The organism is Cytobacillus sp. Bac17 (genome assembly GCF_024519925.1).
In the GTDB taxonomy this organism is placed as follows: Bacteria; Bacillota; Bacilli; order Bacillales; family Cytobacillaceae; genus Cytobacillus; species Cytobacillus pseudoceanisediminis.
Genome location: NZ_JALJRC010000025.1, coordinates 1 through 57,671 on the forward strand (window position 1 = coordinate 1; position 57,671 = coordinate 57,671).

Sequence of the window (57,671 nt, forward strand, 5' to 3'; positions counted from 1 at the left end):
ATGAAGCCGAAAAAGGCATCTGAGCCAGAAAAATGGTCTCCATGAAGCTCTCATGAAGCCGAAAAAGGAGCCAGAGCCAGAAAAACGGCCGCCATAAATCCTCCATAAAAAAAGAACCAGGCGCCTTCCTAAGCTCCTGATCCCCAATACAATTAAGCATGCACCAATTTTACCTGCTGCTTCAAAATCTTCCCGCTCGCATTCCGCGGCAATTCATCCACAAAGGAATATATCCGCGGACATTTAAACTCAGCCAGATGTTCAGCCGCAAATGCGCGCAATTCCTCTTCTGAAGCATCTCCCTTCAGCACGACAACAGCCTTAACGGTTTCGCCCCATTCTTCATGCGGCACACCGACCACACAGGATTCCAAAACCGCGTCATGCTTCGCGAGTACTTCTTCGACTTCACGCGGATAAATGTTGACGCCGCCCGAGATGATGACATCTTTTTTACGGTCGACGATGTAAAAGTAGCCATCCTTATCCCGATAGGCAATATCGCCAGTATAGAGCCAGCCATCCTTCATCGCGGCATTTGTTTCATCCGGGTTATTGTCATACCCCAGCATGAGGCTGTCACCTGTCAGAAGAATCTCGCCGTATTCATTGGGAGCCGTATCGGTGCCATCCGGACGGACGACCCGGATTTCCATATTAACCGTCGGATTTTTGCCGATGCTTCCCGCCTTTTCCAGATGCTCTTCCGGATATAATAAAATTCCATTCGGGCCCGCTTCCGTCAACCCGTAAACCTGATAAAAGTTTTCGTTCTGAAATGCTTTTTTTACATGATGATAGGAGGCAAGTGCCAGCGGACCGCCGCCATATGCAAAAACACGCATGCTGGATAAATCATAAGAAGCCAAATCCGGATCCTTTGCCGCAAGCAAATAGGCAACCGGAGCCGCAAATGAGAAGGTCGTCTTTTCCTGCTGAATCCAGTTCAGGAACCCTTTAGGCGTAAAGTCCCCAATTACATGAGAGGCGCCGCAGTAAAACCCGCTCATGAAAAAAGTATTCAAAGGAGCAGAGTGGGAGAGCGGCATTAGGGTAAGCATGGAATCACAATGCGATAAGCTGAAATTAACCGAAACCGCGGCGGCAATCGAAAGTATGCGTTCATGGTTAAACACAACTCCCTTTGGCGTACCGGTTGTTCCGGATGTAAAAAGAATCTCGCAGACATCCCGTGAATCAATTGGCACATCAAGATTGCCGTCAGAAAGATGAACTGAAGCCTCAACCGCATCCTGAATCGAAACATAGAAATTCAAATTGTCTTTTAATGCTGTCACCGTTTCAGTAAGCTCATCCTCATACAGAACCCCTGCAGCACTCGCGTTTTGAAAAATAGCCCCCAATTCCTTCGGTGTCAGACGGACATTCATCGGCATTGGAATGGCGCCGATCTTCATGCAGGCAAAAAAAGCATAAAAGAAGTGCTCATTATTGCGGGACATCACTGCAATCCGGTCACCCCGCCGGATACCTTCACCCTGAAGATATCGTGCCAGTCTGTTGCATGTACGGTTCATGTCTGCGTAAGTAAGGCGGTTCGACGCCGTAATAAAGGCGTCCTTTTCAGGAAACTTCCTTGCATTTCTCTCCAATACTCCGTGAATCGTTGCTCCCACTTAGCTCAGCCCCTTTTAAATGAATAATTTTATGTTTTCACCCGGCTGTTTTCATACTTTTCTTTGTAAGTCAGAATGTCTTCCCGCAGCATCTGCAGCTGCATGATCTGCTCTTCAATTTCCTTTAGCTTGCTGTCAGCGAATGCAATAATCCTGCTTTTTTCCGCTTCACCTTCCGGATTTAATTCATAAAGATCAATCATTTCCTTGATTTCCTGAAGGCTGAAGCCTAGTTTTTTTCCGCGCAGAATCATCTTCAGCCGCCGGCGCTCACGATTCGTATAGCTGCGCTGTTTAGTCATGCTGTCACGGTTTTCCGAAGTCAGCATGCCAATTTCCTCGTAATAGCGGATCGTCCTTGAGCTGATGTCAAACATCGTCGCAAGCTCGCTGATGGTGAAAATCTTTTCTGCTGTCATTATGTATCCTCCTAGTTGACGTTAACGTTAGCTTGGTTTTATAATAATTCTGAAAATTAGTATTTGTCAATCAAAAAAGGAGTGATTTTTCCATGACGATAACTTCCCAGGACCAGCAGATAAGAGGAAAGAATTCATACACATTTGATGAATTTTTAGAGAAGCGCAGCAATCTGGATTGGTATAATGATGATCCATTTTTGCAAAAGGTCTTAAAGAAATATGCAGGCTCACAATATGAACAGATACATATTGAGCTGCAGCATTTTTCTCCTGCTGTTTCTTCCAGATGGAGCACCCTTGCAGAAAGAGCGGCAAGGCCGGAAGTCCGTCCGTATTTGCTTCATTTTGATGCCTTCAATCACCGCATTGACCGTGTCATCCGTCCAATGGAAACACATCAGCTGGAAAAAGAAGTGTTCAGTACAGGTCTCTTTTCAAGCAAAATGCCAGCCTGGGAAAGTTTTGCCAAGCGGATGCTGATACATCAGCTGGGGGAAGCCGGTGTCGCCTGCCCGCTGACATGCACAATTGGATTAATTGCACTCCTTGAACAATATCCGAATGAAGATATTCCAGAGCTGGAGCAAATTTTACAGCATACGAAAGAGGGGCTGGGTGGGGACTTTGCGATAGGGGCCCAATTCATGACAGAAATCCAGGGAGGATCGGATTTGCCTGCCAATGTACTTGAGGCTGTTCCAGATGGAAAAAACTATCGCCTCTACGGCAATAAATTTTTCTGTTCGGTTGCCCATGCCGACTATTCGGTGGTCACTGCGAAAATTTCCGGCACTGATAAAGTATCGACATTTATTGTTCCGTCCTGGCTTCCGGGAGATAAAGAAAAAGAAAAACGCAATGGGTATGAAATCAACCGGATCAAGTGGAAAATGGGAACGGCCGAGCTTCCGACAGGGGAATTCCTGTATAATGGGGCTCTTGCTTATCCGGTTGGCCCGGCAGGAAAAGGGGTGGCCGTTGCGGTCGGTATCGTCCTGACACTATCCCGCCTTGAAATTGGCATTGCCTGCACAGGATTCATGCTCCGGGCAGCACGTGAAGCCAGTCTGTATGGCAATTTCCGGACTGTTTTTGGCAAAAAGGTAAAAGATTATCCGCTATCAGCGAGAACACTGAAGAAAATTGAAAACGCTGCACACCGCACAGCGGCAGGCGCTTTTAAAATCTATGATCAATTCCTGCTTCTTGATCAGCCGCTGAATGCCGGTATTCCGGTTGATCAGCCAATTGAACTGAGAAAACAGCTGTTTAACCTGAGGGAGCTTGTGCTTCTGCAGAAAATCTGTGCAACAAACGAAGGAGCAGAGGTGCTGCGCGATGCCATCTCCGTCTTTGCCGGCCATGGCGTCATGGAGGAATTCTCCTCACTGCCGCGCATTTTCCGCGATATTGTCGTCAATGAACAGTGGGAAGGCCCGCGCAATCTGCTGCTGACGCAAATTTACCGCGATATTCAGAGAGTGACAGACTGGTATCCGCCAGCTGATTTTGTTGCGAACGTGCTGGAAGGTGCATCTCAGGCAACGATTGATCGATTTGCCGAGCAGCTGACAGATCTGCTCCAGCGACCGGTGTGCGGGGGAGTCAGCGAAGCTTCCATGGAAGCGGCTGAAGAATGGGATGTGTTCTGTGATTCCATTTTTAAAGCGTATCAGAAAATTGCGCTGGAAGAATTGCAGTAAAAAGAGAAGCCTGGCGGAAGCGCGCCAGGCTATTTGAGTACTTAATCGCGAAATTTTCAATATAAACGCGAAATCTAAATCTTATCCGGGAAACCGGTCAATGCTTAATCCGATAGATAACCGATGCCAGGAAATTAGCCAGAAAAAAAACCGGGTTTCCCTGAATGTTTTCATGCAGAACCAGTTCGCCTGCTCTCATATTGTCATACATTTCTCCCTGTCTTTTCCCCTTCGCCTTATTTTTGGCTTCTTCTTTTTTTATAGCGGTTAAATAGCGGTATTGCATCGGCAGGATCAGGAGAGATAGCAATACATAAAGTCCGAGTATTCCCCAAAAAATGTTTAAAAGCATCATGTCCCCTCCTATTTAATTCCATTTTACACCAAATCTTTTGTGTTTGTATTCAGGAACATATGTTCTTTGTTTATGCATAAATCTCCCTCTTCCAAAATAAGATGAAATATCATCCAAGAAAAGAGGCGATCCACATGATTACAAAAGAGATGCTGGTCCGTTTTGATGAGCTGAACCGCAGGAAGAAAGATTTGGAAGCCGAACTCGATAAACTTAAAGACATGTTCCACCAGTATTTCGATACAGCAGTGGGACAGAATGAAAAAGGAGAAGTGAAGATTGGCAGCTACAAATTGCAGAGGCAGATTAGAAGGACAGAAAAATTCGACCCCGCTCCAACTGTCAGCAAACTGGAGGAGCTGAATCTTCTCGACCTGATTCAAAAGCGACCTGATGAAGGGAAAATAAAATCCGCTGTGGATCTGGGATTGATTAAGGAGTCAGACCTGGAAGGATGCAGAATTTCCAAGACGACCGCAGCTCTCCTGATTAAAAAGCTGGATTAATCATTTTTTTATAAAAAGTGTTTGACCTTCACGCTGCGTAAAGGTGTATCGTAATAAACAGAAAGTACTTTCTAGATTTTTCAATGTCTAGCTGCAGCGCCTAACCAGTATTTTCGTCTTACTGTGCAAGGCGCTTCCGCTTTTCTTGAGAGGAGGCAATCGCATGGAATACACAGTGCAGAAGCTTGCGCAGATGGCCGGGGTCAGCTCGAGAACCCTCAGGTATTATGATGAAATTGGCATTCTTAAGCCGGCAAGAACCAATTCGTCAGGATACCGGATTTATGGCCAGCAGGAAGTTGACAGACTGCAGCAGATTCTGTTTTACAGAGAACTTGGCATCAGCCTTGATCAAATTAAGGAAATTATCTCAGCACCCGCTTTCGATGCTGCCGATGCACTGAAGGAGCACCGCGAGAAACTCCTTGAGAAAAGAAAGCAGCTCGATCTGCTTATTACGAATGTAGAAAAAACCATAGCGTCAGCTGAAGGGAGAACGACCATGTCAGACAAAGAGAAGTTTGAAGGATTCAAAAAGAAAATGATTGAAGATAATGAGGAACAATACGGAAAAGAAATCCGTGAGAAATATGGTGATGAGACGGTTGATAAATCCAATGCCAAACTCATGAACATGACCCAGGAGGAGCATGAGGCCGTAACGAAACTGGCTGAAGAGGTGAACACTGCTCTAGCCGAAGCCATGCAAACTGGCGATCCGGCAGGCGAGCTTGCACAAAAAGCAGCCGATCTGCACAAGCAGTGGATCACTTTCTACTGGAGTGAATACAGCAAAGAGGCCCACGCCGGTCTTGCGGAAATGTATGTGGCAGATGAAAGGTTTAAAGCCTATTATGATAAAATTCGCCCAGGTGCGGCCGAGTTTTTAAGAGATGCGATTAACATTTATACTGGACAGCAATAGAAATGAAAGCGGCTGGCTCTGCCAGCTGCTTTTTTGTGTGAAAACTTTATGCGGGGATCATTGCGTTATTCTGCATTATGATTGCGCCGTTCGCCCAGTAAAATGCGTCAACATCACCATTAAATGCGCCATCATACCAGATATGCGCCGCTTCATCCAATATGTGCGCCGACCCGCAACGTGATAGTGCCGTTCGCCCAGTAAAATGCGTCAACATCACCAGTAAATGCGCAATCATGCCAGATATGCGCCGCTTCATCCAATATGTGCGCCGACCCGCAACTTCCGCCCAATTAAATGCGTATGCATCACTTGTAATTGTGCCATCACACCAAATATATGCCGATTCAATCAACAATTGCGCCATCCCCACCATAATTGCGCCCGCCAGCAGAATATTTATGCAATCCCACTAACCCGCCAATATTTCACTAAAACCATCGGCTTACTGTATGTAACTCACTGCATGGGGAAAGATGAATAACATGATACCAACTCGGGCAGGCAGGTGATGAGATGAGCCGCATTCCTTCATATAAAGATGAGCAAAACCTAAGGGAAAAGTTAAGAGATGTTTCTTTTGAGCATTGGCTGAATGAGGATTTGTTCAGCTTTAATTGGTGGCTGCTGCTGGCTGCGAGCATTTTGCCGTTTTTTATTTGGTGGAGGCTGGTGGATAAGGGCCGGTTCTTTGAAATACTTGCTTTCGGGCTGCTATGTGCAATCTTCGCCTGTTTTCTTGATGTTGTAGGATTGAACTTTATTTTGTGGGGATATCCGGATAAGCTGTTCCATTTTATTCCGCCGTTAGTGCCTGCAGATTTTGTGGTGATACCCATATCGGGAATGCTGATTTATCAGTATTTTAATACGTGGAAAAGCTATGCAGCTGCAGCGGTAGGCCTTGGAATCCTGTTTGCTTATATCTTTGAACCGTTATTCAGCTTTTTGAATATGTTTGTCCTTATCAATTGGAAGCACACCTATTCCTTCATCGGTTTTATCATCTTTTTTCTTGGCGTCCGCCTCTTAATGGTTTCCTTAAAGCGTGCGGCAGAAAAAATAAAGTAAGCGGTCAGCAAAGCTGGCCGCTGTTTTACTGGATTAATAGTCATATCTATGGGAACATTTTTTACAGCAGCAAAAATGCAGGTGTTCGAATGAGCATTTCTTGCAAGGGCAATGATGAATTTCCGGTGAGCATTTTTGGCAGGAGCATCTTTTATGCTCATCAGAGCATTTTTTACAGGGACAGTGAGGTTTAAAATCACTCGTGCATTTCTTACAGCCGTGATGTTCATGTTTGTCCTTCTTTTTGCAGCAGACTTTCTTCTTATAATAATATTCTTCAACACAATATTGGCACATGGGATTCACTCCTTTCTCTCCTACTAATATATGAAGGAAAAAACAGAAGGAAAGAGCCCTTGTCCATAGTGCTTGAAAATCCGCAAAAGCCCCCTCAGTATTTGAGGGGGCGGAAGTATGTTAATTAATGGTCTCAGGAATCACTTTAACATCGCTGCTTTTCTTTTCTTGCTTTTTCTTCAGCCAGCCAAAGCGGAGGCTGGATGTGGTGAACAAGCGGTAAACCGCCGGGATCAGCAGCAGCGTGATAAAGGTCGCAAACAGCAGGCCGGAAATAATGACCGTTGCCATTGGCGCCTGATAGTTGCCGGAAGTTCCCGATGCAAGGGCAAGGGGCAGCATTCCGCCAACCGTTGTCAGGGTAGTCATGAATATCGGCCGGATCCGGTTTTTGCCTGCTTCCAGAAGGGCCACTTCAACAGAGAAGCCTTCCAGGCGGAGCTGATTCGTACGGTCGATCAGCAGGATGGCGTTATTGAGCACAATCCCAATCAGCATCACAATTCCCATTCCTGACATTACGCTAAGCTCCATCTGTGTCAGAAACAAACCGAGAATGACCCCGACGATGGTCATCGGAATGACAGACATGACGATCAGCGGATGGCCAAGGTGGTTAAATTGGACAGCCATCACCAGGTACACAAGGAAAATCGCAATTGCTAAAACAAACACCATATCCATGATTAATTCCTGCTGCTGTTCAAGATCCCCGGCAGCTGCCACGCTATAGCCAGCAGGTGCATCAAAATCATTGATCAGCTTTTGGACATCCCGGTTCACGGCACCAAGGTCCTTGCCTTCAATATCAGCAGAAATGGAGATGAAGCGCTCCCCGTCATGATGGGAAATTTCATTTGGTGTATCTACACTCTTCAATTCAATAAAGGAAGATAATGCTTTCTCGCCCTGGGCAGTTGGAACCTTTAAATCCAGAAGATCTGACCTGGAATCTGTCTTCTCAGCCCATTTCAAGGCAAGCGGCACATTTTCTTCATTCATGGACATTTCCCCGACAGGCATTTCCATGAACGCCTGCTCAATAAACTGCCTGATTTGCAGCTGGGTTAAGCCTGCCGTTTCAATCGCTTCTTCTTTTAATACAACAACCTGCTCCTCAGACGTACGCTCCATTGAGTTGGTCACACCGACGATGCCGTCAATCTTTTCGAGCTCCTCAGAAAAATCACCGGTAAGCTTCTGCAGATCTGCAAAATCTTCGCCCGTAATATTCACCTGGACCGGTGATCCGCCGCCAGCCGACATCGCACTCTGGACATTTTTAACCGGAAGGGAATCCGATAGGCTGCGAAGTTGCTTCATAATATCTTCATTGACATCTTTTTGCTCTCTTGAAATGTCATCGCCTTTTGTCATATTGATGATTGCATAGAACATGCCGCCGCTGTCCATGACATAATTGGACTCTACATCTTCAATCGACTGCAGTTTCTGATTGATTCCTTGAGCGATGTCTTCTTTATCTTCAACAGAAATACCTGTTTCCAGGTCAACCATCAGCTCTGTGTAGCGGTTAAACATATCCGGCATAATCGTCATCGGAATTTTCGTCACAAGCGTTAATGAACCGGCAAACATCAGGAAGAAAATCGCAATGACTGCAAAACTGTACCGCTTTTTCCGGATGGTCCAGGCCACAATCCGGCTATAAAGGCGCATAATCGGCCCTTCTTTGCGCTCCTTCTTCGGCTTGGGCAGTTTCAGCAATTTTTCTGAAAGCGAAGGGATCAAAGTAAACGAGACAATAACCGAACTGATGAGTGTAATGGCTACAACTGCAGACAGCATGATCATGAATGTACCCACATCGCCGCCAATGAGGCCGATCGGCAGGAATACCACGATCGTAGTGAGCATCGAAGCAATAACTGCTGATGAAACCTCTTTCGTTCCTTCCAAAACGGACTCAAGCCTGCCAAGTCCCTGTTCCTTTTTTCGATAGATGGATTCAATGATGACAATCGAAGAATCCACCATCATCCCGATCCCCAGGCCAAGCCCAATCAGGGTCAGGATATTAAAGCTGTAATCAAAAACCCACATCGCCGTAAACGTCAGAAGGATGGAAGTGGGGATCGACAGTCCGATGATAAAGGTGGCCCTTACATTCCTCAAAAAGATTAAAAGAATGGCAATGGCAATGACGCCGCCGGTTAAAATGTTGCCGGTCACGCCATCAATTGATTCCTGCACATAATCTGCCTGTGCCACCATTTCGTTCAGCTCAAAGCCTTTTACCAGCCCGTCTTCGCGGATGTTTTTCACTTCATCGCGGACCGCAGCTGCCATTTCAATTTGTGTGGCATTAGCAGCACGGCCAACCTGGACAAAGATGAAATCCTTTGTTCCGTTTTTCCAGACGAACGATGAGCTTTCAATCGGCTGAAATTGAACATCTGCAACATCTTTCAAATCAACAAATCCATTTGGTGATGGGATTTTAATATTCTGTACATCCTCCACATTTTCGAGCTTCGTATTCCAGCGGAGGGAAGGAGAGCTGGCATCCCTGCTGAGTTCTCCCAGTGTGGCTTCGCTGTTAACCTGCTGAATCGCACCAATCACAGCTGTAGAATCCAGCCCTTTTTCAGCCAATTTGCTGCGGTCCAGTTCAATGATTACCTCGTGCTCCTGAACTCCTGCAAGCGATACGTCGCGGACTTCCGGCATTGCTTCCAGGCGCGGTTCAAGAACCTTTTTGGCAAAAGCGGTCATATCCTCCATGCTGCCGCCGGATACATCCATATAGAATTCATAGCTTTGCGTGGTCCCATACTGCCCTGAAGTAACATCCGTGATCGCGGCATTCTCACCTTTAGCGGCGTTTGCAGCCGTTTCTACTTCTTTAAAAAGTTCATCGCCCCGACCCTGTTCAAACGTAATTTGAAGTGAGCTCCGTCCAATCGCCGATGTGGAGTCAACCGATTCTACTCCCTCAATCCCCCTGATTTGCTGCTCCAGGGGGTTGGTTATCGATCGCTCCACTTCAATAGCTGCCATTTCACCGGCATTGACCTCCACATAAGCGCCATCCATCGTTACCGGCGGCATCAGCTCTTTATCCAATTCGATAATGGAAAAGCTGCCGATGGCCAAAATCAGCACCGTCATAAGGGCAACCAAAATCTTTCTCTGCACAATCATTTTTAATAATTTCATAAACAGTCTCCTTACTCCCTAATAGTGAAAATTTGCACCCAAGACCTATTTATACAGAGGAAAATAGGTATTAATAACTGCTCTTTCTTTAATTTTCCAATAATTCGACCGACCTAATTCGGCAAAATATGATCTTGTTTGCAGGAAAAACTTAACAATTCTTACAAATACTATCTTAACCGGGATTAACTCGAGTCATAACGAGCCAGAGACATATCTTGGCATCGGGCTTGAGGCTGAGAAGAAGGGGGATTAAGGACGAAAAGTGGGGAGAGGAGAGAAGATGGTAGTTAATCATCCGGATTAACGACGAAAACGTGGAGAGAGTAGAGAAAATGGTAGCTAATCAACCGGATCAACGACGAAAACGTGGAGAGAGTAGAGAAAATGGTAGCTAATCAAGCGGATTACGACGAAAACGTGGAGAGAGGTAGAAAAATGGTAGCTAATCAACCGGATTAACGACGAAAACGTGGAGAGAGTAGAGAAAATGGTAGCTAATCAACCGGATTATAGAGGAAAATGTGGAGAGCAGCGAGAAAATGCTAGTTAATCATCCAAAATAACGACGAAAAAGCTTCAGTTATTCCTCCAGCAAACAAAAAACTTCAGCCATTCCCTATAACCCTTCCAAAATGACAATCCCAATCAGTATGTTATACTGAAAAAAAAACAGAAAACTCCCAAGTTTGGAGGAGAGTTCATGTATACAGTCTTTTCAACATTTGACGTACCCGACGAAAAGTCGGAGGAAGTCATTAGCATATATAAAAATCGCTCGCGGTCGGTCGATCAGGCGGAGGGGTTTATCGATTTTCTGCTGCTGCAGAATGATAAGCGCCCTGGCGAACTGACGGTGCAGCTCATCTTTGATACAAAGGAAAATTATTTAAATTGGGTTCGCAGCGAGGATTTTAAGAGAATCCATGATTTAGAGAAAAAGTATCCGGATCAGGAACTGGCAGCAGTGGTTCCAAAAGTTTCGCAATTCAAGGTGGTGGCTAAGTGAGCTTTGAAAAGATCGTAAACCATGTAACCGAAAAGATCTATGAACGCGAGCCTTTCCTGCTGGAGCGGTTTGGCGAACAAGGAAAAGAGAAGTGCCGCGAAGATAACCATCATCATATGAAGCATCTCGAGACAGCGTATGAGCTGAACCAATCTGCTTTTTTCACTGATTATGCCGTATGGCTTGATGGCATTTTAAAGAAGCATGGGATGAATACCCGGCATCTGATCGACAATTTCGAAATCATTCAGGCTGTGCTGGCTGAAGATAACGATTCTCCTGAAAAGGCAGAGAGATTCCATCTTTATCTGGCGGAAGCCATTGCTGTTTTGAAAGGTGAACCTGTTAAGGGAGGAGTGTAAGATGAACCACGCTGAAACACTCGCTTCCTTATTGCTTCAAGGTGATTCTGCGAAAGTTTGGGAGAACATTCAAAAGCAACCGCAGCTATCGCGCCTTGAAGTTTATCAAAATCTGATTACACCTGCGATGCAGCACATCGGCCACCTATGGGAGACGAATCAAATCACTGTGGCAGATGAACATCTGGCAACAGCAACATGTGATTTTGTCCTCTCAAAGCTCGCATACCGGCAGGAAAAAAGACAATCAAACCAAAAAGCCATGTTTCTCTGCCTGGATGGGGAACAGCATTATATTGGCCTGAAAATGGTCAACAGCCTTTTTGAAGAGCACGGCTGGGAGACAAAGTACTTTGGCCCGAGCCTTCCTTTGGAATATGCACTGAAAACGGCAAAGGACTGGAAGCCGAGTGTAATCGGTCTATCGGTCAGCATCGTCTATCACCTGCCGAAGCTGAAGGAATATGCCGAAGCCTTTGCCAAGCTGACGCATAAGCCGGCTGTTCTTCTTGGCGGGCGCTTAGCCGGGAAGTATGACCTGCTTCCTTATTGCTCCGATCATACGGTCATTCTAAAGGATTTGCCGGAAACAAAGGAATGGCTGCAAAACAATGAAGCGGGAGGACAGCAAAATGCAATATTTTGATCAGCCGCTTCCGCTTGCGTTTTTAAAAGCTGACAGGAACGGAAAAATAGTAAGCTACTCTGGCATAGCACGGGAAAGCTTTGACCTGAGCGAGGGGCATTTAAAAGGAATCATCGATGAGGAAAGCATAGAAAAGCTGATTCAGTACAGCTGGGAGCCTGGGCTGGATCCTGTGAAGCTGGAACTGAATATGAAGACCAGGGAAACACCGCTATCTTTATTTGAGGTCCATATTCAATGGGACAGCGAGGATTATGCCAATATGCTATTCTTGCCAAAAGACGGCTCTAATGAAAACTTGATGGATAAGCTGATGCAGCTGCAGCAGCGCCTGTCCTCAACAGACTTTGAACTTCTGGAGAAAAAAGAAGAGCTGGAGCAGGTGCTGATCCGCTTAAATCAGCTGTCCGGGCCGTTTATTCCGCTGTCGGAAACGCTCTGCATGATTCCTTTATTTGGGGATATTACAGCAGATAAAATAAACGTTATTTCCGAAAGCTGTCTCAAAGCCGTTTTTGCCGGCGAATATGAAGAAATTCTCTTTGATCTGACGGCGGTTGGGGAAATTGAAGGAAAAGGCATTGAGAAATTCACCCAGCTGCTTAAAACACTCAACTTCATGACAGGCAGCATCATCAAATTGATTGGCATTAAGCCAAACCTGGCAAAAGTGCTGAATACCTATAAGCTGGATGAATGGGTGCAGATCGATCAATCCCTGAAGCAAGTCTTAAATGTTTATTTTAATCGGAATGAGTTAGGGGCCTCTTAGGAGGTCCTTTTTTTGTCAAAACTTCTGAATGCGAAATAGTTTGACAATTACCTTATTTAAAATCATGATAGTAAGTAAAATAATCGGAAGTCGGGGGCAGGAAAAATGGGTTTGCCGAAGGAAAGGCATAGCGGATACAGTCAAGAAGTACAGAAGGGTTCGTTCTTAAGGGATCTGACAGCGGAAAACATTTCATCTGGAATCATTGCAAGCACACTGGTTATGACGGGGCCGGCCCTGATCATTTTACAGGCTGCGTCAGCAGGGGGATTTACTGATCAGCAGACGATTAACTGGATGTTTGCGGTTTATTTTTTCGGGGGTGTATACAGCATCCTCCTGCCGCTTCTATATAGGATTCCCATTACAGGAGGGCATTCGATTACTGGAGCGGCCTTTTTGGCGACTGTGACTGCCCAATATTCGTATCCGGAACTGATAGGCGGGTATGTGATGTCCGGGCTGCTGATTTTTCTGGTTGGCATTTCAGGGCTGTTTACAAAAATCATTGGCTGGGTGCCGAAAGAAGTCATCGCATCCATGCTTGGCGGATTGGTTGCCGGCTATGTCGTGAAGCTCGTACCGGCCATCCAGGAAATGCCTGTTATCGGGGGAGCGGCTTTAATCAGTTTTCTGCTTTTTACGAGATATGTGAAGAAGTTCCCGCCTGTGCTCGCGGCCGTCGCGATTGCCTTTGCGGTATTGTATTTGACAGCTGATTTAAATCCGGCTAAGGAGATTGCTTATTTCCTGCCATCTATTCAAGTACCGGAATTCAGCTGGATGGGGTTTGTGACGATTGCCCTGCCGCTTGCGATGCTGATATTGAGCAATGACGCTGCGCCAGGAATTGGGGCACTGGAAAGTGAGGATTTCAAGCCGCCTATTCGTAAAATCGTCTCGTCAAGCGGCGCCTTCTCCATAATCACCAGCTTCTTTGGCGGCCAGTGTGCCAATATCGCCGGCATGATGAGCGCCATCTGTGCCGGGCCGGATTCAGGGCCTAAGGAAAAGCGGTATATGGGAGCTGTTGTTTCAGGTGCTATTACGATTGTTTTTGGCATATTTGCCTGGAAAATCGTGCCCTTTATCCAATCGCTTCCGCAGGCCTTCGTTTCATTGCTGGCCGGGTTCGCTCTGATCGGCGTCCTGCATTCCAGCCTGCAAATGGGCTTCTCCGAAAACCGCTACCGGCTAAGCGCGCTCGCAGCCTTCATCGTCACTTTGTCAGGCATAAGCTTTCTCCATATCAGCGCACCCGTTTGGGGACTCATTGCCGGGGCGGTATTGGCCCGGACAATAGAAAGATAAGTGGTTGACAGGCACCACCCGAAATCTGGCGAATATATCGAAGAGGTGTTAATAGATTGAAAGAATTGCAAAGCTTTATGAGAGAGTATCAAAAAGAGATGGGCTGGGAGATCAGCGATGAGAATTATGCCAGGAGCCGCGATTCCCTATTAAATAACTATATGCTGCTGACAACCGAAGTAGCGGAGGTTGCTGAAGAGCTGCGCAAGGCCTTTAACCTTGTCCGCGAATATGCCGAAGAAGGAATGGATGAAGAACTGGCCTTTCAATTAGCTAGTGATCAAGTAAAAGAAGAACTTGGCAAAGAACTCGCAGACTGCCTGGCCTATCTGATTAAATTCTATAACTTCTTTGGCATTGACTTGGAGGAGAGTTTTTACGGGAAAATGGATGAAGTCAGGAAAAGAAGGAATAAGGATGGGAGTTTGGCAGAAAAATAGATAGTTTGCAGCAATATAGATTGTAATGTCCTTGAGTGAATTTCACGAAACTTATTAGATAGGAGAACAGCCATGACCATCATGCAGGACAAAATCACAAGCCTTCTGGAAATAAACCGCAGTTTAACCCAGTCTCTTGACCTGGAGGAGATTCTAAAGAGGCTGGTGCAAGCTGCCTTTGATTTAGTAGACCATGCTGACACGACCATTCTTTACACGTTAAAGGAAGATGGATTATTGCATTTTTCCAGCGGGGTTGGGGTGGAGACAGGCTTTATGAGCCAGGTGAAGTTTGAGTCTGGTGAATCCTTGACGGGACAGGTATTTCTGACTAAAAAGGGCGTCATTGCATCAGGACCTGAGTTCAGGGAGCATATGAGCCGTATGTCTGAGACAAATTATGTTCATTTTTTTAATGGAGTCTACCGGCGTGAAGTAAAGAGCGGTATCGTTGTCCCATTGGTTTATAAGGAGAATTGCATCGGTGTGCTTGTGGTGGATAACTTCGACAAGGATGTACAGTTTACTGAAGCTGACTTTCAAGTGCTGGAGGTGGTGGCAGACCAGGCGGCTATTGCCATCATGAACTCGAAGCTTTACGAAGAAGTAAGGCGGAAAAATGAGGAACTGAGCCAATCCCTTGATATCCACCGGAAATTTACGAAGATTCTGCTGGAGGGAAGGGGGACTTCGTATATCCTGGATACCATCAGTCACATTTTGGGCTCCCCTGTCATCTTTGCAGAGTCACCAATAAATCCATCCAGTTCTTTTCCGATTATAAACTCCAACGAGCTTTTCGGATATTTCCTTCTTGATGGGCCGGTTGAACGTTTGACGAATATCCAGAAGGCTGCTCTTGAGCATGCTTCAACGGCTTTGTCACTGGAGTTTGTCAGGCAGAATACGCTTTTTGAAAAGGAAATGCACCTAAGGGAAGAGGCCTTTCATGATTTGATCAATGGCGGACGCCTGAATGCAAGGATTCTGGAAAAGTTCCGCATGAATGAGAAAAGCAGCATCGCTTGTATGATGGTGGACTGCAAGTCTGGTTTTTTATGGGATGCAGCCTCCATCCTTCAAAAAGAAAAACTCATCCGCTCGATTGAGCAGATCATCATGAAATACTGTGAAACCTCAATCGTTTTTACGAAATCAAACCAAATCATTGCACTTCTAGTGAATGGTCGAAAACGGTATGACCAGTCTCTAGCTGATGATATTCAGAGAAAAGTGAGCAGAGCTGTCATTGGTTTGGGCAGAGAGGTTGCTTTAACAGATATGACAGATACTTATCAGGAAGCTGCCGAGGCTTTATCATTTGCCAAAAACCATCAGCACAAAACCTACATCACTTATTCTGAGCTTGGTGCTGAAAGACTGTGGCTCAACACCGACCGCAGCTTGCTGAATAAATTTGTCTCCGATAAAATAGGCTCTCTTTTAAAAATGGAGCCTGAATACTTAAAAACGATGCAAGCCTTTCTGGCAAATAATCAAAGCCATAAACAAACAGCAGAAGAGATGCATATTCATCCCAATACCCTTGCCTACCGGCTTAAAAAAATCGAGAGTGAACTGCAGCTGGATTTTTCCCGGAAAGAAGATTGGATTACAGTGGTCCTGGCATTCCAGGTCTTTGATTTTTTAAACCCATAATTGGTGCTAGTCACAAAGAAAAGAAGGATTATTTGGCTGTTGGCACATGTACATCGAATATTCAAAATATTATAATAACCTAAACTTGTTATGATAAGGAGAGATTGGATGAGTACAGAGGTTAATAGCCAGAAAACAGTGGCCGTCAATGCCGGTGCAGAAACTTTTTACAATTATATTGGCGGGGAATGGGTACCTTCAGTGACAGGGGAAACGTATCCGAGTGTGAACCCAGCCAATACAGATGAGGTACTGGGTTACTTTCAGAAATCGAATGAGATTGATGTGCAAAAAGCAATCGAGAGTGCAAAGAGGGCTTTTCCCGAATGGAAAAATACATCTCCAATCAGCCGGGGGGACATCCTTTTTAAACTGATTTTTCTCATCCAGCAGGAAAAAGAGGAATTAGCAGAAATCATTACGAAGGAAGTCGGCAAAACGATCGGGGCAGCCCGAAAGGAAGTGGATGCAACGGTTCAGGCTCTGAAGCATTTCAGCGGCGAGGCGAATCGGATTTCAGGTGAAACCGTGCCTGCGATTGATCCGAAAACCTTTGCCTGCACGATACAGGAGCCGCTGGGAGTGGTGGCTGTTGTTATGCCATTTAATTTTCCGCTCGGAATCGCCATTTATAAAATTGCACCTTCCATGCTGGCTGGAAATACGATCATCTATAAGGCTGCAAGCGATACGTCTCTAATCGCAGTGAAGGTAGTCGAGCTGTTTGAAAAGGCTGGAATGCCAGCGGGCGTGCTGAATATGATCACGGGCCCGGGTTCTGTCGTGGGAGAAGAGCTTGGAACCAATCCGGAAATTAAGGCAGTCTCGTTTACAGGCTCCTCCGATGTCGGCATCCATCTTGGCAAGCTTGTGACAGCCCATGGCGGAAAAATGCAGGCTGAAATGGGCGGGAAGAATGCGACAATTATTCTGGAGGATGCCAATCTGGAAGAGGCTGTCCAGAGCGTGGTCATCAGCGGGTTTTATAATAACGGCCAAAGCTGTACGGGAACCAGCCGCGTGATTGTGCCCCGGTCCATTTCACGAAAGGTCATTGAGCTGCTGGTTGAAAAAGCAAAGCAAGTAAAGGTTGGCGATGGGGTTCGGGAAGGAAATGACAACGGTGCGGTTGCGAATAAGCATCAAATGAATACGTATCTCCATTATGTGAATAGCGCCATCGAAGAAGGAGCGGTGCTCGAATATGGCGGAAAGCAGCTGACAGATGGCGATATGGCGAAGGGCTATTTCGTCGCTCCGACTGTTTTCAGTAAGGTTACGAAGGATTTTACAATCGCCCAGGAAGAGATTTTCGGGCCGGTTGTGGCTGTGATGGAAGTGGATTCTTACGAAGAGGCGATTGAGCTTGCAAATGATACGGAATTTGGCTTGTCATCCGCCATTTTTACAAATGACCTTCAGAAGGCATTCGATTTTGTCCGGAAAATTGAAACAGGGGTCACGCATGTGAATATCCCATCCAACCATTATGAAAACCAGCTCCCGTTTGGCGGCAAAAAAACATCCAGCATTGGGCCGCGTGAACAGGGCAGCACCGCATTGGATTTCTGGCTTGATACAAAAACAGTTTATATAAAACCTTGAGGAGGGAGAGGATGAAAAACATAGGAGTAATTGGCTGCGGGGCCATGGGAAAGGGTATTGTGAAAAATTTAATCAAAAACGGGTATAAGGTGTTTGCTTATGATCCAAGTCAGGATGCACTGGCGAAATGCGAGACGCTGGGGGCCATTCCCCAGCCTTCTCCATTCGAGGCAGCAAGACAGGCGGATCTAGTAATTTCTTCATTGCCTGGACCAAGTATTGTGAGAGATGTTATGATGGGTGGAAGCGGAGTCTTTCCTGCTTTAAAGCCTCACAGTTTCGTGCTGGATATGAGCACCATTGACCCAAAAACAGCCCAGGAGTTGAATCAGGCTGCAAAGGAGCAAGGCATCCATTTTTATGACTGTCCGTTAAGCGGGGGACCTAAGGGTGCTGATGCCGGTACGCTGACCATAATGGTTGGGGGAGACGATAGATATTTGCCGGACATTCGCCCGGTCCTGGAGAGCGTAGGAAAGGATATCTTTCTGCTCGGCCCTTCAGGATCAGGCCAGGTGGCAAAGCTGTGCCATAATATGCTGGTTGCATTAACGACTGCAGGCCTGGGGGAGGTCCTTGCAGTGGGCGAGAAAGCAGGTGTCAGCCGGTCTCAGCTGGCGGAAGTCATTCAAAGCGGGTCTGCGCATAATCGCGTGCTGACCGTATTCGGTGAAAATATCCTTCAGGATACATACGAGAATGTGCTGTTCAGCCTGGAGCACATGAATAAGGATATTCACTTATACAAAGACACAGCTGAATTTTATAGCGAAGATTCTCCTTTGGGCCAGCTGGTGTGCGATATCTATGAAAAGGCGATGGAGCAAGGGAAGGGCAAGCTTGATTCTTCCGCCGTGTGCGGATCTATCTAGTAATCTTTTAATCCAGGGGGGAGAACATGAAAAACGAAAAGACAGAAATTTTAAAAGATTGGCGCTTGCATGCCGTTGTGCTGGTTCTGGTTGCGGCCACCGAAGCGATTGGACAGATCAGCTTTAAAGTAGGCGCAGGGGTTATTCTGCTGCTGCCTATGCTTTATGCTTTTTTCCTGGGGCTGGGTCTTTATTTCACTCCGCTTATTAAGGAAAAACAGGCTAAAAATGCAGAGCCCCTCATCGTGCTTGGGGTTACTCTTTTAATTGCGAAAATTGGCGTAACAATTGGGCCGCAAATCGAGGCAATCATTGCGGCAGGGCCATCATTATTGCTGCAGGAACTTGGTAACTTGGGAACGATCTTATTTGCACTGCCAGTGGCCATTTTTCTTGGCTTTAAAAGAGAAGCCATTGGCATGACCCACTCGATTGGCCGGGAGCCGAACGTCGGGCTGATTATGAATAAATACGGATTTGATTCGCCAGAAGGCAGAGGAGTAATGGCAATTTATATTTTCGGTACTGTGTTTGGTGCTGCCTTCCTGGGATTGATTTCCGGATTTCTGGCCACCATTACCCCGCTCCATCCGCTGTCTTTCGCGATGGCATCAGGGGTGGGAAGCGGCAGCATGATGGCTGCTGCCAGTGGATCGCTTGTCGCTGCCTTCCCTGAAATGGAGGCGCAGATTGTTGCCTTCGCAGGCGCCAGTAACCTGCTTTCACTTTCTACAGGGCTGTATGCAAGTATTTTCATTGGATTGCCTCTTACTGAAAAGCTGTACAGCATCATGATGAAGCGTAAAGAGAAAAAGGCTGCGGAAAAAGGGGGAGATATCCATGCTTAAAAACATAACAGAGTGGTTCCTGATTTTAGGCATATTCGGTCTTTCGGCGCTGATAGGCAACTGGGTAGGCTACGATATCCTGCCGTCTGCAGCCATTCCAGGCATGCTTGTATTAATTGTCATCAGTGTGCTCGGGCTGATTCTTGAAAAAGTGCTGCCAGGCAATATCCCGAGCGTCGGATATATCGGGATTATCGGAATCATCGTTTCCATTCCAGGAGTACCAGGATCTGAATATGTTGTCGAATGGACAACCCAGGTCAATATTTTGGCTCTTGCTACCCCAATTCTGGCTTATGCAGGCATCTCAATCGGAAAGAACTGGGCTGATTTTTCCAAGCTGGGCTGGAGAAGCATTATTGTTGCAGTCTTCGTGTTTTTCGGAACCTTCATCGGATCTGCAGTTATTGCTGAGATTATTTTACGTATGCAGGGAATTATTTAATGAATTGCGGCCTGGCAGGCTGATATCTGCCGGGCTTTTTGCTCTGCATCTGTCATTTTTTAGCACTGCCTCAAAATATATCGGTCAAAAATGCCATTTTATCGGCCGGTTTTCCGATATATCGGTTACTTCGCGTTCCATCAACAATCTATTAATCTCACAGAGAAAAAAACAAATAAGAAAGAGTGAATAGCATGAACCTTTATGGACAGTTAATAAAAGATTATGACCAGGAACTAACCCACTCAGGTGTAAACGGTGAAAGATTGGCCTCAAGACTTGATGAGCTTTCAAGGATAGGCCTCTTGGATAGCGGCGGGGTGACACGCCCAGGCTATTCTGCCGAAGAGAAAGAAGCAAAAGAGCTAGTAATCAAGTGGATGAAAAACGCTGGTCTTACTGTGACGGCAGATGGAGCAGGAAATGTATTCGGCAGATTGGAAGGAAACACGGAAGGACCTTCAATCGCTTCGGGTTCCCATGTTGACAGTGTTCCAAATGGAGGGCACTTTGATGGGCCATTGGGTGTTCTTTCGGCTTTGGAGGTCGTAGAGTCATGGAAAGAAACAGGATACATACCAGAGAAGCCGTATGAGGTTGTGATTTTCTCAGATGAAGAGGGTTCGAGATTCAAGAGCAGCTTAACAGGCAGCCGGGCATTTATGGGTCAACTGAAGCCGGAAGAAATGGATAGCCTGCGGGATGAGAATGGCAAATCGTTTCGCGACGTATTGAACGAATATGGAAGCAGTGCGGAAGCGTGCTTAAAGGCAGGAGAAAACAGACGTGAAATCGAAACCTTTGTGGAAGTCCATATTGAGCAAGGGAAGGTGCTGGAAAGAGAGAATCAGCCAGTTGGAGTGGTAAAAGGCATTGCAGGGCCAGCCTCGCTGGAGGTTACCTTTACAGGAGAAGCTGGACATGCAGGAAATACGCCGATGGCTGGACGAAAAGATCCGCTGGTGGCTGCCTCATTGTTTGTAGCTACCATTGAGAAATTTCCAAAGCAGGTCAGTGATACAGCTGTTGCCACTGTCGGCAAGCTGAACGTGCATCCAAATGGTTTCAATGTCATTGCCCAGAAAGTAATACTAACGGTTGATATCAGGGATATTTTTGAAGAAACCCGGGATCAGCTGCTTGATCAAATTAAGACCAAAGCGGTGAAAATAGCAGAGGAACGAAGTATTGATGTGCAAATGAAGCTGAATGCCAAAATCAAACCTCTGCCAATTCATGAAAGTCTGCAGGCAGGTATAGCAGAATCCCTGACTAAGTTCAATATTAATCCTGTTTACATTCCGAGCGGAGCCGGCCATGACACGATGATCGTCGGCACGGAAATGCCAGCCGCCATGCTGTTCGTCCGCAGCAGGGATGGCATCAGTCACAATCCGCGGGAATGGACATCATTAAATGACTGTGTACATGGTGTACATGTTTTGAAAGATTTTGTTGAAGGGCTTATGAAAAAATAGTAAAAAGGAGAAATCCCCATGATTATCCGCCATATAAAACCAGCAGACGCCGAGGCGCTGGCCGGCCTGATCACACAAGCAGAAAACGAATCAGACTACATGCTTTTCGAGCCAGGTGAAAGGAAGACCTCAGCCGAGGCACAAGGAAAAAGAATTGAAGCCATTCAAAAAGAAGATCATTCGACCATCATCGTCGCGGAAAAAGATAGCCGATTGATCGGCTTTGTAATGGCAATTGGCGGTGCGGCAAGGAGAAATAAGCACTCAGCCTATCTCGTTGCCGGTATCCTCAGCGAACACAGAGGCCAGGGCATCGGCACCAAGCTGTTTGAAGAGCTTGACCGCTGGGCGCGTAAACACGATATCCACAGGCTGGAACTTACAGTTGTTATCCGTAATCAGGCAGGAGTCGCCCTTTACAAAAAGGCGGGATTCCAGATTGAAGGCACTAAGAAACATTCGCTTTTGATAAACGGTGAATTTGTCGATGAATACTATATGGGTAAGCTGTTATAAAAGAAAGGCCATTTTCTGAACACAGAAAATGGGCCTTTCTTTTTTTTGTACTTCTGCCAGGTAAAATATCCTATTTTAACATTTAAAAACCCTGAAATATCAAGGGAAGGGCCCATAAAATTTCACGGAATAAAACAAAAAATCAGAATTTTAATTGAATTCTAATCCTGTAATCTTGTATACTTGTAATACAAGTTTGAAAAAGCGCTTACATTTCTAATGGAAAGGGAGGATTTTATGATTCAAAAAAAGTGGAAGATTATCATATCGGTTCTGACACTTGTTTTCATTGCCATTGTTGGCGTGCGGACAGCGGCCGAGAACAAGGATAAAAAGTTCGTATCCGTTGCCACCGCTTCAACAGGAGGTACATATTATCCGATTGGGGTTGGAATGGCTAATATTTGGAGCAGCCATTTAAAAGGAGAGAAAATCCAGGCGAGCGGCCAGTCTTCAGCCGGCTCCATTGAAAATATTGAACTGCTTCGTGAAGGGGAAGCACAGCTCGCCATTCTTCAGGGGTTAATTTCGTCCCAGGCCTATGCCGGTGATGGCTCCTTTGAAGGCAAGCGCTATGAGGATTTGCGCACGATCTCCATGCTCTGGCCAAATGTGGAGCATTTTGTGCTGATGAACAGCAAGATCGAAAGCGGAACTATCGACGATATAAAAGGAACGCAATTTTCTGTAGGGCCGCAGGCAAGCGGTACGGAGCAATCTACAGTCGTGATGATGGAAGGCCTTGCGCTCACGAAAAAGGATATTTCTCCTGAGTATCTTGGCTACAGTGACACGGTTTCCGCGATGCGCGACGGGAGATTGGATGGAGGTTCCCTTCCGGCAGGTATTCCGATTTCCGCTGTAACAGATATGTATGCAAGTAATGTGAAAGCATCGATTTTGGAAGTAACTGACGAGCAGCTGGATGCCATTAATGCAGTATCTGACAGCTGGTACCGCTATGTGATTCCTGGAGGAACATATCCGCGTATTGACGAAGATATCAACACCATTGCCCAGCCGAACCTTTTATCCACAACAAAAGAAATGGACGAAGAAACAATCTATGTTTTAACCAAAACGCTCTATGAAAATCTGGATGAAATGTATGAGGTTCATAGCTCTGCCAAGGAAATGACACTGGAAACCGCCCTTGATGGAGTATCTGTTCCATTGCATGCCGGAGCTTACAGATATTTTAAAGAAGCAGGTCTTGATATACCTGAAAATCTAATTCCGCCGGAAGCGAAATAAAGGAGGGAAATCGATGACAAAATCAACAACCGAACCCATTGTACAGCCAGCCGATCTGGATAAAGAAGCAGGCGGCGGCATGCGGCTGCTGGAGGGTCCATACAAAAAAGCGGCTGCCATCATTGCTGTTTTGTTTTCTGTTTTTGCTATTTATTCGAATGGATTATCCAATATTCAAGAGATTTATAGAAACCTGATTTTCCTGGGCATCCTGCTGGTTATGACTTTTTTCTATTATCCGGCCGGAAAATCTTCCAATCAAAAAAGGTTTACAGCCCCTGATTACGTATTTGCGGCGCTTGCCATTGCAGGTCTTGGCTACCTGCTCCTGAATTACACAACGATTCATGTGGACCGGGGCTCCCAGCCGATTATGATTGATTATATCTTTGGAGCCATAACGATCATCGTCCTCCTGGAAGCTTCAAGACGGGCAGTTGGGATCTTTATCCCGATCCTGTGTGGAGGCGCTATTGTATACGCCCTGTTTGGCACCTACTTCCCATGGATTTTCGGGCATGCCGGCTTTTCACTGGAACGCCTGCTGTACCGTCTTTATATGACGACGGAGGGCGTGCTGGGGTTAACACTATCGACGGCCTCCACGTTCATCGTCATGTTCGTCCTGTTTGGTGCCTTCCTGTCTGTCAGCGGTGCCACCCAGCTTTTCAATGATCTCGCCCTTTCCATTGCAGGCAGAAAGCGTGGAGGCCCTGCCCAAGTGGCGGTCATCTCCAGTGCACTGACAGGATCATTGAGCGGAAGTGCAGTGGCCAACGTCGCGACAACAGGAGCTTTTACGATTCCATTGATGAAATCCATTGGTCTTAAGCCTAAGTTTGCCGGTGCCGTAGAAGCGGCTGCTTCAACAGGCGGAATGATCATGCCGCCGATTATGGGCGCTGCCGCATTCATTATGGCCGGTTTCCTTGGAATCTCTTATACAACGGTCATCCTGGCAGCGATCATTCCAAGCTTTCTCTACTATATCGCACTGATTTTTGCCATTGATATTGAAGCGAAAAAGCAAGGCCTGAAAGGCATCAGTAAAGAAAATATCCCGAATGTCGTCCAAATCCTGAAGGAACGCGGTGTCCTGCTTATTCCAATCATCGTTGTCATCACAACACTATTAATGGGAAAGACAGCTCTATTTGCCGGATTTGCCGGAATCGGTGCAGTCATTGTGGCGAGCTGGCTGGCAAAGGATAAATCTTCAAGAATCACGATCTCTAAAACAATTGAAGCTTTCATTGAAGGCGGAAGAGGGACGATTCAAGTCGGGATTGCCTGCGCCGCCATCGGAATCATCATCTGCGTTGTCACCATGACAGGAATTGGATCTACATTAGCTTATAATATTGTTGAATTAACGGGTGGTCAGCTTTGGCTGATTTTAATCGTCGTCATGCTCACCTGCATCGTTTTAAGTATGGGGCTCCCATCCACAGCTCTTTATATCGTCGTTGCGGTTACGGCAGCTCCTGCACTTGTGGAGGCTGGCGTTAATCCAATCGCTGCCCATTTCTTTGTGTTCTGGTTTGGTGCATTGTCCAACATTACGCCGCCTGTGGCTCTGGCATCATATACCGCAGCGGGACTGGCTGGCGCCAATGCGATGCAGACATCATGGGAGGCGCTTAGAATTTCACTTCCGGGCTTTATCATTCCGTTCATGATTGCCTATAACCCTATTATTCTGCTTCAGGCAGCAGAGGGAGAAACGGTATCCATTTTATCAGTCGCATTAGTGGTCATCACAAGCACACTGGGCATTTACGCCCTAGCAAGTTCGCTTGGAAATTACCTGAATGCCAAGCTGACGATACTTGAAAGATTCCTAATGTTTGCAGGGGCATTAATGCTGATTAAACCAGGCATGATCACAGATATTGCCGGACTTGGGCTTTGTGTGTTTGCGATTCTCTTCCACATCATCAGAGTAAAGAAAAGCAGTTCAGTCGAAATCACCATATAAGGAGCTAACATCCATGAAAATCGAACGAAAAAAAATCTCGGCCCAGGTGCTGGATCAGCTGAAGGAAATGATAAAAGACGGCAAGTTCTCGCCAAATGAGCCGATGCCATCCGAGAATGAGCTGGCCAAACTGTTTGGCGTCAGCCGTGCGCCTGTTCGAGAAGCATTGAGCGTATTATCTGCCAGCGGGATTATTGAATCCAGGCAAGGCGGCCGCAGCTTCGTCAAAGAAGTTAATATGGCAGACATGCTTGGTTCGTTAGCGATTGAATATATCCCCGTGGAACAGATTTTTGAGCTATTGGAAATGCGGAGGATTATGGAGACACAGGCAGCAGCTATTGCTGCCTTGCGTCGTGATGAGGCCGATCTGGAAAAAATGAAACTGGCGCTCGATCAATTTGAGATTACGCTGACGAATCCTGAAGCGGTAGGCGATCTGGCAGACGTTAATTTTCATAAACACCTGATCGAAGCAACGAAAAATCGTTTCATGATACAGGTAATGGAAAATATCGATGATCTGTACCGAAAAGCAATTGCCTTTTCCCTTAAGAAGAATGTGGGTCTTCCGGCAAAGCGCGAACAGGTTTTTCAGGAGCATATGAGCATTTTTACAGCTATTAAAGAACAGGATGAAGAAAGAGCGGCAAAGGCGATGCGAGTGCATCTTGAGAATGTTACAAAGAAATTGAAGGTGAACGAAGGGGAAGGAAAGAAGGTGCCATTGTGATCACCGAACAAATTGTTGAGCGGCTGAAAAGCATCATGGGATCAGAAAATCGCGTTTTGCTTGAAAAAGCAGACCTGGTTTCTTATTCATACGATGGCTCATTTGGAGCCTATATTCCGGAGATCATCCTGCAGCCAGTTTCGACTGAGGAAGTGGCAGGCATAGTAAAGCTCGCCAATGACATGAAAATACCAGTCTATCCAAGAGGCAGGGGAACGAGTCTAAGTGGAGGCCCGCTCCCTGTCCATGGCGGGATGGTCCTTGATTTTTCCAGGTGGACCCAGAAGCTGATCATTGATCCGGAGGATACCGTTGCGATTGTATCTCCCGGAGTCATCACAGCTGATATTGACCGTGAAGCGCAGCGGAATGGGCTGATGTATCCGCCAGACCCAAGCAGTTCCCATGTTTCTACAATTGGAGGGAACCTTGCTGAGAATGCCGGCGGGCCGCGCGGTTTAAAGTACGGAGTTACGAAGGATTATGTATTGGGCCTCGAGATCGTCACGCCAGAAGGGGACGTTATCCGAACAGGCGGGCGGACGGTCAAAAACGTCACAGGCTATGACCTGACGAAGCTGATCGTTGGGTCGGAGGGGACGCTGGGCATCATCACAGAGGCCACCCTTCAGCTGATTCCAAGGCCGCAGGCCACCCAGACGATGATGGTCATATTTGATGACATTATTGATGCCGGAAAAGCGATCTCGGCTGTGCTCACTTCCGGCATCCTGCCTTCCAAAATGGAAATCATGGATCAGGCTTCCATCAGGGCGGTGGAAGAGTTTCAGCCAATCGGTCTTCCAATAGATGTGGATGCCATTATCCTGATTGAGCTTGATGGCCATCCAATTGCCATAAGGGATGAAAGCGAACAGGTGAAGCAGGTGTGCCTGGACGTCGGGGCAAGGGAAGCCATCATTGCTAGGGATGAGGAATCTGCCGAGAACCTGTGGAAAGCGAGAAAGCTCGTTTCCCCTGCGATTGTCAGGAAAAAGCCAACGAAAATTTCCGAGGATGCTACCATTCCAAGAAGCAAGATTCCTGAAATGTTCAGAAGGCTTCAGGAAATCAAAGCAAAATATGAAATTGACTTAGTCGTATTCGGCCATGCGGGTGATGGAAATCTGCATCCGAATATCATTGCAGATAAGCAGGATAAAGAAGAGATGAAGCGTGTGGAAAAAGCAGTAGAGGAGATTTTTACAGCAGCGATTGAATTGGGTGGAACCCTCTCAGGCGAGCATGGAATCGGGACCATGAAGGCGCCGTTTATGGAGATGGAGCTTGGGGAAGCGGGACTGGACATGATGAAACGAATGAAAAAAGCGTGGGATCCGAACAACATTATGAATCCGGGCAAGATTTTTCCCGAGACAAAAGGACAAAAGCTGGTGTTAGTCCATGACTAGCCAGCTTGCCTATAAAGAAACGTTCGACTGTGTCCAATGCGGCTATTGTCTTCCAGCATGTCCCACATACGCCAGCATGGGGAAAGAAAGTCATTCTCCACGGGGCCGGATCAATCTTGTGCAAATGGCGGCGGAAGGAAAAATAACCATCGATGAAATGACAGAATCGATGGAGCTCTGCCTTGGCTGCCGCGCCTGTGAGACGGCATGCCCAACGAATGTGCAATATGGAAAAATTCTCGAATCATTTAAGGAAGTAAAGGCTGCCGAAGCACCAGCTCCATTCATGGAGAACTTGGCTCTGCAGAAGGCATTGCCGAATAAAAAATTGCTGTCAGCCATGAGAGCTTCACTTCGGGCCTATCAAAAAACGGGTATGGACACCTTGGCCCGCAAAAGCAAGGTGCTAGGCATTCTTCCCGAACAGCTTCGTGCTTTTGAAGAAATAGCACCTCCTGTGGAAATGCCAAATAAACAGCTGAGAACAGGCAGCCATAGCCTTCGGCGTGAGCCGAAAGCCCGCGTCGCTTTTTTTACAGGGTGCATTATGGATGTGTTTTTTGCCAAGATCAATGACCTCAGCATCAAGCTGCTGAGGCATGCTGGCTGTGAAGTCACTGTGATCAAGGAACAGACCTGCTGCGGCGCGCTGCAGAACCATAGCGGAGATTCGGGAACATCCAGGAAACTGGCGAAGGAAAATATTGCGGCTTTTGAAAAAGGGAACTTTGATTATGTGGTTAATGCGATTGGCGGCTGCGGTGCGATGCTCGTTGAATATGATCACCTTCTCGCAAATGATCCGGAATGGGCAGAGCGTGCCAAGGTGTTCGCACAAAAGAATAAGGATGTAAGTGTAATACTGAACAAACTCGGAATCAGTTTCAGCCGGGAACTCTCAGGTGCTGTGACCTATCAGCCATCCTGCCATCTGTTAAATGTGCAGAAGGTGGCGGACGATCCCGTTCAGCTCCTCGAAAGCATACCAGGCATTACATATGTTCCGCTTCCGAAAGGGGATATGTGCTGCGGATCGGCGGGGATTTATAATATTGTCCACTACGAAGAATCCATGGAAATCCTTGATGCCAAAATGGAACATGTCCAAAAGATCTCGCCGGACATCATCGTCACGTCCAACCCTGGATGCCATTTGCAGATGGGCCTCGGGGTTAAACGCGAAGGGCTTGAAGACAAGGTCCGTGTTGTCCATATTATTGAATTACTGGCAGAAGCCTGCGGGATTGATCATAAATAAGAGAAAGGGTGGAGGATCATGTATGATTACATCATTATTGGCGGGGGCATTGTTGGCCTGTCAACAGGAATGGAGCTGCTGAGCCGGTTTCCTTCAGCAAAAGTGGCCATCCTGGAAAAGGAAAGCCATGTAGCGGCACACCAGACGGGCCATAACAGCGGTGTCATCCATTCCGGAATATACTATAAACCCGGAAGCTATAAAGCCAGGCTTGCCAAAAAAGGCAGTGAATCCATGACGGAGTTTTGCCGGGAGCATGGTCTTGAAGTGGATATCTGCGGAAAAGTCATTGTCGCGAGCGAAGATTTCGAGCTCCCGCTATTGGACGATCTATATCAGCGCGGTTTAGACAATGGTCTTGGCATCCGGATGATTGACCATGGAGAGCTCCATGAAATCGAGCCGCACGTGAATGGAAAAAAGGCAATTCATGTGCCAATGGCTGGCATTGTCAACTATAAGCAGGTTTCGGAAAAAATGGCTGAGATCATCACAGCAAAAGGCGGGGACATCCTGCTGAATCATAAAGTACTAGCCATTGACGAAACGGCTCAGGAAGTAATCGTCCAGACCAGCATGGGAGAGGTAAGGGGAGCATACTATGTAAACTGCGGCGGCCTGCAGTCAGACAGGATCGCCAAGCTTGCCGGATTGAAAACGGATGTCAAAATAGTGCCATTCAGGGGCGAGTATTTCATGCTCAAACCGGAGAAAAGCAGCCTTGTCAAAAATCTGATCTATCCTGTGCCAAATCCCAACTTCCCGTTCCTCGGGGTCCATTTTACCCGCATGATTAACGGAGCCATTGATGTTGGCCCAAATGCCGTTCTAAGCTTTAAGCGGGAGGGCTATAAAAAGACGGATCTCAATGTGGCAGACCTTATGGAGGTTGTGGCTTATAAAGGCTTCTGGAAGCTGGCAAAGAAATATATGAAAGAGGGAGTGGAAGAAATGATCCGCTCAGCATCCAAGGAGCTCTTCATGAAAAATGTCCAGAAGCTCATGCCGGACATCCAGAAGGATGATATTGTTCCCGGGCCGGCCGGTGTCAGAGCGCAAGCCTTGAAGGATGATGGCTCATTAGTCGATGACTTTTTCATTGTGCCGAGCAAACGCTCCATTCATGTTCTAAATGCACCATCTCCGGCCGCGACGGCATCCATTGAAATTGGAAAAGAAATCGTCAGGAAGATGGACGGAATGTTAAAGATGGAATCAGCTGTTTAAGTAATTGGAGAATAATTCAAAATCCCCTGAACCATAATATGGAAGAAAGGGGATTTTTACATGAAAGCTACTACAGTGATCAGGCTGCTTCATTTGGTCATTCCTTGGCTGACCATATTTTTTCTGCCTAAAAAGTCCTTCAATAAATTTTCCACCGTCTCGGTTTTTGCCGGAATTTTAGTGTTCATTATGAGCATCCTGGCCATTCCTTTTAAATGGTGGACAGTTGAGGGCGGACACTTTAAGAAATTGCTCAATGATTTAACCTTCATACTGGGCCCGTTTTTTATCGGGACCTTATGGATTTTTCATTTTACCTTCGGAAACTTTAAGCGTTATCTGGCTGTCAACGCTATCATGGATTTTCTATTCGCCTATCCGCTTAATTATTTGTATGAAAAATTTAATTTATATAAGCTGGTCAAATTTAAGCCCATCTATATTTTCCTGTTCTTCACCACCTACGCATGGATTATTTATGGATACCAGGAATTTTTTCATCGTAACCACAGATAAGAAAAAAGCCGCTCCATCATGGAACGGCTTTTCTCGTCAGCATTCTCCATTATGACACTCGACCCCGATCACACGGAAGCCATTTGCATCCAGTTCTTTCTTGATTTTATCCAAGGTTTCTTCTGTCGTATCCTTCGGCAATGTAAAAAGGATACGGCGGATCAGGCTGACATGGAAGTTGGATGAGTCCAGTGAAATGACTCCCTGTATATCGCTATATTTACTGATGATGCTGCTTATCTTTTTCAGTGTTCCCTGTGTGCCATAGCTTCCCACAGTCAGGGTATAGCTTCCGCGGTTCAGTCCCCACGCTTCCTCCAGCAGTTCCAGTACGGCCGCATGTGTCAGCAAACCGACAAACTGCCCATTTTCATTTTCAACCGGCAGATAAGGATATCTCTTCAGCGTGAAAAAGGCTTTCATGAAAGAGTCATCCTCATCAATTACGGTCTGCTGGTCTTTAGCCAGGACCGTAATGGGTTCATCCAAAGAATGATTCTCCTTATATTCTAAAATATCAACCTTATAGATATTGCCGGCAAACTTTGTATGTGTGGCATCCAGAATAGGGACACAGCGGTAACCAGTTTCGTTTAGAAACTGCAGCGCCTGTTCCAAATTAAAGGTTTCATCACAAAACCGGACATCTCTTTTCTCTACCATCTGATGGCGAATCAGCATTCCAGCATCCTCCTTTACCCCTAACCTTCTCTATTCTATGCCGGTGCCTTTTTGGCAATGATAAGAAATTAAGTGAATCCCCCTGCGAAAACTTGTAAAATAAGAAAAAGCCATCATCAGGAAAGGTGCTGAAAAGAACGTGGAAAGCATTACAGTTGTATCGCTGCTGGATGTGATTGGAGAACTGTTTTCCGATGAGATTTCCATAGCGGTTTCCAATACAAGTGAATATATCTATTACCGGCCGAGCAAGCGCATCGATTTGAAAATCAGGCCGGGTGACAGGGTGAAGGAAGGAACCATCGCCTATAAGGCTTTAGGGACACAGCAAAGAGTGTCGGAGTTTATTGATCGCGATGTATTCGGTGTTCCGTACCACGGCATGGCGGTTCCATTTTTGCATGAAGGAAAGCTTGAAGGCTGCGTAACCGCTATTTTTCCGGCTTTGAAGGACGGCAAATCGGTTGTGACAATGAAAACGAATGATGGCTGGATTCCGATTCCTTTTTCCGAGGTTGTCTACCTTGAGGCAAAGGATAAGAAGACCTATGTACATACTGGCGGCAATTCAGGCACCCATAATTACTCGCTTCAGGATTTTGAGTATTCGCTGCCGAAGGACAGTTTTATCCGCTGTCACCGCTCCTACATTGTAAATGTCAATCATATCAAGGAAATCTTTCCTGACACGCATTCCACCTTTCTCCTCGTCATGAAAAATGGGGACCGGGTGCCTGTCAGCCAGTCTTACTCCAGCTATTTCCGGAAATTGCTTGGTTTTTAGAAAATTCTTTCTGTTTCAGCTTTATAATTTGCTGTTTTATCCGAATTTTCCGTAAGATTATCGGAAAAGTCCTGGCTCCCTCTTTATCCGGGTAAAATGATTATATATATCATGGCAAAGGGGAGGAGCAACATGGAGAAAAATATAGATCGGATTCGCGACAGCCGCCTGCATGACCGGGTAGTTACACCTGAAGAAGCAGCATCCTGGATTCAGGATGGTATGACTCTGGGGCTAAGCGGCTTTACACGTGCGGGCGATGTGAAAGCGGTGCCATTCGCGCTGGCTGACCGTGCCAGGCATGAGAGTTTTAAGGTGAATGTGTATACTGGGGCTTCTTTGGGATCTGATGTGGATAAGCTTTTTGCGGAAGCAGGAATTTTGGGAAAAAGGCTGCCATTTCAGGCCGATCCGACCATGAGAAAAGGGATTAACCAGGGGGATTTCTTATTTATCGATCAGCATTTATCCCACACGGCAGAGCTTGTGCGCGCGAAGGTCATGGATCCTATTGATTTCGCTATTTTGGAAGCGGTTTCTATTGCGGAGGATGGGCTGATCATTCCGTCTACTTCAATAGGAAACTCGTTATCTTTCGCTGAAAATGCCAGACATATCATCATTGAAATCAATCTTGCCCAATCCACGCAGCTGGAAGGCCTGCATGATTTATATGAACCTGGCAGGCAGGGGGAACGGAATCCGATTCCGCTGACGAAAGCCGGCGACCGGATCGGCATTCCGGGAATTAAAGTGGATTTGGATAAGGTGAGGGGTATCGTATTTACGAATCAGCAGGACTCTCCGTCGAGGATCGTGCCGCCGGATGAAGAAACTGCCATCATGGCACAGCATCTGCTTCGATTTCTCCGCGGGGAAATTGAAGCAGGCAGGCTGGCAAATAGCCTGGCACCGCTGCAGTCGGGTATTGGGTCCGTAGCGAATGCCGTGCTTCATGGAATGCTCGACTCTGAGTTTGAGAATCTGGAAGTCTATTCAGAAGTGCTGCAGGATGCGGTATTTGATTTGATGGATGCCGGAAAAGTGGACTTCGCTTCCTGCTGTTCTATCACTCTATCAGATGAAAAAATGAAACAGGTTTTCAAGAACTTTGACCGATACAGGGACCGTTTAATCATGCGTCCGCAGGAGATATCCAACCATCCTGAAATAATCCGCCGCCTCGGCTTGATTTCGATCAATACAGCATTGGAGCTTGATATCTATGGAAATGTGAACTCCACCCATGTGCTTGGAACGAAAATGATGAACGGCATCGGCGGATCCGGTGATTTTGCCAGAAATGCGCGCCTTGCGATCTTCGTGACAAAATCAATTGCCAAAGACGGCAAGATTTCAAGCATCGTCCCATTCGTTTCCCATGTCGACCACACCGAGCATGATGTCGATGTCATTGTGACAGAACAAGGCTATGCAGACCTGCGAGGGCTGGCTCCAAGGCAGCGCGTCGAACTGATCATCGAGAATTGCGCACACCCTCTGTACCGCGACCAGCTTCGCGAATATTACCGGGAAGCCCTCACAAGAGGGGGACAGACTCCGCACGTACTGGAAAAAGCCCTTTCCTGGCACACAGACTTCACCAGGAATGGAACCATGCTAAAAGAAACAGCAGCAGCTGCTCCTCAGTGGAGCTTCTGCTAAAGCAGGCAGTGCCAGGCACCCATACCGCTTCATTCAGCTGGTATAGGTGCCTGGCACTTTTAATGTTACAATGATAGCTATACTAACAAAATGATTGGGTGGAAATATGAGTAAGGCTATCAAATTAATTGCAGCTTTTAAATATAAGAATGAGTTTAAGGATGGCTATCCCCTGGTAACGGAGGAATCGGTGCAGCGGATTCCTAAGGGGATTGAAGAGGGTGCGGTCATTGAACTGACTGATGAGAGCGGGCGGTTTATCGGCAAAGGGTATTATGGAAAGCAGAATAAAGGCAGAGGCTGGATTCTCTCGCGTAATCCTCAGGAAACCTTCGACGAAGCGTTTTTTGCAAATAAATTTAAAGAAGCTTTAAAAAGGCGGGAAGCTCTATTCCATGACCCAGAAACAACCGCTTTTCGGGTTTTCAATGGAGAAGGAGATGGAATCGGAGGCATCACGATTGATTATTACGATGGCTTTTACGTGATCAGCTGGTACAGTGAAGGGGTTTACAGCTTCAGAAATACAGTAATTCAGGCATTGATGAACAGTGCTGATGTCAAAGGCCTGTATGAAAAGAAACGGTTTGCTGTAAAAGGCACCTATATAGAGGATGATGATTTCGCAGCAGGGGAACGGGCATCTTTTCCGCTGATGGTGAAGGAGAATGGAATCAGCTTTCCCATTTATCTCAATGATGGCGCCATGGTAGGTGTATTTCTTGATCAGAGGCATGTCCGGAAGACAATCAGGGATAAGTATGCCGAAGGAAAAACGGTACTGAACACGTTCTCTTATACGGGCGCTTTTTCAGCGGCAGCCGCATTAGGGGGAGCAGTGAAAACAACCAGTGTCGACCTTGCCAACCGCAGCAAAAGCAAAACCATCGAAATGTTCAGCGTCAATGGCATTGATTTTGAGGCACAGGATATTATTGTGGAAGATGTGTTCAACTACTTCAAATACGCCGTTCGGAAGCAGCTGAAATTTGATATGGTCATCCTTGACCCTCCAAGCTTTGCCCGTTCCAAAAAGCATACATTCAGCGCCAGAAAAGATTACCCGGAACTGCTCGCACAGGCCATTCAGATAACTGAAAAGAATGGAATCATTGTGGCATCATCAAACTGCAGCACATTCAACATGAAAAAATTCAAAGACTTTATCAAAAAAGCATTCACACAAACAGGGGACCGCTACAAAATCCTTGAGGAATTCACCCTTCCTGAAGACTTCCGCACCATTAAGGAATTCAAAGAAGGAGACTATCTTAAAGTAGCATTCATACAGAAGCTGTAAATAAAAGAATGACAGGCACCTATACCAATTGGTAAAGGTGCCTGTCACCTTTTATTGATATTTAGCCCGCAGTTCCTTCATCTCTTCTACAAGTTTTTTCCCGATTTCCTGTGAAAAGTCTTCATAGACAGGATCCAGCTTAGACTGCCATGTCTGTTTTTCTTCAGATGTAAGCTCATGAATTTGAATGGAGGAATTCTGCCTGATTTTTTCAAGCAGTTCTTCGTTCATTTCAAAAGCCATCCGGCTGTTCCAGGCGGTTGTTTCTTCCATTGCCTCGAGCAGAATCTTCTTTGTTTCCTCTGTCTGCTCATTCCAGACCTTCTCGCTCATCATCACTGCATATCCAAGATAGCCATGATTGCTGATTGTCATATGCTTTTGCAGGTTATAAAATTTCTTTGAGTAGATGTTGGAAATGGTGTTTTCTTCACCATCCACATCGCCTTCTTCCAGGAGTTTATAAGTGGAATTGAATGAATCCTGAACTGCCTTTGCCTTCAGGCGGCTGAATTGGGCAGATATCACATCACTTTGCATAATCCGGAAGGATTGCCCTTTCAGATCCCCTGGTTTTTGGATGGGACCCTGATTTGAAGTGATCTGCTTAAATCCATTTGGCCAGTGGGCGAGCCCTTTAATGCCGTCCCCCTGCAGGGATCTCAGCAGCTGCTCGCCGATTTTCCCGTTCAGGCCTTTCATAGCAGCTTCACGCGAAGGGAACGCAAAAGGCAGATCCAGCACTCCCCATTGCGGTGAAAGCATGCCAAGCTTGGATGTGGAGGGGGCAATAAAGTGAACCTGTCCTTCTTTAAGAGCATTAATTTCTTCAATATCGGAATAGAGACTGCCGTTTGGAAATACTTCTATTTTAATATGGCCATTCGACTTTTCGGCGACAAGCTCTGCAAACTTTTGGGCTGCAAGGCCCTTCGGGGTATTTTCAGCCACCACATGGCTGAACTTGAAGACAATTTGATCCTTGAGCCCTTCCTGGTCATCATCGTAGGGAACCGCATCCCTTGGAAAAAAGCTTTGATAGCCAAAGAAGGCAGCCAGCAACAAAACCATACCGGCAAGGAGAATATAGCCTGTGGCGCTTTTCATTTGAATCCTCCTTTTTAAAACTATTAATGTTATCATACTTACAAGAATTCTATCCGTAAAGACAGAAGGGAGGGTCCCTTGTGAATCAGATGCCCATCCGCTGGAAGATTACCATCCTGTCTTATGCAGTCGTTATTTTTTCTTTATTGATTGGCGGAATGGTGGTTATTGCAAACATCCAGGAGCAGGAAGAAAAAGAGCTGAGGATACGCTCGATGAATACAGCCAGAACGGTGGCAGAGCTGTCAGATGTAAAAAAAGGAATCCTCCAGCAGCAGGGCTGGAAGACGGTTAATAAAGTCACAGAGGAAATCCGGATCATTAATGAAACAGACTATATCGTAATCATGAATATGGAGCGTATCCGCTATTCCCATCCGGTCAGGGAACTGATCGGCCAGCCATCTGCAGGTGAGGATGAGAAACCGGCTTTTGCCGAACATATTTATTTTTCCAAGGCAGAGGGAGACGTCGGTACCTTTATCCGCGCATTCATCCCGATTAAAGATGAAAGCCTCAATCAAATCGGTGTGGTCGTTGTCGGCAATAAGATCCCTTCGATTACGGAAATTATCGCTGATCTGGCCGGCGAAATCAGCATTATTGTCCTGCTGACGCTCATATTTGGACTGATCGGTTCTTTGATGCTTGCCAATCATATTAAAAAGCAGATGTTCCAGCTGGAGCCCCATGAAATCAAACGGATGCTGGAGGAAAGGACAGCCACCTTTCATTCGATCAATGAAGGCGTAATCGCGATCGATAACCAGGAAAACATTACGATTTTCAATGAAAAGGCAAAGAAAATTTTTAACGTAACTGGCGATGTCGCCGGCAAAAAAATCAGATCTGTTTTAAAAGACACCAGGCTCCCTGAAATAGTGGAGCGCAGCCGTGCAGTTTATAATGAACAAATCATTGTAAGCGGCAAGGTCATCTTAAGCACCAGAATTCCCATCCGGAAAGACAGCGAAATGATCGGAGCGGTAGCTATTTTCCAGGACCGCACGGAAGTCACGAAGCTGGCCGAAGAGCTGACCGGTGTAAAAAGCTTTGTTGAGGCGCTGAGAGTGCAGAACCATGAACATATGAACAAGCTTCACACCATTGCCGGATTGATTCAGCTCGGGAAAGCAGACAAAGCTTTAAAGCTGACGTTCGATGCGTCTGAAGAGCAGGAAAACCTCTCGAATTTCCTCAGCGATAAAATCAGGAACGATGCCATTGCAGGCCTATTATTAAGCAAAGTGCGGCGCGGAAAGGAATTGGGCATCACAGTGGTCATCGACCCAAACAGCAATCTGGAGGAGTTTCCAAGCCGCCTGGACCACCATGACTTTGTTTTGCTGCTGGGCAATCTGATTGAAAATGCGTTTGGGGCTTTTGAGCATAGTGAACGTGAAGATCGAAAAATAGATATCAGTATTGAGCAGACTGATGAGATTTGTGCGGTGCTGGTGGAAGATAACGGCAGCGGGATAGAGGAAGCGATTTTGCCGAAGCTATATGAAAAAGGATTTACCGCCAATAAATCAGGCGGGACAGGCTATGGGCTTTACCTTGTCAAACAAATTACAGAAAAAGGCGGAGGAGCGATCGAGGTTTCAACAGGCCGGGATGAAGGAGCTTCCTTTACGATCACTTTTCCAATGGAAGCGGAGGGAGAAGCATATGGCGGTTAAAGAAGAAATCAATGTGCTGCTGATTGAAGATGACCCAATGGTCCAGGAAGTGAATAGAGAATTCATTGCAAGTGTGGAAGGATTCACGATCATTGCGGCAGCCGGAAATGGTGAGGAAGGAATCAGCCTTGCGAAAAAACTGAAGCCTGACCTGGTTATTTTGGATATTTTTATGCCGAAAAAAGATGGCATTCAAACCCTTCAGGAATTTAGAAAGCAGCACCTCGATTCTGATGTCATCGTCGTTTCCGCTGCAAAGGATAAGGAAACCATCAAGCTGATGCTTCAAAATGGCGCAAGAGATTATATCATTAAACCTTTTAAGCTGAACAGAATTCAGCAGGCTCTTGAAAAATACCGCCATTACAGAGAGAGCCTGAAGGAATCAGGCACACTGTCACAGGAGCAGCTGGATGCCCTGATTTATGCAAAGCAGGCGAAGAAAGAAGCAAACAGTCTGCCAAAAGGGCTGAATGAATTCACCTTAAATGAAATTACTGCATTTATGCAGCAGCAGACCGAACCCCGCTCTGCCGAAGAAGTTGCCAACGGCATCGGCATTGCCAGAGTAACCGCCCGCCGCTATCTTGATTACCTTGAAAAAAGCGGAGCAATCCGGCTGGATGTGCAGTACGGAGGAGTGGGCAGGCCTGTCAATCGGTATGTCATAGTTTAGTTATTATATTCCGAGACCAAAATGAACAAAACATCCGTTATGACCATAAACTTCTCGCTTTTATCTGAAAACGCTATCATTCCTAATAGAATGAATAGTTAGAAAAAAGGAGATGAGATCAAAGTGAAGAAGCAGCGGATTTATAAAAATTTAACCTTTCAGGTGTTAACGGCTATTTTTATCGGTGTTATGGTCGGACTGATTTGGCCGGAAGTCGGAAAAGAGATGAAGCCGGTAGGCGATACCTTCATCAACGCAGTTAAAATGGTCATCGCCCCGATTATTTTCCTGACTATCGTCCTTGGAATCGCCAAAATGGGTGATATGAAAAAAGTCGGCAAGGTTGGCGGCAAAGCGTTTATCTATTTTGAGGTTGCTACTACACTTGCTTTAATGATCGGTCTGATCGTCGTTAATGTCATTAAACCAGGTGCAGGCCTGAACTTTAATGAATTGGAAAAAGGAGATGTTTCACAGTATACAGCCAATGGCGGAGAGGGCATCCATTGGATTGAGTTTGTAACACATATTGTTCCTTCCAACATGGTGGATGCCTTTGCAAAAGGGGATATCCTGCAGGTTTTATTCTTCTCTATTTTATTTGGTGTCGGTTTGGCTGCTCTTGGTGAAAAGGGCAAAATCGTCATTGAATTTTTGGATAAGCTATCATTGGTCTTCTTTAAAATCATCGGCTATGTAATGAAGGCAGCCCCGCTTGGAGCATTTGGAGCCATGGCCTATACAATCGGGCATTTCGGACTGGCATCACTTGTTCCGCTTGGCAAACTGATGATTTCTGTGTACGTGACGATGTTCTTATTTATCTTTGTTGTTTTAAATATTATCTGCAAAATGTACGGATTCAGCTTATGGAATTATTTGAAGTTCATCAAAGATGAAATTTTAATCGTATTAGGCACAAGTTCATCAGAATCAGTGCTTCCGAGAATGATGGATAAAATGGAGCGCATCGGCTGCTCCAAATCGGTTGTGGGTCTGGTCATTCCAACAGGGTACTCCTTTAACCTGGACGGTACATCCATTTACCTGTCCATGGCAGTTGTCTTCCTTGCACAAGTGTTCGGAGTGGATCTGACAATCGGCCAGCAGGTTACCATTCTATTAGTGCTCATGCTGACTTCAAAAGGTGCCGCGGGAGTAACTGGCAGCGGATTTATTGTATTGGCATCGACGCTTGCCGCCCTGCAGGTTATTCCTCTTGAAGGATTGGCGCTTCTTCTTGGTGTAGATCGCTTCATGAGTGAAGGAAGAGCAATAGTGAACCTGATCGGAAACGGAATCGCAACGATGGTTGTAGCAAAGAGCGAAAATGAATTTGATGAAAATAAGGCTAAAAAAGCCATTAGTGAAATGAAATTAATGAAGCAGGAACAGCAAAAACAGGCAGTATAAAAGGTAAAGGCCATTTCCAACAAGGAAATGGCTTTATTCATTGTCGAAAACCTTCCTAAGCTGACGACATTTCCTGCACCTATTTCCCGGGAAAAAATCAAGTATAAGAAGGGTTGTCTGCCTTTTCAATCAAACGTTTGATTGAAAAGTAAATTGTTGAATTACCGCGAAAAACAGACAAAATTTAGAAAGTTATAAAAATTATATGATATGATTATTCTTAAAAAAGTGACAGGCACCTATACCACTTAAGCTAACTGGTATAGGTGCCTGTCACCCGAAAGAAGGTTCACATCGTGAAGCGCCTTAAGGTTCATTATGCGTGGATTATTTTAATATTGACGTTCTTGGCGTTGCTGGCTGCACAGGGTGTACGTTTGTCGTTCGGGGCGTTCATGGCGCCATGGGAGCATGAGTTTTCTGCGAATCGCAGTGTCATATCCTTCATTGCCTTCGTCAGCTATATTGTTTTTGCCATTTCACAGCCGTATGTTGGCAGGCTGATTGACAAATATGGCATCCGCTATATTCTATCCTGCAGCATTTTGGTGATCGGTTTTTCAACACTTCTCACCTTTTTCACCACTAATGCCGTCCAGCTGATTATCATCTATGGTGTAATCGCCTCGGTTGGTTTTGGAGGTGCATCCAATGTTGCGGGAACGATGGCGGTGGCGACCTGGTTTGCCGATAAAAAGGGTATGGCCATGGGACTAATGTCTGCAGGCACTGCAGCAGGACAGCTTATTCTTGTCCCGCTGTCCTTATTCCTAATTGACCAGCTCGGGTGGAAGACAACTGTGCTCGTGCTCGGCTGCTTTTTGATTGTATTTATTTTTCCGCTTCTTCTGCTCTTTATCCGTTCGAACCCGGCTGATCTCCATATCGAGGCTTATGGAGCGAGGGTGAGTGATAATGAGAAGGGAAGGCAAAAGGAAGCACCAAAAGGAACGCTATCAATATTCCAGCTCTTAAAGCGAAAAGAATTCCTGTTTCTCATGCTCCCGTTTTTCGTGTGCGGCGTCACCACTACAGGCCTGATGGATACCCATCTTATTCCCTTTGCCCAGTATTGCGGATTTACGCCTGGCGTTACCGGAGCCGCTGTCAGTCTGCTGGCCGGCTTCAACATTCTCGGCACGGTCGTATCCGGGTTTCTTGCAGATAGGTGGAATTGCAGAGGGATCCTTGCCTTTCTCTACGGAGTACGGGCCCTGACAATTGTTCTTCTGCTCATCATCGTAAATGATGCTTCCCTGTTTGGCTTTTTCGTCACTCAATCTCATTTGTTGATTCTGTTTGCCATCAGCTTTGGGATTGTCAATTTTGCCACTGTCGCACCGACCATGAAACTGGCTGCGGAATATTTCAGGCATCTGTCCGCCGGAGCGGTGATTGGCTGGATTTATTTGAGCCATCAGCTGGGTTCTGCTCTTGGTTCCTTCGTCCCTGGTGTCATATTTGATCTGACAGGGAGCTATGACAGTTCTTTCATTGCATCCATCATTCTTCTTGTTCTGGCATCCGCCTTAAGCATAATGCTTCCGAGACCAGGAGCAGACTATCAGTATGCGAACAGCAGGGAATTAGCGGAAAATCGTTAGGAGCTTAAAATCGACACTTTATTTCTCATCGGTTAAAATATTAATATTGAAATAACAGTTCGGTTAGGGGAGACAGGCATGCATCGTAATCATGATCTATATCAATTTTTCCTTGAAAAATCCTGGGACTTAACAGAAGAATGGTATAAAAATGTGGACAAAGAAGAGAGCGGCGGGATATATACATCAGAAGACCCCGCTGTGATTGAACGAGTAAAGAAGCAAAATTACGAATTCCACAAGCAGTTCTCCGAAGTCTTCCATAAAGAAGAAGAAGCTTTCTTTCGTGAGCTGGAAAGCTGGATTGTCAAAGTGGCGCAGGATGATGAACACCTCCGTACGCCTCTGGAGATGATCCTGCAGGAGTTCTTTAACACCCAGGAACAGTATTTGAACCTGCTTGAGCAGTTTGTTGAAATCAGCCAGGGTCAATATGATGAAAAACAAATTGCCTTATGGCGCAGGATGATCATTAGAACCATCGGTGAGGTGGTTACCTGGTTCACGGAGGAGTATAATAACCATTCCCAGAAGAGGCTGCAGGCACAGCAGGCTTTAATCCTTGAACTAAGTTCCCCGGTCATTTCCCTGACAGAAGATATCGCACTTCTTCCTCTTGTCGGGGATATTGATACAGCACGAGCGAAAATCATGCTTGAAAATACACTTCAGCAGTGCAATAAATTAGGTGTCAGCCAGCTGTTCCTTGACCTTTCAGGCGTAGTCATGATTGATACTATGGTAGCCCATCAGCTTTTCCAGCTGATAGAAGCGCTAAGCCTGATCGGCGTAAAGACGACAATCTCCGGCTTAAGGCCGGAAATTGCCCAGACTGCAGTACAGCTCGGTTTGACATTTGATCATGTCAGCATCAAATCCACACTATCCAGTGCCATTAAATCAGCAAACATAATAGCATGGTAATAAAAAACACGATGAAGGATGCCTTCATCGTGTTTTTGCGTCTATTCCAATCCTTTAATGGTCATTTCCTTCACAGGCAGGAATGCCTCACCTGTATCCAGATAGTTCACGTCCACCTGATCGCCTTCCTTCAGATAAATGGCCATCGGCACGGTTTCAGATGAAACCACATAGCTCTGGCGGTTATCCAGGAGGAATGATACGACGGTGAATTCGCCGGATTTCTCCTTGTACACCCGCAGTACAGTGCCGCTCACCTGTTTCTCCTCTGCTTTTGAGCTTCCGTCTACCGTGCCTCCGCCTCGCTGCAATGCGGTTTTATATAAACGCAATGCTTCATTTGGCGTTGTCCCGTAAGCAGATATTTCCGGATTGGCAGCTGATACAATAAAGTAGTTCTGCAGGAATCCGTTGGCATCAAGCACAGGCGTCAGCCAGCTCGCTTCCCCGTAGAAGTTATACAGAACAGGCATTTCACCGCTCCATTTTTTCTCGATGAATTTCTTCTCGATAATCTGGAGGGCACCCTGCGAATCCATATAAGATTCCTCAAGATTACCTGTAAAGAAGGTCGCTTCGCCCGTCCTTGAATTTGTCAGAGAATAGCCAAGCATCGAATCGACGCCTTCTTTGGGACTTGTAAAATCTGTGAAGTAATACATGTCGCCATTTTCATCAAAAATCGGACTCACATTGGCTTCTGTTCCTTCATCCGATGGAAGCCTAACATCTGACTTTCCGAATTTGCTGTTCCAGAAGCCGTGGACATAATTCCCGAAATAGCTGTTCTGCAGACTGACAGTTTCAGGGGAAACAGCTCCATCCACAAAGGCCGGCACATCCGCAAGTTTATAGGACTCCGTCTGTCCGTTCAGCGGGTCAACCATGACCACCCCTTGAACATCAAAGCCATTTCTCGCCGAAATAAACTCTCCATATGAACGGATATAAAACGGCTTTCCGTCGTCATCCACCTCCAGCTGCACATCTCCGTAAAAAATGGCCTGCGGATACTGCATCCGAATATGGCGCTCAATATTTTTATTAAAATAAGAGGATGGTGTATACACCATATCACTTTTCACAAACTTTGGATTGGCAGAGGAGTCAGTTGCGCTGATTGTAAAATAGCCAGGTGTTTTATCTCCATTCCACCATTTGAAAAAGCCCGAAAACTCTACAGGCGCTATATAAACATATTCTCCATTGACTTTCTGGATCTGCAGGCTGCCAAGCTCATAATAGCTCGTATTCGGAACCTGCCCGAAAGCCTTCTTCATCTTATTGCGTGCAAACTGCGGCGGCACGCTTGCCGGTGTTTCTTTTTCATCAAACGTCTCAATCTCCGTTTTTTCATTCATTTTGGCACTTTCATATTTATCATCTGCGTTGAATAGAAAAGCTGTCAGAAAGAAAATCCCTGCAATCAGACTGACGGCAAACACACCTGTTTTTATCATTCGTTCCCTGCCTGTCGCAAGAACAGCTCCAATTAATGAAGCGATAACCGCAAACAGCCATAAGCTGGTCAAGTTCCGGTCCAGATTGGTGAAATAATACACGGCAAAAACAAGCAGCACAGATACAGCGGCGGTGCCGGCCATAATTCCGGTCCCCAGTTTCCTGCCTTCCTTTTCCTTCGCCTTCGGTTTATAGCTGAACGGAATCAGCAGGATAGCAACCGCCAGTCCGGCAATCAGTGAAAAAATAAAAATATTTCCCATAAGAATCTCTCCTAAAGTAAGTTCTTTACTATTTAATACGGACGGCAGACAAAAAAGTTTCATATAGAAAAAACTACCACTCCAAGTTACTTGTAGTGTAAAATTACACTATATAAACGGTTGGGAGTGACAAATACATGAAAAAATTACTGTTGATTATAGCAGGCTTGTTAATTCTGGCTACACCCGTCTTTTTTCTTTATGTATTAAATAATGGCAATCCCATCATGAACAAGTGGATAACCCATGAGGTGAAGAAGCATCTGGATGGAACAGACTATGACGAAAGTGATTTTCAGGAACACAGCTATAGCATACCTAAGATGGACATCAATCATGATTTTTACCATACCCATTATTATGTCATTTTCAAAGATGAACCGAACATAATCTATTACTATGGCAAAAAGAAGTGGTTTGGGGATGTTGTTCAGTTTTGTGAAAAAGAGGACGCTTCCACATATGAGTTTGTAACGGGGAATACGGAACATAGTGAAGAAGTCTGTGTATCGATGCTGGATAACCGTTAAAAGAAAAAGGATTCTTCCGCCTTGAACCAGAATAGGTTTAGCATTACATACTTAAGGAGATTTTTTATGATCAAATATGAATTTGCCTTACCGGATCAGGATCAATTATTTCAGTTATATGAAAATGACGGCTGGAATGAATTTTTGAAGCTGCCGAAAGAAAAACTGCATAAGGCGATGGAGCAGAGCTGGCTGGTGATCAGTGCCTATGATGGAGATTGCCTGATCGGGACAGGGCGCATTATTTCAGACGGAGTGATTAATGCCTATCTTTGCGGATTAATCGTTGATCCAGGTTATCGCAGCCAGGGCATCGGAAAGGAAATGGTGCGCAGGCTGGCAGTGGAGTGCTCGAAGGCACGGCTGCATGTGCAATTGATGGCTGAGGAAGAGAAAGCGGGCTATTATGAAAAGCTGGACTTTGAGGTTTTTACCTTAGGCTTGAAGTATAAGTTTTCAGGCTAAAGTTGTAGCCATTTTCAGTCAGAACGGCGATTTAGCATAAAGTTTCCAGCATTAAAATGGGTAATGTAAAGTATGAGAAACGGAGGCAATTCTAATGGAAAAATATATATGCAAAACGTGCGGAACGCAATTTCCGCCTTCGGTCCATCAGCCTGAAAGCTGCCCGATCTGCATGGAAGAGCGCCAGTACGTTGGACCCCGTGGCCAGGAATGGACAACATTACATGAAATGACGGAAAGCCAAATTTATATAAATGAAATACAGAAGGAGGAATCCAATCTTTACAGCATGAAAACAGTGCCGGAGTTTGCCATCGGCCAGACAGCTTATCTTATTCAGCATAACGGTTTTAATCTGATGTGGGACTGTATTACCTATCTCGATGAGCACACGATTGACACCATAAAAGATCTAGGCGGATTAGACGCAATCGCACTGTCCCATCCTCATTACTATTCAGCTCAGGCGGAATGGGCGGAAACATTCAATGTGCCGATCTATATACACGAAGACGACAGGGAATGGGTGATGAGGGACAGTGAACACATTATTTTCTGGAGCGGAGAATCGCTCAAAGTTCAAGATGGCCTGGTCATCCACCGCCTTGGCGGACATTTTAAAGGCGGTGCTGTCCTTCATTGGGAAAATGGGAGCCAGGGCAAAGGCGTTCTGCTCACCGGCGACATCATTCAGGTTGTCGCAGATAGTGGGTGGGTCAGCTTCATGTACAGCTACCCGAATCTCATCCCTCTTCCGGCTGAAACGGTAGAACGAATGGCTGGCAGAATAAAAACGCTATCATTTGACCGGATCTACAACGCGTTTCACAGAGTTATAGAAAAAGAGGCAGACCTTGCAGTGCAGCGGTCAGCTAAACGCTATATAAAAGCAGTCCGGGGCGAGCTTTTTCAAACCTAATATTGGCTCTGTAAATAGATATTTAGTAAAATAAGGTAATAGAATGGGAGGGAACGCGATGTTAAAAAAACCTAAATCCAATGAATATGCACCCTATTATGAGAAATATGTCAGCTCCGTACCGGAAGGGGACCTGCTGCAGATCCTCGATGTGCAAATAAAGGAAACGATGAATCTGGTAAAAGACCTGAATGAAGATCAGGCTCAATTCCGTTATGCTCCGGAAAAATGGACCATTAAAGAAGTTATCGGCCATATCACAGATACCGAACGCATCATGAGCTACCGCCTGCTTTGCATTGGCAGAGGGGAGATGGCCAAGCTGCCTGGCTATGATGATAATGAGTATGTGAAGAATGGGCAATTCAACCGTTTCAGCATCCGGGAACTGGTAGAGCAGCTGTCCTATGTACGCCAAAACACGATTGCTCTACTAAAAAGCATGGATGATGAGTCACTGCTAAGGAGAGGGAATGCAAACGGCACGGAAGTAACCGCCCGGGCCATCGCCTATATTATTGCCGGCCATGAACTTCATCACCGCACCTTCATTAAAGACAGGTATATGGGTGCAGAAGGCTTTGGTGGAACACATTGAATAAGCATGAAATAGTGAGCTGGCTGAAATCCCTTCTGATTGCCTTTGGAATCGCTATGGTGATCAGGGTCTTCCTTTTTTCACCTTACTATGTGGAAGGAGCCTCCATGGATCCGACCCTTCATGACGAGGAAAAAATATTCGTAAATAAATTTGAAGAACTGGACAGAGGCGATATTGTCATCATCAAGGGCGAAGAAAAAAACTATGTTAAAAGATTAATAGGATTCCCCGGCGATGAATTGGAGATGAAAGATGACCATCTGTATATAAATGGCAAGCAGTGGGATGAAGACTATCTCTCAGAAAATCGCAAAGCAGCAGAAGGAATTGTCAACAAACTGACCGGTGACTTCGGCCCTCTAACTGTTCCGGAAGATCACTATTTTGTGATGGGCGACAACCGCCTTGTCAGCCTGGACAGCCGTAATGGACTCGGATACATCGAGAAGGAGCGGATTATCGGTGTCAGCGAATTTGTCTGGTATCCTTTTTCAAACGTAAGAAAAGTAGATTAGCTTCAGGAGCGGCAAGCACCGCTCCTTTTACATAATAGGGGGGATCTTGTGGAATTGTTTCTTCAGGTAGCTGCCTATTTTATCTTTGCTGCCGGGTTTTTTTATTTCTTTTTCGGCGGAGTAAGAAAACCGGCTGGAAAATACGCGCTAAGGCACAAGAGATTTATCTTTTTGATCAGCTTCTTAATACTGAGCGGATATTTCTGGTTCGGCAGATGATGAGGGTGAAGCCTGTATGCTGGAGCCACTATTCTATTTGCAGATTTCGACATTCTATTTATGAAAGCTGCCTTCTATTTGCATCCTCCAAAAGGAAATTGCCTATTTTAATTAAATACCGAAACAAGTGAAAAGAAAGGACGTGTTATAGATGACAAAAATCGGATTGATCAGGCACGGAATTACAGCCTGGAATAAGGAGGGACGGGCACAGGGAAGCTCGGATATTCCTCTCCATGAAGAAGGATTGGCTGAGGCGGAACGCCTGGCAGAACGGCTTGGCCGAGAAAGCTGGGATGTGATTTATTCAAGCAATCTCCTGAGGGCAAAGCAGACTGCGGAAGCCATCCAGAAGAAAACCGGTTCCATTCCCCTTCACCTCGATCCCCGAATAAGGGAGGTCGGCGGCGGGATGATTGAAGGCACAACCGAAGCAGAGCGTCTTGAAAAATGGGGCAAAGACTGGCGGGAAATGGACCTCGGTTTTGAGCCGAAAGAAAGCATCATTCATAGAGGACTTGAGTTCCTCCAGGAAATCACAGATAAGCACCCGGGCGAAAACGTGCTGATCGTAAGCCACGGTTCCTTCATCCGCCATCTGTTAAGGGAACTTGTGCCGCACACGGATCTGTCCTCCCCGCTGAAAAACACATCCATCACAAAGCTTTTGATCAAAGATAGTCAGTGGATCTGTGAGCTGTATAACTGCACGAAGCATCTTGAGGTGAAGCAGATAGAATCATGTTAAGCCAGTAAAAAAACAGCAGGCTGCCGCTGCTGTTTTTTTATTCATTATGTATCTTCGACTTAAAGTTCGGAAATGTAAACCTGAAAACAGTGCCTTTACCCACTTCGCTTTTGACGCGAACATTGCCATCCATGGCCCTTACAATACTGAACACGACCATCATTCCGAGGCCGGTCCCTTTGGAGCCTTTTGTAGAATAGTAGGGTTCACCTAAACGCTGAAGCTGATCGGACGTCATGCCGACACCGGTGTCTTTTATTTCGATGGTGATCTGGCTGCTGCTATAGTGTGTTTCTATGTATAATTGCCCGCCGCGCGGCATGGCCTCGATTGAATTTTTAATTACATTCAGAAAGCATTGGTGGAATTTTTGCCGATCACCTTTAATCGATCCGAGGAGGGCAAAATGGGCATTAATCTCTACGGAATTCTGATTGGCGGTCGGTTTTAATATATTCATGACTTGCATTAGTTCTTTTTTTACATTAATTTCTTCGATCTTATCTAAGGAAGGCTTGGAAAAGGTTAAATAATTTTGAATGACCTGTTCCGCCGATTCGAGTTCTGCTTTCACGATGCCCAAATACTCAACCCTTTTTCGCGGCGGCAGCCGCTGTTCCTGTAATAGCTGTACAAATCCAATTGCAGCCGTCAGGGGGTTGCGGATTTCATGTGAGATGGCTGCTCCCATTTGCTCCACAGCTTCAAGCTTTTCTGCCCTTACGAGATTTTCACGGATATCCAGATTTCTTTTGGCAAACTCGAATACATATGAAATCATGAAGACACCCAATGGCGGAATCACCAGGTAGGCAAACCAGGCATCAAACCGGTTCTGTGGCGGCACCGATAGTTCCATAACGACAACGGTCAGCACACTTAAAATCAGGGTTATGATAATCGAAAGGCGAATCCTTTTTCGCGGCACCTGCTTCCAAAACCAAGGATAGAGTCTCCAAAGAATAATCCCGAGGGGCAAATATAAAAGAATATTAGAATAAAACCCAGGTTCTACTCCATAAAAACTTCTCATCAAAATCACAGACCCGGCCAATGCGGGGCCGATTCCCGCATATAAACCGCCGATGATGACAGGTATCAATCGTAAATCAAAAAAGTAATGCGGGCTTGGCTGATAGGAAAACTGAAAGCATATCCAGATCATGAACAAAAGCCATATAAAAGAGCAGCCTTTGGAAAACCGGAATTTAGAGCTTTTTTCCGCCCATACCAGCACAATAAACAAGATGACGATCAAGAGCGATAGATTAAAGAAAAAATGCTTTGTGATTTCCACCGTTTCACCTGCCTCTTTGTGAGGTTATAAGAAAATTCTATATTGTTTTACTATTTATGACAATACTCATTTGCTTTTTTTATATAATATTGTCAGAAAATACAAAATTGTCGAGGGTGAAGATTAATATTTCAATGCGAGTGAAATATGGTTTGCCGAAACCTCTTTGTTATTTATTTTAAAAAGATGTATCATTCTAAATTTTTAGAACATATAATAAAATTAAAATAAATAAATAGATTAGAAAGGGTGAAATCCTCTTTGGATTTAATCAAAAAAACGATGGAGATTAATCTGGAACAGCAGAAGCTGATATCCAGCCCGCTAAGGATAAAAATTATTTACCTCCTCGCTAAAAAAGCCATGACAGCCAAACAGGTTGCTGAAGAGCTAGGGAAGTCTGCAGGAAGCATTCATTACCATATTCAGCAGCTTTATAAAGGCGAAATACTCGAGATTGAGGAAACGAAAGAAAACAGGGGAATTATCGAGAAGTATTACCGTTCAAAAGCGACGCAATTCAACTTGAAAGAAGAGAAAGGGCAGGAAAAAGGATCCAGCAGATCAATGGGAATAAGCATCTCCCTCACAGATGATGAATTAAAGGATTTTCAGGACGATTTGTATGATCTGATGGTTAAATACATGGAAAAAAGCGTAAAGGGGGCTATAAAGCGCAATTCATATGAAATCTCCTGCAGCTTCAAATTGCTTAATTCCGAGGAGGAAGATTAGATGGAAACCCAGATTAAAAAAAATATAACACTTTTTCTGACAGGGAAAATGACAGCAGTGCTCGGTTCCTCCATTTACGGTTTTGCCATTGGCTTATATATCCTTGCAGAAACTGGATCCAGTCTGAACTTTGCCATAACCCTCATTCTTAGTGCACTGCCAAGAATTCTGCTTTCCCCTGTTGCGGGCGCCCTCAGTGACAGGTGGGACCGCAAAAAAATCATCATTATTTCCGATTTTGCCTGTGCAGTCTGGCTGCTTGCCATTTTGCTGCTGTATCTTTTTGTCACACAGGAAATCTGGCTCCTCTACACAGCCACAGCTGTTCTAAGCATTTTGAATACCTTTTATTCAGCGGCAGTCACTTCAGCGATTTACAACATGGTCGGTCCTGATACTCTGCAAAAAGCGATGTCACTCAATCAGGCCGCAGCTTCATCATCCGCCATCTTGGGACCTGTTCTTGGGGGCGTCTTCTTTGGCATCTTTCATTTATCATTCTTCATGCTTATCAACATCATCGCCTTCACAGTCTCCGGCATCACCAGTTTACTAATTCAATACAATCTATTTGCAGAGAAAAAAGAAAGACTAGAAGAAAAGAGTATGATCTACGATCTGAAAATGGGCGTTTCATATGTGAAAAATCAGCCGTTCATTAAAAATCTCATTATCATTAGCATCTGGCTGAATTTTTGGTTCGCGGTTTTTCCCGTTGCGATGCCTTATCTGGTTCTGACTGTGCGGGAAATGAGTTCCCTTCAGCTGGGTATTATTGAAGGGGCCTTTTCCGTCGGGATGCTGATTATGTCGGTCGTTCTATCTGCCCGTCCCGAGGTAAAGAGAAAAGAAGTAACCATCTTTGGGGGCGTAATGGCCATGTCCCTCATCATTGCACTGCTTGGCCTCCCGAATTTTCCTGGCTTAATGGGCATTTCAAACAGCATCATGTTTCCTTTTTTAATTGGTATGGTCCTGCTGTTATCATCAGTTATCATGGTAATCAATATTCCGGTGATGGTTTTACTGCAAAAAGGCACGCCTGATGCCTATCGGGGCAGGGTTATGTCACTCCTTGAAACGGGAGCAAGTGCCATGACACCACTCGGCTTTATCTTTTTTGGCTTCCTGCTTGAAAAAATGCCTGTCTGGATCCTGATGGCTGCATGCGGAGGCTGTATTCTGGTGCTCATCCTGTATCATCTGCAAAAAAGAACCTTTATCCAGCTGCTGAGAGATGCAGATCAGCCTAAAACAGAGATTAGCCCACAAGCCTGAGAGAAAGCAGTTTTCCGCTGCTTTCTTTTATTTTGCCGTTTATCGCCTAAGTTCTGGGGTATTTCAACATATAGATACATAGTTTGAATCGTAGCCCAGAAGCAATTGCTTCTTATATATAAGGAGGAAAATCATTTGAAACAAGATCCGGAAAACAAAGGTGTAAATGAGCACAGCAAGGACAGGCAGCTTGAAGAGTTTCGCATGGATAATACAGGAAAGAAGCTTACGACGAACCAGGGAGTCAAGGTTTCGGAGGATGAGCATTCGTTAAAAGCTGGTTCCCGCGGCCCGACCTTGATGGAGGACTTTCACTTCAGGGAAAAAATGACGCATTTTGACCATGAGCGCATCCCGGAACGGGTTGTCCATGCCCGCGGTTTTGGCGCACATGGCTACTTCCAGGTGTATGAACCCATGGCAGAATATACCCGGGCAAAGTTTCTGCAGGATCCATCTGTGAAAACCCCGGTCTTTGTTCGCTTCTCCACAGTTGCAGGCTCCCGCGGCTCGGCAGACTCTGTACGTGATGCCCGCGGCTTTGCAACGAAGTTTTATACCGAAGAAGGCAACTACGACTTAGTCGGCAATAATATTCCGGTGTTTTTCATTCAGGATGCCATCAAATTCCCTGATCTGGTTCATTCATTCAAGCCGGAGCCGCATAACGAAATGCCGCAGGCTTCAACGGCCCATGATACGTTCTGGGATTTTGCCGCCAACAATACTGAAACAGCCCATATGATCATGTGGACAATGTCAGACCGTTCCATCCCGCGCAGCTTCCGCATGATGGAGGGCTTTGGCGTTCACACGTTCCGATTTGTGAACGAGCAGGGCAAGGCACGTTTTGTGAAATTTCACTGGAAGCCTGTTCTGGGCACATATTCCCTGGTTTTTGATGAAGCCCAAAAACTTGCCGGAAAGGATCCGGATTTCCACCGACGTGATCTTTGGGAAGCCATCGAAATGGGGAATTACCCTGAATTTGAGCTTGGAGTTCAGATGATTGAGGAGGAAGATGAATTCTCCTTTGACTTTGATATTCTGGATGCAACAAAGCTATGGCCGGAGGAAATGGTCCCGGTTAAGATCATCGGGAAAATGACCCTGAACCGTAACCAGGATAATGTATTTGCTGAAACAGAGCAGGCCGCGTTCCACCCGGGACATGTCGTACCTGGCATTGATTTTTCAAATGACCCGCTGCTGCAGGGACGTTTATTTTCCTATACCGACACCCAGCTGATCCGCCTTGGCGGTCCGAACTTCCATGAGATCCCGATCAATCGTCCGGTCTGCCCGTTCCACAATAATCAGTATGACGGCTACCATCGCATGACGATTAATAAAGGGCCGGTTGCCTATCATAAAAACTCGATGCAGAATAATGATCCAAGCCCTGCCACAGCAGAAGAGGGCGGCTATGTTCATTACCAGGAAAAAGTCGAAGGACGCAAGGTGCGCGAGCGCAGCGACAGCTTCAAAGACCATTACAGCCAGGCGAAAATGTTCTGGAACAGCATGTCTGAAGTGGAAAAGCAGCATATGATCGAGGCGTTCCGCTTTGAAGTGGGCAAGGTGATGAACAAGGATGTGAAGCAGCAGGTTGTAGACATGTTCAGCAATGTGGATAGCTTCCTTGCCGAGCAAATTGCCCTCGGAGTTGGCGTAAAAGTGCCGGATGCTGCGAATGAATCCAAAGTGACGCTCTCTTCGCCTGCTCTTAGCCAAATGAACACAGCTAAATCACCTAAGACCCGGAAAGTCGCCATTCTCGCTGATAATGGATTCAACTATTCTGAAGTCAAAAGCGTGATGGAAGCTTTGAAAGGTGCTGGAATCATGCCGGAGATTGTCAGCAAAAACCTGGGCATGATCAAAGGAGACGGCGGAGAATTGGAAGCAGTGAAAACATTCCTGACCTCTCACTCAGTAATGTATGACGGCATCTATGTGGCAGGAGGAAAAGAAAGTGCAGAAGCCCTGAAGAAGGTGCCGCAGGCCAAGGAATTCGTCAGCGAAGCCTACAAGCATTTTAAAACCATTGCGTTTGGCGGCGAAGGAGCCGAACTGCTGCCTCCAGAAGCAATGAACACGCTGGGGCAATCACAAACCCTATCGGAAATGGGAATCGTCGAAATCAAAGCCGGCGATGCATCCGCAAGCGAAAATTTAATTAATAACATTGCCATGCACCGGCACTGGGGACGTGCCATATAAGGTGCCATCGAAGCCAGCTGCCCGTTATGGGGAGGCTGGCTTTTTTCTGATTTCTTGATAGATAAAGGACTGACCGATATAGTTGGAAACTGAGCCATAAATATGATGAAGTGATTTTGGCCGGTAAATTCCCCACTTTGGCCGGTATTTTCCTAAACTTGGCCGGTGAAACGGCAAAATAGGCCGGTAAATCCCCCATTTTGGCCGCTATTTTCATAATTCTGCTCCGGTCTGCCAGCAGCCGCATAAAATTTTCCCAACATGCAGGTATTCCCCTTCTAAAATAAGAATTCTTTAATACAAACCTGCCAAAACAAAGCAAAAAATGACAGGAAGACAAAAAGAGAAAAAGGTAGGATATAATCAAGGGAGTGATCAGTAATGTCATGGATCGTATCGCTGCAGAAGGCGATTGATTATATAGAGGAGCATTTGCTGGATGAGGATCTTTCCATCGGGAAAGCCGCGGGTGAAGCCAACTCCTCCGTATTTCATTTTCAGCGTACATTCGCCATTTTGACGGATATGCCGGTGGGCGAATATATACGGGGAAGAAGACTGACCCTCGCAGCACAGGAACTGGTCCGAACAGACCGCAAAGTGATTGATCTTGCCTATAAATACGGCTATGACACTCCCGAGGCTTTTACTAAGGCTTTCCGCAGGCAGCATGGCATGACCCCGACTGAAGCAAGAAATTTCTCCGGAAAGCTGAAATCATATAACCGCCTGGTAATTCAGGTGAGTCTGAAAGGGGCAGAACCAATGCAATATGCAATTGTCAAAAAAGAAGCTTTCCAAGTAGCAGGAATCAAAAAGGAGTTCTCATTGTGCAATGAAGAGAATCTGGCCGGCATCCCGAAAATGTGGGATGAAGTGAATAGCAACGGGACTGCTGACAAGCTATTTATGCTGAATAATGGCGAAATTAAAGGAGTTCTCGGTGTGTGTGTCGATAACCGCAGCAAGAAGCCTGACAGCATGGATTATTGGATCGGGGCAAGCTTTAAAGGCGAAAAGCCTGACAGCTTCGAGTGCCTGGAAGTCCCGGCCTCCAAATGGGCGGTATTTGAAGTACATGGAGCCATGCCGCATGCCATGCAAAACACCTGGAAAAAAATCTTCTCAGAATGGTTTCCATCCAGCGGCTATGAACATGCTGCTGCACCGGAGCTGGAAGTCTATACGGCAGGTGATGCTTCCAATTCTGATTATTATTCAGAGATCTGGATCCCGGTAAAATAAACAGGAAAACCTGCAGACGCCATATCTGCAGGTTTTGTTTTACACTTTCTTCTTCGGGATTTTTCCTATCCCCAGCTCCTTCGCTTCTTTCTGCAGAGCCTTGATCAGACTGAAGGTCATTAATGCCATGATGACGGAGAAAGGAAGAGCTGCTGCAATCATCGTATTCTGCAGTGCTTGAAGCCCGCCGGAATAAAGCAGAACCAATGAGATGGCAGCAAGCAATATTCCCCAGACCATTTTTATCTTATTGCCAGGATGGTGTGAGCCATTTGTGGTCATCATTCCTAAGACATATGTGCCGGAGTCGGCAGAGGTAATAAAGAATGTACAAATGAGCAGAATGGCGATGACTGAAAGGATCGTTCCCATCGGCAAGTTGGAAAATACACCAAATAAAGCTTCCTCAGTAGCCAATTCGGAAATTTTGGCAACACCGTTATGCTCTTGCATCATTGCTGTCCCGCCAAAAGTTGCAAACCATATGAAGCCTATTAGCGATGGCACAAGGAGGACCCCAAAAACAAATTCCCGGATGGTTCTCCCTTTTGAAACACGGGCGATAAAAATCCCTACGAAGGGTGCCCAGGCAATCCACCAGGCCCAGTAAAAAATCGTCCAGGCATTAATCCATTCCCTGACTTCTGGATCTAACGGCGCAATTCTGAGGCTCATGCCAGGCAAATTCTGCAGATAAGACCCAAGTGTATTGGTGAACAGGTTTAAGATGAACAAAGAAGGTCCCAGGAAAAAAGTGAGCAAAAATAGAATCACTGCTAAAATCATATTGGCATTGCTCAAGATTTTGATGCCCTTGCCAAGTCCAGACCATGCGGATATCATGAAAAGAACCGTAACAATAGCCACAATAATGAACTGGACTGTAATGCTAACCGGTATGCCAAAAAGATAAGACAACCCTCCGTTAATCTGCACAGCCCCAAACCCAAGTGTCGTTGCCACACCAATCACAGTCGCAACCACTGAAAGAATATCAATGATCTTCCCTGTTGCTTTCTGTGTATGGTCGCCTAAAATCGGCTTTAAAGTGGCACTGATCAAACCGGGTTCCCCGTGGCGGAAAATAAAGTAAGCCAAAACAAGCGCCACAATTCCATAAATCGCCCATGCATGGATTCCCCAATGGAAGTAAGTATATCTCATGGCATGCCTAATGGCCTGGTCAGTCCCTACCTCTCCGCCAGTTGGAGACCCAACTGCATAGTGATAAATCGGTTCAGCTGCACCCCAGAAAACCAGGCCGATCCCCATTCCCGCACTAAACAGCATCGCAAACCAAGTAGGGCGGGAAAATTCGGGTTTGTCATCCGGCTTCCCAAGCTTAATTCTGCCTAATGGACTTATTAAAAAGTACAAATTAACAATAACGATAAATGATACAAGAATTAAATAATACCAGCCGAATTTATCGGTGATAAAAGCCTGTACATTTGCGGTCACTCTCTCCAGCGAATCCGGGACAAAAACACCGAATAAAACAAGCAATAATAATATGCCCACCGATATATAGAAAACCATTAAGTTCTTCTTCACATACAATCCCCTTTCTTCTCATGCCGCTTCCATTAGGATTAAATATATGGCAAGTAATTATGCGGAGGAAAAAGAAATTTGCAGGAAATTACCATATGCTGACGAAATTCCATAGGTATCTGGACAAGGAGGTAAGAGAATATGCTGACATTATTTCGCTATAACTGGCAAGTGCGCGATGAGTGGTTTGAATGGTGCCGCCAGCTCTCAGCCGAAGAGCTGAATGCCAATCGGACTGGAGGAGTTGGGGGCATTCTGGAAACCCTTTTTCATATCGTGGATGTAGAATACAGCTGGATTTGTGCCATTCAGGGCAAGGAAGTGAAAGACCCCCTGTTTTCCGACTATGATGAACTGGAAAAAGTAAGGGCACTTTCTGAAGAATACCGCATGGAATTAGAAAGTTTTTTTCAGGAGGAATGGCCGGTTCCATATAATGAGTTTGTTACACCGCCATGGATGGAGAGGCAATATAAAAAGGGAGATATCCTGAATCATGTCATTGCCCATGAAATCCATCATATCGGCCAGCTGTCTGTATGGGCAAGAGAGATGAATCTAACGCCGATATCAGCAAATCTGATAGGAAGGAACTTGAATCAAATAAGGGGAATGGAAAATGATCAGAAGGCTAACTGAACTAGACGATGAAATTTGCTTCAGCTTTTTAAAGCAGCAGCCGGCTGAGAATCTGTTTATTATTGGAGATATTGAAGCATACGGCTATGAGCAGGAATTCCAAAAGGTGTGGGGAGAGTTCGATGAAAGCGGAAATTTAATCGCAGTATTATTAAAATATGAAGAAAATTACATCCCCTTTGCAGCAGGAGATTTTGATGCCAGGGGGTTTGCGGAAATCATGCTCGGGGATCCGAATCTTGGGATGATGTCTGGCCTAAAAGCTGTAACTGCAAAAATTGAACCTCATCTTTCAAATCGCATAAAAAGAAAACGGGAAACTTATTATGCAAAGTGCGTGGAAATAATGGACGAAGGTATTGATGCATCAGCAGTTTGCCAGGCTGGCCCTGAAGATGCTGAACAGCTGGTGGAGCTTCTGAACAGCATTCCTGAATTCAGCGATTCAGCCATTACTGTTGAACGAAAACGCAGGGGTCTAAAGGATGGCTCATCCCGTTCCTTTTTTATTACAGAGGAGGGAAAAATGGTCAGCACCGCTTCAACTGCAGCCGAAAATTCCCTTTCTGCCATGGTCGTCGGCGTCGCAACAGATCGTAATTACAAAAAGAAAGGCTATGCCACCCAATGCATGGTCAAGCTCTGCCGCCAGCTTCTTTCGGAGCATAAAGAACTATGTCTGTTTTATGATAATCCGGCTGCCGGC

55 protein-coding genes (1 of these 55 running past the window's edge) are annotated in these 57,671 nt (G+C 45.8%); 45 read left to right on the forward strand and 10 right to left on the reverse strand.

Annotated features, from left to right (window positions below; all coding sequences use genetic code 11):
* Window positions 1-152: 152 nt before the first annotated feature.
* Together NR125_RS22250 and NR125_RS22255 are read right to left on the reverse strand one after the other, a co-directional pair.
* Window positions 153-1,637 carry a class I adenylate-forming enzyme family protein gene (locus NR125_RS22250; RefSeq protein ID WP_256816139.1) on the reverse strand — a complete coding sequence of 495 codons (1,485 nt, stop codon included), beginning with the start codon at window positions 1,635-1,637 and terminating at the stop codon, window positions 153-155.
* Between the two features lie 29 nt (window positions 1,638-1,666).
* Complete coding sequence (locus NR125_RS22255; RefSeq protein ID WP_256816140.1) at window positions 1,667-2,056, reverse strand: MerR family DNA-binding protein; 390 nt, start codon at window positions 2,054-2,056, stop codon at window positions 1,667-1,669.
* Between the two features lie 92 nt (window positions 2,057-2,148).
* Here NR125_RS22255 and NR125_RS22260 point away from each other — a divergent pair, with 92 nt between their 5' ends.
* Window positions 2,149-3,762 (forward strand): acyl-CoA dehydrogenase family protein, encoded by a 1,614-nt coding sequence (locus NR125_RS22260; RefSeq protein ID WP_256816141.1) that lies wholly within the window; start codon window positions 2,149-2,151, stop codon window positions 3,760-3,762.
* A gap of 97 nt (window positions 3,763-3,859) precedes the next feature.
* Here the strand turns inward: NR125_RS22260 and NR125_RS22265 are convergent, their stop codons facing one another.
* Window positions 3,860-4,114: a DUF3949 domain-containing protein gene (locus NR125_RS22265; protein ID WP_019379354.1), complete on the reverse strand. Its 255-nt coding sequence runs from the start codon at window positions 4,112-4,114 to the stop codon at window positions 3,860-3,862.
* Window positions 4,115-4,251: 137 nt separating this feature from the next.
* Between NR125_RS22265 and NR125_RS22270 the strand changes: the two genes are divergently transcribed.
* Window positions 4,252-4,623 (forward strand): hypothetical protein, encoded by a 372-nt coding sequence (locus NR125_RS22270; RefSeq protein ID WP_256816142.1) that lies wholly within the window; start codon window positions 4,252-4,254, stop codon window positions 4,621-4,623.
* Window positions 4,624-4,786: 163 nt separating this feature from the next.
* Window positions 4,787-5,548 carry a MerR family transcriptional regulator gene (locus tag NR125_RS22275; RefSeq protein WP_009335094.1) on the forward strand — a complete coding sequence of 254 codons (762 nt, stop codon included), beginning with the start codon at window positions 4,787-4,789 and terminating at the stop codon, window positions 5,546-5,548.
* 46 nt (window positions 5,549-5,594) lie between these two features.
* Here NR125_RS22275 and NR125_RS22280 read toward each other — a convergent pair whose 3' ends face one another.
* Window positions 5,595-5,915 carry a hypothetical protein gene (locus tag NR125_RS22280; protein ID WP_256816143.1) on the reverse strand — a complete coding sequence of 107 codons (321 nt, stop codon included), beginning with the start codon at window positions 5,913-5,915 and terminating at the stop codon, window positions 5,595-5,597.
* Between the two features lie 149 nt (window positions 5,916-6,064).
* Between NR125_RS22280 and NR125_RS22285 the strand changes: the two genes are divergently transcribed.
* Window positions 6,065-6,619 (forward strand): CBO0543 family protein, encoded by a 555-nt coding sequence (locus tag NR125_RS22285; RefSeq protein ID WP_009335093.1) that lies wholly within the window; start codon window positions 6,065-6,067, stop codon window positions 6,617-6,619.
* A gap of 417 nt (window positions 6,620-7,036) precedes the next feature.
* Here the strand turns inward: NR125_RS22285 and NR125_RS22290 are convergent, their stop codons facing one another.
* A complete protein-coding gene (locus NR125_RS22290) occupies window positions 7,037-10,096 on the reverse strand; it encodes an efflux RND transporter permease subunit (protein ID WP_256816144.1) in 3,060 nt (1,019 codons plus the stop codon).
* A gap of 703 nt (window positions 10,097-10,799) precedes the next feature.
* Here NR125_RS22290 and NR125_RS22295 point away from each other — a divergent pair.
* The 20 genes from NR125_RS22295 to NR125_RS22390 all read left to right on the forward strand — a co-directional run bounded on the left by NR125_RS22295 (window position 10,800) and on the right by NR125_RS22390 (window position 30,437).
* Complete coding sequence (locus tag NR125_RS22295) at window positions 10,800-11,105, forward strand: antibiotic biosynthesis monooxygenase family protein (protein ID WP_009335090.1); 306 nt, start codon at window positions 10,800-10,802, stop codon at window positions 11,103-11,105.
* Window positions 11,102-11,467, forward strand: coding sequence for a globin family protein (locus NR125_RS22300; RefSeq protein WP_019382658.1), 366 nt, complete (start codon window positions 11,102-11,104; stop codon window positions 11,465-11,467). Before NR125_RS22295 ends, NR125_RS22300 begins: the two co-directional genes overlap by 4 nt.
* 1 nt (window position 11,468) lies before the next feature.
* Window positions 11,469-12,113, forward strand: a complete 645-nt coding sequence (locus tag NR125_RS22305; protein ID WP_019382657.1) for a cobalamin B12-binding domain-containing protein — start codon at window positions 11,469-11,471, stop codon at window positions 12,111-12,113.
* Complete coding sequence (locus tag NR125_RS22310) at window positions 12,100-12,885, forward strand: STAS domain-containing protein (protein ID WP_256816145.1); 786 nt, start codon at window positions 12,100-12,102, stop codon at window positions 12,883-12,885. The genes NR125_RS22305 and NR125_RS22310 overlap by 14 nt, the downstream gene beginning before the upstream one ends.
* A 105-nt stretch (window positions 12,886-12,990) precedes the next feature.
* Window positions 12,991-14,196, forward strand: a complete 1,206-nt coding sequence (locus NR125_RS22315; RefSeq protein ID WP_019382655.1) for a benzoate/H(+) symporter BenE family transporter — start codon at window positions 12,991-12,993, stop codon at window positions 14,194-14,196.
* A gap of 56 nt (window positions 14,197-14,252) precedes the next feature.
* Complete coding sequence (locus NR125_RS22320; protein WP_009335085.1) at window positions 14,253-14,636, forward strand: MazG nucleotide pyrophosphohydrolase domain-containing protein; 384 nt, start codon at window positions 14,253-14,255, stop codon at window positions 14,634-14,636.
* A 72-nt stretch (window positions 14,637-14,708) separates the two neighbouring features.
* Window positions 14,709-16,295: a helix-turn-helix domain-containing protein gene (locus tag NR125_RS22325; RefSeq protein ID WP_256816146.1), complete on the forward strand. Its 1,587-nt coding sequence runs from the start codon at window positions 14,709-14,711 to the stop codon at window positions 16,293-16,295.
* Window positions 16,296-16,403: 108 nt separating this feature from the next.
* On the forward strand, window positions 16,404-17,900 hold the full coding sequence (locus tag NR125_RS22330; protein ID WP_256816147.1) for an aldehyde dehydrogenase family protein: 1,497 nt from the start codon (window positions 16,404-16,406) through the stop codon (window positions 17,898-17,900).
* An 11-nt stretch (window positions 17,901-17,911) separates the two neighbouring features.
* The gene (locus tag NR125_RS22335) at window positions 17,912-18,772 is read left to right on the forward strand and encodes an NAD(P)-dependent oxidoreductase (RefSeq protein ID WP_009335082.1); all 861 of its coding nucleotides are present in this window, start codon (window positions 17,912-17,914) and stop codon (window positions 18,770-18,772) included.
* 26 nt (window positions 18,773-18,798) lie between these two features.
* Window positions 18,799-19,620: a DUF3100 domain-containing protein gene (locus NR125_RS22340; RefSeq protein ID WP_009335081.1), complete on the forward strand. Its 822-nt coding sequence runs from the start codon at window positions 18,799-18,801 to the stop codon at window positions 19,618-19,620.
* Window positions 19,613-20,065 (forward strand): hypothetical protein, encoded by a 453-nt coding sequence (locus NR125_RS22345; RefSeq protein WP_009335080.1) that lies wholly within the window; start codon window positions 19,613-19,615, stop codon window positions 20,063-20,065. Before NR125_RS22340 ends, NR125_RS22345 begins: the two co-directional genes overlap by 8 nt.
* Window positions 20,066-20,259: 194 nt before the next feature.
* Complete coding sequence (locus NR125_RS22350) at window positions 20,260-21,543, forward strand: M20 family metallo-hydrolase (RefSeq protein WP_256816148.1); 1,284 nt, start codon at window positions 20,260-20,262, stop codon at window positions 21,541-21,543.
* 18 nt (window positions 21,544-21,561) lie between these two features.
* On the forward strand, window positions 21,562-22,059 hold the full coding sequence (locus NR125_RS22355; protein ID WP_009335078.1) for a GNAT family N-acetyltransferase: 498 nt from the start codon (window positions 21,562-21,564) through the stop codon (window positions 22,057-22,059).
* 237 nt (window positions 22,060-22,296) lie between these two features.
* Window positions 22,297-23,313 (forward strand): TAXI family TRAP transporter solute-binding subunit, encoded by a 1,017-nt coding sequence (locus NR125_RS22360; protein ID WP_009335077.1) that lies wholly within the window; start codon window positions 22,297-22,299, stop codon window positions 23,311-23,313.
* Window positions 23,314-23,326: 13 nt separating this feature from the next.
* Window positions 23,327-25,291 carry a TRAP transporter permease gene (locus NR125_RS22365; protein ID WP_256816149.1) on the forward strand — a complete coding sequence of 655 codons (1,965 nt, stop codon included), beginning with the start codon at window positions 23,327-23,329 and terminating at the stop codon, window positions 25,289-25,291.
* 13 nt (window positions 25,292-25,304) lie between these two features.
* A complete protein-coding gene (locus NR125_RS22370; protein ID WP_009335075.1) occupies window positions 25,305-26,024 on the forward strand; it encodes a FadR/GntR family transcriptional regulator in 720 nt (239 codons plus the stop codon).
* Window positions 26,021-27,436, forward strand: a complete 1,416-nt coding sequence (locus NR125_RS22375; protein ID WP_217025815.1) for an FAD-binding oxidoreductase — start codon at window positions 26,021-26,023, stop codon at window positions 27,434-27,436. Before NR125_RS22370 ends, NR125_RS22375 begins: the two co-directional genes overlap by 4 nt.
* Window positions 27,429-28,694, forward strand: a complete 1,266-nt coding sequence (locus NR125_RS22380) for a (Fe-S)-binding protein (RefSeq protein WP_256816150.1) — start codon at window positions 27,429-27,431, stop codon at window positions 28,692-28,694. Before NR125_RS22375 ends, NR125_RS22380 begins: the two co-directional genes overlap by 8 nt.
* 18 nt (window positions 28,695-28,712) lie before the next feature.
* Window positions 28,713-29,921, forward strand: coding sequence for an L-2-hydroxyglutarate oxidase (gene lhgO / locus NR125_RS22385; RefSeq protein WP_009335072.1), 1,209 nt, complete (start codon window positions 28,713-28,715; stop codon window positions 29,919-29,921).
* 60 nt (window positions 29,922-29,981) lie between these two features.
* Entirely contained in the window at window positions 29,982-30,437 is a 456-nt protein-coding gene (locus NR125_RS22390; RefSeq protein ID WP_009335071.1) for a hypothetical protein, read from the forward strand.
* Window positions 30,438-30,473: 36 nt separating this feature from the next.
* On the opposite strand, the gene cbpA is transcribed toward NR125_RS22390, so the two are convergent.
* Window positions 30,474-31,118 (reverse strand): cyclic di-AMP binding protein CbpA, encoded by a 645-nt coding sequence (gene cbpA / locus NR125_RS22395; protein ID WP_217025813.1) that lies wholly within the window; start codon window positions 31,116-31,118, stop codon window positions 30,474-30,476.
* A gap of 139 nt (window positions 31,119-31,257) precedes the next feature.
* Between cbpA and NR125_RS22400 the strand changes: the two genes are divergently transcribed.
* The 3 genes from NR125_RS22400 (at window position 31,258) to NR125_RS22410 (ending at window position 34,867) form a co-directional block, all read left to right on the forward strand.
* Entirely contained in the window at window positions 31,258-31,902 is a 645-nt protein-coding gene (locus NR125_RS22400; protein ID WP_256816151.1) for a LytTR family DNA-binding domain-containing protein, read from the forward strand.
* Between the two features lie 132 nt (window positions 31,903-32,034).
* Window positions 32,035-33,567, forward strand: coding sequence for a succinyl-CoA:acetate CoA-transferase ScpC (scpC, locus tag NR125_RS22405; protein WP_256816152.1), 1,533 nt, complete (start codon window positions 32,035-32,037; stop codon window positions 33,565-33,567).
* A gap of 106 nt (window positions 33,568-33,673) precedes the next feature.
* Window positions 33,674-34,867 carry a class I SAM-dependent rRNA methyltransferase gene (locus NR125_RS22410; protein WP_256816153.1) on the forward strand — a complete coding sequence of 398 codons (1,194 nt, stop codon included), beginning with the start codon at window positions 33,674-33,676 and terminating at the stop codon, window positions 34,865-34,867.
* 51 nt (window positions 34,868-34,918) lie between these two features.
* Here the strand turns inward: NR125_RS22410 and NR125_RS22415 are convergent, their stop codons facing one another.
* Window positions 34,919-35,974 carry a TRAP transporter substrate-binding protein gene (locus NR125_RS22415; protein ID WP_256816154.1) on the reverse strand — a complete coding sequence of 352 codons (1,056 nt, stop codon included), beginning with the start codon at window positions 35,972-35,974 and terminating at the stop codon, window positions 34,919-34,921.
* Window positions 35,975-36,063: 89 nt separating this feature from the next.
* Between NR125_RS22415 and NR125_RS22420 the strand changes: the two genes are divergently transcribed.
* The 5 genes from NR125_RS22420 (at window position 36,064) to NR125_RS22440 (ending at window position 42,273) form a co-directional block, all read left to right on the forward strand.
* Window positions 36,064-37,656, forward strand: a complete 1,593-nt coding sequence (locus NR125_RS22420) for an ATP-binding protein (RefSeq protein ID WP_306219893.1) — start codon at window positions 36,064-36,066, stop codon at window positions 37,654-37,656.
* On the forward strand, window positions 37,646-38,332 hold the full coding sequence (locus NR125_RS22425; protein WP_009335064.1) for a response regulator: 687 nt from the start codon (window positions 37,646-37,648) through the stop codon (window positions 38,330-38,332). The genes NR125_RS22420 and NR125_RS22425 overlap by 11 nt, the downstream gene beginning before the upstream one ends.
* Window positions 38,333-38,455: 123 nt before the next feature.
* Window positions 38,456-39,745 carry a C4-dicarboxylate transporter DctP gene (gene dctP / locus NR125_RS22430; RefSeq protein ID WP_256816156.1) on the forward strand — a complete coding sequence of 430 codons (1,290 nt, stop codon included), beginning with the start codon at window positions 38,456-38,458 and terminating at the stop codon, window positions 39,743-39,745.
* 296 nt (window positions 39,746-40,041) lie between these two features.
* The gene (locus tag NR125_RS22435; protein WP_256816157.1) at window positions 40,042-41,349 is read left to right on the forward strand and encodes an MFS transporter; all 1,308 of its coding nucleotides are present in this window, start codon (window positions 40,042-40,044) and stop codon (window positions 41,347-41,349) included.
* 78 nt (window positions 41,350-41,427) lie between these two features.
* On the forward strand, window positions 41,428-42,273 hold the full coding sequence (locus NR125_RS22440) for an STAS domain-containing protein (protein ID WP_256816158.1): 846 nt from the start codon (window positions 41,428-41,430) through the stop codon (window positions 42,271-42,273).
* A 41-nt stretch (window positions 42,274-42,314) separates the two neighbouring features.
* Here the strand turns inward: NR125_RS22440 and NR125_RS22445 are convergent, their stop codons facing one another.
* The gene (locus tag NR125_RS22445; RefSeq protein ID WP_071157497.1) at window positions 42,315-43,997 is read right to left on the reverse strand and encodes an MFS transporter; all 1,683 of its coding nucleotides are present in this window, start codon (window positions 43,995-43,997) and stop codon (window positions 42,315-42,317) included.
* Between the two features lie 137 nt (window positions 43,998-44,134).
* Between NR125_RS22445 and NR125_RS22450 the strand changes: the two genes are divergently transcribed.
* The 7 genes from NR125_RS22450 (at window position 44,135) to NR125_RS22480 (ending at window position 47,994) form a co-directional block, all read left to right on the forward strand.
* Complete coding sequence (locus NR125_RS22450; protein ID WP_019382636.1) at window positions 44,135-44,527, forward strand: DUF3139 domain-containing protein; 393 nt, start codon at window positions 44,135-44,137, stop codon at window positions 44,525-44,527.
* A 66-nt stretch (window positions 44,528-44,593) separates the two neighbouring features.
* On the forward strand, window positions 44,594-44,992 hold the full coding sequence (locus NR125_RS22455; protein WP_019382635.1) for a GNAT family N-acetyltransferase: 399 nt from the start codon (window positions 44,594-44,596) through the stop codon (window positions 44,990-44,992).
* A gap of 94 nt (window positions 44,993-45,086) precedes the next feature.
* Entirely contained in the window at window positions 45,087-45,911 is an 825-nt protein-coding gene (locus tag NR125_RS22460; RefSeq protein WP_009335057.1) for an MBL fold metallo-hydrolase, read from the forward strand.
* Window positions 45,912-45,969: 58 nt separating this feature from the next.
* The gene (locus NR125_RS22465) at window positions 45,970-46,509 is read left to right on the forward strand and encodes a DinB family protein (RefSeq protein ID WP_019382633.1); all 540 of its coding nucleotides are present in this window, start codon (window positions 45,970-45,972) and stop codon (window positions 46,507-46,509) included.
* Entirely contained in the window at window positions 46,506-47,027 is a 522-nt protein-coding gene (lepB, locus tag NR125_RS22470; protein WP_009335055.1) for a signal peptidase I, read from the forward strand. Before NR125_RS22465 ends, lepB begins: the two co-directional genes overlap by 4 nt.
* Before the next feature lie 48 nt (window positions 47,028-47,075).
* Window positions 47,076-47,246: a hypothetical protein gene (locus NR125_RS22475; RefSeq protein WP_256816159.1), complete on the forward strand. Its 171-nt coding sequence runs from the start codon at window positions 47,076-47,078 to the stop codon at window positions 47,244-47,246.
* A 151-nt stretch (window positions 47,247-47,397) separates the two neighbouring features.
* Window positions 47,398-47,994 (forward strand): histidine phosphatase family protein, encoded by a 597-nt coding sequence (locus tag NR125_RS22480; RefSeq protein WP_019382630.1) that lies wholly within the window; start codon window positions 47,398-47,400, stop codon window positions 47,992-47,994.
* 37 nt (window positions 47,995-48,031) lie between these two features.
* Here NR125_RS22480 and NR125_RS22485 read toward each other — a convergent pair whose 3' ends face one another.
* Window positions 48,032-49,291: a sensor histidine kinase gene (locus NR125_RS22485; protein WP_009335053.1), complete on the reverse strand. Its 1,260-nt coding sequence runs from the start codon at window positions 49,289-49,291 to the stop codon at window positions 48,032-48,034.
* A gap of 261 nt (window positions 49,292-49,552) precedes the next feature.
* Here NR125_RS22485 and NR125_RS22490 point away from each other — a divergent pair, with 261 nt between their 5' ends.
* The 4 genes from NR125_RS22490 to NR125_RS22505 all read left to right on the forward strand — a co-directional run bounded on the left by NR125_RS22490 (window position 49,553) and on the right by NR125_RS22505 (window position 54,772).
* Window positions 49,553-50,026 (forward strand): ArsR/SmtB family transcription factor, encoded by a 474-nt coding sequence (locus tag NR125_RS22490; protein WP_019382628.1) that lies wholly within the window; start codon window positions 49,553-49,555, stop codon window positions 50,024-50,026.
* Window positions 50,027-51,304, forward strand: a complete 1,278-nt coding sequence (locus NR125_RS22495) for an MFS transporter (protein WP_256816160.1) — start codon at window positions 50,027-50,029, stop codon at window positions 51,302-51,304.
* Window positions 51,305-51,439: 135 nt separating this feature from the next.
* Complete coding sequence (locus NR125_RS22500) at window positions 51,440-53,527, forward strand: catalase (protein ID WP_256816161.1); 2,088 nt, start codon at window positions 51,440-51,442, stop codon at window positions 53,525-53,527.
* A gap of 381 nt (window positions 53,528-53,908) precedes the next feature.
* Window positions 53,909-54,772 (forward strand): AraC family transcriptional regulator, encoded by an 864-nt coding sequence (locus NR125_RS22505; RefSeq protein WP_019382624.1) that lies wholly within the window; start codon window positions 53,909-53,911, stop codon window positions 54,770-54,772.
* Window positions 54,773-54,811: 39 nt separating this feature from the next.
* Here the strand turns inward: NR125_RS22505 and NR125_RS22510 are convergent, their stop codons facing one another.
* Entirely contained in the window at window positions 54,812-56,326 is a 1,515-nt protein-coding gene (locus NR125_RS22510; RefSeq protein ID WP_256816162.1) for a glycine betaine uptake BCCT transporter, read from the reverse strand.
* A 141-nt stretch (window positions 56,327-56,467) separates the two neighbouring features.
* Between NR125_RS22510 and NR125_RS22515 the strand changes: the two genes are divergently transcribed.
* On the forward strand, window positions 56,468-56,965 hold the full coding sequence (locus NR125_RS22515) for a DinB family protein (RefSeq protein WP_009335047.1): 498 nt from the start codon (window positions 56,468-56,470) through the stop codon (window positions 56,963-56,965).
* Window positions 56,946-57,671, forward strand: the 5' portion of a protein-coding gene (locus tag NR125_RS22520; RefSeq protein WP_159344289.1) for a GNAT family N-acetyltransferase. Its footprint extends 75 nt past the window's final position; only the first 726 of its 801 coding nucleotides appear in the window; it begins with the start codon at window positions 56,946-56,948; its stop codon lies off the right edge, out of view. Before NR125_RS22515 ends, NR125_RS22520 begins: the two co-directional genes overlap by 20 nt.

Excerpts from the sequence above, each read along its gene's own strand:
- NR125_RS22270 (WP_256816142.1), top strand. The coding sequence starts at position 4,252 with ATGATTACAAAAGAGATGCTGGTCCGTTTTGATGAGCTGAACCGCAGG.
- NR125_RS22280 (WP_256816143.1), bottom strand. The coding sequence starts at position 5,915 with ATGGCGCAATTGTTGATTGAATCGGCATATATTTGGTGTGATGGCACA.
- NR125_RS22495 (WP_256816160.1), top strand. The coding sequence starts at position 50,027 with ATGGAAACCCAGATTAAAAAAAATATAACACTTTTTCTGACAGGGAAA.
- NR125_RS22410 (WP_256816153.1), top strand. The coding sequence starts at position 33,674 with ATGAGTAAGGCTATCAAATTAATTGCAGCTTTTAAATATAAGAATGAG.
- NR125_RS22370 (WP_009335075.1), top strand. The coding sequence starts at position 25,305 with ATGAAAATCGAACGAAAAAAAATCTCGGCCCAGGTGCTGGATCAGCTG.
- NR125_RS22440 (WP_256816158.1), top strand. The coding sequence starts at position 41,428 with ATGCATCGTAATCATGATCTATATCAATTTTTCCTTGAAAAATCCTGG.
- NR125_RS22345 (WP_009335080.1), top strand. The coding sequence starts at position 19,613 with ATGCTTAAAAACATAACAGAGTGGTTCCTGATTTTAGGCATATTCGGT.
- NR125_RS22460 (WP_009335057.1), top strand. The coding sequence starts at position 45,087 with ATGGAAAAATATATATGCAAAACGTGCGGAACGCAATTTCCGCCTTCG.
- NR125_RS22380 (WP_256816150.1), top strand. The coding sequence starts at position 27,429 with ATGACTAGCCAGCTTGCCTATAAAGAAACGTTCGACTGTGTCCAATGC.
- NR125_RS22255 (WP_256816140.1), bottom strand. The coding sequence starts at position 2,056 with ATGACAGCAGAAAAGATTTTCACCATCAGCGAGCTTGCGACGATGTTT.
- cbpA (WP_217025813.1), bottom strand. The coding sequence starts at position 31,118 with ATGCTGATTCGCCATCAGATGGTAGAGAAAAGAGATGTCCGGTTTTGT.
- NR125_RS22365 (WP_256816149.1), top strand. The coding sequence starts at position 23,327 with ATGACAAAATCAACAACCGAACCCATTGTACAGCCAGCCGATCTGGAT.
- NR125_RS22445 (WP_071157497.1), bottom strand. The coding sequence starts at position 43,997 with ATGGGAAATATTTTTATTTTTTCACTGATTGCCGGACTGGCGGTTGCT.
- NR125_RS22450 (WP_019382636.1), top strand. The coding sequence starts at position 44,135 with ATGAAAAAATTACTGTTGATTATAGCAGGCTTGTTAATTCTGGCTACA.
- NR125_RS22465 (WP_019382633.1), top strand. The coding sequence starts at position 45,970 with ATGTTAAAAAAACCTAAATCCAATGAATATGCACCCTATTATGAGAAA.
- lhgO (WP_009335072.1), top strand. The coding sequence starts at position 28,713 with ATGTATGATTACATCATTATTGGCGGGGGCATTGTTGGCCTGTCAACA.
- NR125_RS22305 (WP_019382657.1), top strand. The coding sequence starts at position 11,469 with ATGAACCACGCTGAAACACTCGCTTCCTTATTGCTTCAAGGTGATTCT.
- NR125_RS22265 (WP_019379354.1), bottom strand. The coding sequence starts at position 4,114 with ATGCTTTTAAACATTTTTTGGGGAATACTCGGACTTTATGTATTGCTA.
- NR125_RS22415 (WP_256816154.1), bottom strand. The coding sequence starts at position 35,974 with ATGAAAAGCGCCACAGGCTATATTCTCCTTGCCGGTATGGTTTTGTTG.
- NR125_RS22420 (WP_306219893.1), top strand. The coding sequence starts at position 36,064 with ATGCCCATCCGCTGGAAGATTACCATCCTGTCTTATGCAGTCGTTATT.
- NR125_RS22330 (WP_256816147.1), top strand. The coding sequence starts at position 16,404 with ATGAGTACAGAGGTTAATAGCCAGAAAACAGTGGCCGTCAATGCCGGT.
- NR125_RS22325 (WP_256816146.1), top strand. The coding sequence starts at position 14,709 with ATGACCATCATGCAGGACAAAATCACAAGCCTTCTGGAAATAAACCGC.
- NR125_RS22260 (WP_256816141.1), top strand. The coding sequence starts at position 2,149 with ATGACGATAACTTCCCAGGACCAGCAGATAAGAGGAAAGAATTCATAC.
- NR125_RS22425 (WP_009335064.1), top strand. The coding sequence starts at position 37,646 with ATGGCGGTTAAAGAAGAAATCAATGTGCTGCTGATTGAAGATGACCCA.
- NR125_RS22390 (WP_009335071.1), top strand. The coding sequence starts at position 29,982 with ATGAAAGCTACTACAGTGATCAGGCTGCTTCATTTGGTCATTCCTTGG.
- NR125_RS22285 (WP_009335093.1), top strand. The coding sequence starts at position 6,065 with ATGAGCCGCATTCCTTCATATAAAGATGAGCAAAACCTAAGGGAAAAG.
- NR125_RS22290 (WP_256816144.1), bottom strand. The coding sequence starts at position 10,096 with ATGAAATTATTAAAAATGATTGTGCAGAGAAAGATTTTGGTTGCCCTT.
- NR125_RS22275 (WP_009335094.1), top strand. The coding sequence starts at position 4,787 with ATGGAATACACAGTGCAGAAGCTTGCGCAGATGGCCGGGGTCAGCTCG.
- NR125_RS22295 (WP_009335090.1), top strand. The coding sequence starts at position 10,800 with ATGTATACAGTCTTTTCAACATTTGACGTACCCGACGAAAAGTCGGAG.
- NR125_RS22480 (WP_019382630.1), top strand. The coding sequence starts at position 47,398 with ATGACAAAAATCGGATTGATCAGGCACGGAATTACAGCCTGGAATAAG.
- NR125_RS22310 (WP_256816145.1), top strand. The coding sequence starts at position 12,100 with ATGCAATATTTTGATCAGCCGCTTCCGCTTGCGTTTTTAAAAGCTGAC.
- NR125_RS22360 (WP_009335077.1), top strand. The coding sequence starts at position 22,297 with ATGATTCAAAAAAAGTGGAAGATTATCATATCGGTTCTGACACTTGTT.
- NR125_RS22350 (WP_256816148.1), top strand. The coding sequence starts at position 20,260 with ATGAACCTTTATGGACAGTTAATAAAAGATTATGACCAGGAACTAACC.
- NR125_RS22340 (WP_009335081.1), top strand. The coding sequence starts at position 18,799 with ATGAAAAACGAAAAGACAGAAATTTTAAAAGATTGGCGCTTGCATGCC.
- scpC (WP_256816152.1), top strand. The coding sequence starts at position 32,035 with ATGGAGAAAAATATAGATCGGATTCGCGACAGCCGCCTGCATGACCGG.
- NR125_RS22505 (WP_019382624.1), top strand. The coding sequence starts at position 53,909 with ATGTCATGGATCGTATCGCTGCAGAAGGCGATTGATTATATAGAGGAG.
- NR125_RS22315 (WP_019382655.1), top strand. The coding sequence starts at position 12,991 with ATGGGTTTGCCGAAGGAAAGGCATAGCGGATACAGTCAAGAAGTACAG.
- NR125_RS22355 (WP_009335078.1), top strand. The coding sequence starts at position 21,562 with ATGATTATCCGCCATATAAAACCAGCAGACGCCGAGGCGCTGGCCGGC.
- NR125_RS22515 (WP_009335047.1), top strand. The coding sequence starts at position 56,468 with ATGCTGACATTATTTCGCTATAACTGGCAAGTGCGCGATGAGTGGTTT.
- NR125_RS22455 (WP_019382635.1), top strand. The coding sequence starts at position 44,594 with ATGATCAAATATGAATTTGCCTTACCGGATCAGGATCAATTATTTCAG.
- NR125_RS22335 (WP_009335082.1), top strand. The coding sequence starts at position 17,912 with ATGAAAAACATAGGAGTAATTGGCTGCGGGGCCATGGGAAAGGGTATT.